Annotated in this window: 48 protein-coding genes and 3 pseudogenes (2 of these 51 only partly in view); 7 read left to right on the top strand and 44 right to left on the bottom strand. The window is 39.2% G+C overall.

Going from position 1 to position 57,671, the window contains the following annotated elements:
* Window positions 1–418: 418 nt before the first annotated feature.
* Window positions 419–1,564 carry a low temperature requirement protein A gene (locus QM469_RS07885; protein WP_414276495.1) on the top strand — a complete coding sequence of 382 codons (1,146 nt, stop codon included), beginning with the start codon at window positions 419–421 and terminating at the stop codon, window positions 1,562–1,564.
* 289 nt (window positions 1,565–1,853) lie between these two features.
* On the opposite strand, the gene QM469_RS07890 is transcribed toward QM469_RS07885, so the two are convergent.
* Window positions 1,854–1,985 (bottom strand): hypothetical protein, encoded by a 132-nt coding sequence (locus QM469_RS07890; RefSeq protein WP_414276496.1) that lies wholly within the window; start codon window positions 1,983–1,985, stop codon window positions 1,854–1,856.
* Between the two features lie 240 nt (window positions 1,986–2,225).
* Between QM469_RS07890 and QM469_RS07895 the strand changes: the two genes are divergently transcribed.
* Window positions 2,226–2,741, top strand: a complete 516-nt coding sequence (locus QM469_RS07895) for a DUF308 domain-containing protein (RefSeq protein WP_042902646.1) — start codon at window positions 2,226–2,228, stop codon at window positions 2,739–2,741.
* Between the two features lie 271 nt (window positions 2,742–3,012).
* Here the strand turns inward: QM469_RS07895 and QM469_RS07900 are convergent, their stop codons facing one another.
* The 3 genes from QM469_RS07900 to QM469_RS07910 all read right to left on the bottom strand — a co-directional run bounded on the left by QM469_RS07900 (window position 3,013) and on the right by QM469_RS07910 (window position 6,706).
* Window positions 3,013–4,101, bottom strand: coding sequence for an AI-2E family transporter (locus QM469_RS07900; RefSeq protein ID WP_195183597.1), 1,089 nt, complete (start codon window positions 4,099–4,101; stop codon window positions 3,013–3,015).
* Between the two features lie 9 nt (window positions 4,102–4,110).
* Window positions 4,111–5,400, bottom strand: coding sequence for a DUF308 domain-containing protein (locus tag QM469_RS07905; RefSeq protein WP_414276497.1), 1,290 nt, complete (start codon window positions 5,398–5,400; stop codon window positions 4,111–4,113).
* 646 nt (window positions 5,401–6,046) lie between these two features.
* On the bottom strand, window positions 6,047–6,706 hold the full coding sequence (locus tag QM469_RS07910; RefSeq protein WP_414276498.1) for a hypothetical protein: 660 nt from the start codon (window positions 6,704–6,706) through the stop codon (window positions 6,047–6,049).
* A gap of 238 nt (window positions 6,707–6,944) precedes the next feature.
* Here QM469_RS07910 and QM469_RS07915 point away from each other — a divergent pair, with 238 nt between their 5' ends.
* A complete protein-coding gene (locus QM469_RS07915; protein ID WP_060955215.1) occupies window positions 6,945–7,478 on the top strand; it encodes a hypothetical protein in 534 nt (177 codons plus the stop codon).
* 182 nt (window positions 7,479–7,660) lie between these two features.
* Here the strand turns inward: QM469_RS07915 and QM469_RS07920 are convergent, their stop codons facing one another.
* From QM469_RS07920 to rpsL, 15 genes and pseudogenes are all read right to left on the bottom strand, one after another.
* Window positions 7,661–8,209 carry an ABC transporter substrate-binding protein gene (locus tag QM469_RS07920; protein WP_414276499.1) on the bottom strand — a complete coding sequence of 183 codons (549 nt, stop codon included), beginning with the start codon at window positions 8,207–8,209 and terminating at the stop codon, window positions 7,661–7,663.
* Window positions 8,210–8,388: 179 nt separating this feature from the next.
* A complete protein-coding gene (gene queA, locus QM469_RS07925; RefSeq protein WP_414276500.1) occupies window positions 8,389–9,417 on the bottom strand; it encodes a tRNA preQ1(34) S-adenosylmethionine ribosyltransferase-isomerase QueA in 1,029 nt (342 codons plus the stop codon).
* A 39-nt stretch (window positions 9,418–9,456) separates the two neighbouring features.
* Window positions 9,457–10,365 carry a LysR family transcriptional regulator gene (locus QM469_RS07930; protein ID WP_049548400.1) on the bottom strand — a complete coding sequence of 303 codons (909 nt, stop codon included), beginning with the start codon at window positions 10,363–10,365 and terminating at the stop codon, window positions 9,457–9,459.
* Between the two features lie 324 nt (window positions 10,366–10,689).
* Complete coding sequence (locus QM469_RS07935) at window positions 10,690–10,920, bottom strand: GlsB/YeaQ/YmgE family stress response membrane protein (protein WP_371621173.1); 231 nt, start codon at window positions 10,918–10,920, stop codon at window positions 10,690–10,692.
* Between the two features lie 9 nt (window positions 10,921–10,929).
* The gene (locus QM469_RS07940) at window positions 10,930–12,171 is read right to left on the bottom strand and encodes an aminopeptidase (protein ID WP_414276501.1); all 1,242 of its coding nucleotides are present in this window, start codon (window positions 12,169–12,171) and stop codon (window positions 10,930–10,932) included.
* Window positions 12,172–12,298: 127 nt separating this feature from the next.
* Window positions 12,299–14,179 carry a DUF262 domain-containing protein gene (locus QM469_RS07945; protein WP_414276502.1) on the bottom strand — a complete coding sequence of 627 codons (1,881 nt, stop codon included), beginning with the start codon at window positions 14,177–14,179 and terminating at the stop codon, window positions 12,299–12,301.
* Window positions 14,173–15,486, bottom strand: coding sequence for a DUF262 domain-containing protein (locus QM469_RS07950; RefSeq protein WP_414276503.1), 1,314 nt, complete (start codon window positions 15,484–15,486; stop codon window positions 14,173–14,175). The genes QM469_RS07945 and QM469_RS07950 overlap by 7 nt, the downstream gene beginning before the upstream one ends.
* 64 nt (window positions 15,487–15,550) lie before the next feature.
* Window positions 15,551–15,673 (bottom strand): hypothetical protein, encoded by a 123-nt coding sequence (locus tag QM469_RS07955; RefSeq protein ID WP_257375148.1) that lies wholly within the window; start codon window positions 15,671–15,673, stop codon window positions 15,551–15,553.
* Between the two features lie 394 nt (window positions 15,674–16,067).
* Window positions 16,068–17,018, bottom strand: a complete 951-nt coding sequence (locus tag QM469_RS07960; RefSeq protein WP_414276504.1) for a helix-turn-helix transcriptional regulator — start codon at window positions 17,016–17,018, stop codon at window positions 16,068–16,070.
* A gap of 15 nt (window positions 17,019–17,033) precedes the next feature.
* The gene (locus QM469_RS07965) at window positions 17,034–17,537 is read right to left on the bottom strand and encodes a DnaA ATPase domain-containing protein (RefSeq protein WP_414276505.1); all 504 of its coding nucleotides are present in this window, start codon (window positions 17,535–17,537) and stop codon (window positions 17,034–17,036) included.
* A gap of 23 nt (window positions 17,538–17,560) precedes the next feature.
* Window positions 17,561–18,407, bottom strand: a pseudogene (locus QM469_RS07970) (IS630 family transposase).
* A gap of 96 nt (window positions 18,408–18,503) precedes the next feature.
* Entirely contained in the window at window positions 18,504–22,898 is a 4,395-nt protein-coding gene (locus tag QM469_RS07975) for a PolC-type DNA polymerase III (RefSeq protein ID WP_414276506.1), read from the bottom strand.
* Window positions 22,899–23,011: 113 nt separating this feature from the next.
* The gene (gene fusA, locus QM469_RS07980; protein ID WP_153224860.1) at window positions 23,012–25,093 is read right to left on the bottom strand and encodes an elongation factor G; all 2,082 of its coding nucleotides are present in this window, start codon (window positions 25,091–25,093) and stop codon (window positions 23,012–23,014) included.
* A 308-nt stretch (window positions 25,094–25,401) separates the two neighbouring features.
* Window positions 25,402–25,872: a 30S ribosomal protein S7 gene (gene rpsG, locus QM469_RS07985; protein WP_000087876.1), complete on the bottom strand. Its 471-nt coding sequence runs from the start codon at window positions 25,870–25,872 to the stop codon at window positions 25,402–25,404.
* A 19-nt stretch (window positions 25,873–25,891) separates the two neighbouring features.
* On the bottom strand, window positions 25,892–26,308 hold the full coding sequence (gene rpsL, locus QM469_RS07990) for a 30S ribosomal protein S12 (RefSeq protein WP_001142333.1): 417 nt from the start codon (window positions 26,306–26,308) through the stop codon (window positions 25,892–25,894).
* A 341-nt stretch (window positions 26,309–26,649) separates the two neighbouring features.
* Between rpsL and QM469_RS07995 the strand changes: the two genes are divergently transcribed.
* Entirely contained in the window at window positions 26,650–27,090 is a 441-nt protein-coding gene (locus tag QM469_RS07995) for a LytTR family DNA-binding domain-containing protein (protein WP_414276507.1), read from the top strand.
* The gene (locus QM469_RS08000; RefSeq protein WP_414276508.1) at window positions 27,087–27,545 is read left to right on the top strand and encodes a DUF3021 domain-containing protein; all 459 of its coding nucleotides are present in this window, start codon (window positions 27,087–27,089) and stop codon (window positions 27,543–27,545) included. Before QM469_RS07995 ends, QM469_RS08000 begins: the two co-directional genes overlap by 4 nt.
* Window positions 27,546–27,585: 40 nt before the next feature.
* Here the strand turns inward: QM469_RS08000 and mutS are convergent, their stop codons facing one another.
* Complete coding sequence (mutS, locus tag QM469_RS08005; protein WP_414276509.1) at window positions 27,586–30,120, bottom strand: DNA mismatch repair protein MutS; 2,535 nt, start codon at window positions 30,118–30,120, stop codon at window positions 27,586–27,588.
* Between the two features lie 199 nt (window positions 30,121–30,319).
* Entirely contained in the window at window positions 30,320–30,766 is a 447-nt protein-coding gene (gene argR / locus QM469_RS08010) for an arginine repressor (protein ID WP_414270725.1), read from the bottom strand.
* 141 nt (window positions 30,767–30,907) lie between these two features.
* On the opposite strand from argR, the gene argS reads away from it, so the two are divergent.
* A complete protein-coding gene (gene argS / locus QM469_RS08015; RefSeq protein ID WP_414276510.1) occupies window positions 30,908–32,599 on the top strand; it encodes an arginine--tRNA ligase in 1,692 nt (563 codons plus the stop codon).
* Window positions 32,600–33,136: 537 nt separating this feature from the next.
* Window positions 33,137–33,385, top strand: a complete 249-nt coding sequence (locus QM469_RS08020) for a MarR family transcriptional regulator (protein ID WP_301392183.1) — start codon at window positions 33,137–33,139, stop codon at window positions 33,383–33,385.
* A 314-nt stretch (window positions 33,386–33,699) separates the two neighbouring features.
* Here the strand turns inward: QM469_RS08020 and nrdI are convergent, their stop codons facing one another.
* A complete protein-coding gene (gene nrdI / locus QM469_RS08025) occupies window positions 33,700–34,167 on the bottom strand; it encodes a class Ib ribonucleoside-diphosphate reductase assembly flavoprotein NrdI (protein WP_153224853.1) in 468 nt (155 codons plus the stop codon).
* Between the two features lie 71 nt (window positions 34,168–34,238).
* Window positions 34,239–34,766 carry a hypothetical protein gene (locus tag QM469_RS08030; RefSeq protein ID WP_049548206.1) on the bottom strand — a complete coding sequence of 176 codons (528 nt, stop codon included), beginning with the start codon at window positions 34,764–34,766 and terminating at the stop codon, window positions 34,239–34,241.
* Between the two features lie 61 nt (window positions 34,767–34,827).
* Window positions 34,828–36,114, bottom strand: a complete 1,287-nt coding sequence (locus QM469_RS08035; protein WP_315640451.1) for a response regulator transcription factor — start codon at window positions 36,112–36,114, stop codon at window positions 34,828–34,830.
* Between the two features lie 2 nt (window positions 36,115–36,116).
* On the bottom strand, window positions 36,117–37,790 hold the full coding sequence (locus tag QM469_RS08040; protein WP_315640450.1) for a sensor histidine kinase: 1,674 nt from the start codon (window positions 37,788–37,790) through the stop codon (window positions 36,117–36,119).
* Window positions 37,768–38,382, bottom strand: a complete 615-nt coding sequence (locus tag QM469_RS08045) for a YesL family protein (RefSeq protein WP_045763088.1) — start codon at window positions 38,380–38,382, stop codon at window positions 37,768–37,770. The genes QM469_RS08040 and QM469_RS08045 overlap by 23 nt, the downstream gene beginning before the upstream one ends.
* 1,101 nt (window positions 38,383–39,483) lie before the next feature.
* Window positions 39,484–40,068, bottom strand: a complete 585-nt coding sequence (locus tag QM469_RS08050) for a DUF2625 family protein (RefSeq protein ID WP_315640449.1) — start codon at window positions 40,066–40,068, stop codon at window positions 39,484–39,486.
* A gap of 253 nt (window positions 40,069–40,321) precedes the next feature.
* On the bottom strand, window positions 40,322–41,536 hold the full coding sequence (locus QM469_RS08055) for a pyridoxal phosphate-dependent aminotransferase (protein WP_045762715.1): 1,215 nt from the start codon (window positions 41,534–41,536) through the stop codon (window positions 40,322–40,324).
* A 694-nt stretch (window positions 41,537–42,230) separates the two neighbouring features.
* Window positions 42,231–43,691 (bottom strand): glutamate--tRNA ligase, encoded by a 1,461-nt coding sequence (gene gltX, locus QM469_RS08060; RefSeq protein ID WP_315640446.1) that lies wholly within the window; start codon window positions 43,689–43,691, stop codon window positions 42,231–42,233.
* A 130-nt stretch (window positions 43,692–43,821) separates the two neighbouring features.
* Window positions 43,822–44,298, bottom strand: a pseudogene (gene pgi, locus QM469_RS08065) (glucose-6-phosphate isomerase); the annotation flags it as partial.
* A gap of 196 nt (window positions 44,299–44,494) precedes the next feature.
* The gene (locus QM469_RS08070) at window positions 44,495–44,866 is read right to left on the bottom strand and encodes a PTS glucitol/sorbitol transporter subunit IIA (RefSeq protein ID WP_033585537.1); all 372 of its coding nucleotides are present in this window, start codon (window positions 44,864–44,866) and stop codon (window positions 44,495–44,497) included.
* A gap of 100 nt (window positions 44,867–44,966) precedes the next feature.
* Window positions 44,967–45,947 carry a PTS glucitol/sorbitol transporter subunit IIB gene (locus QM469_RS08075; protein ID WP_000120696.1) on the bottom strand — a complete coding sequence of 327 codons (981 nt, stop codon included), beginning with the start codon at window positions 45,945–45,947 and terminating at the stop codon, window positions 44,967–44,969.
* A 13-nt stretch (window positions 45,948–45,960) separates the two neighbouring features.
* Window positions 45,961–46,506, bottom strand: a complete 546-nt coding sequence (locus QM469_RS08080; RefSeq protein ID WP_001015684.1) for a PTS glucitol/sorbitol transporter subunit IIC — start codon at window positions 46,504–46,506, stop codon at window positions 45,961–45,963.
* Window positions 46,503–47,000, bottom strand: coding sequence for a transcriptional regulator GutM (locus tag QM469_RS08085; protein ID WP_001086645.1), 498 nt, complete (start codon window positions 46,998–47,000; stop codon window positions 46,503–46,505). The genes QM469_RS08080 and QM469_RS08085 overlap by 4 nt, the downstream gene beginning before the upstream one ends.
* A pseudogene (locus QM469_RS08090) lies at window positions 47,000–48,826 on the bottom strand (BglG family transcription antiterminator). Before QM469_RS08090 ends, QM469_RS08085 begins: the two are co-directional and overlap by 1 nt.
* A 62-nt stretch (window positions 48,827–48,888) precedes the next feature.
* A complete protein-coding gene (locus tag QM469_RS08095) occupies window positions 48,889–49,689 on the bottom strand; it encodes an SDR family oxidoreductase (RefSeq protein ID WP_001000838.1) in 801 nt (266 codons plus the stop codon).
* A 183-nt stretch (window positions 49,690–49,872) separates the two neighbouring features.
* Entirely contained in the window at window positions 49,873–51,222 is a 1,350-nt protein-coding gene (locus QM469_RS08100) for a glucose-6-phosphate isomerase (RefSeq protein WP_000018239.1), read from the bottom strand.
* A 171-nt stretch (window positions 51,223–51,393) separates the two neighbouring features.
* Window positions 51,394–52,083 (bottom strand): gamma-glutamyl-gamma-aminobutyrate hydrolase family protein, encoded by a 690-nt coding sequence (locus QM469_RS08105; RefSeq protein WP_153225705.1) that lies wholly within the window; start codon window positions 52,081–52,083, stop codon window positions 51,394–51,396.
* Between the two features lie 287 nt (window positions 52,084–52,370).
* Window positions 52,371–54,137 (bottom strand): ABC transporter ATP-binding protein, encoded by a 1,767-nt coding sequence (locus QM469_RS08110; protein WP_311522999.1) that lies wholly within the window; start codon window positions 54,135–54,137, stop codon window positions 52,371–52,373.
* Between the two features lies 1 nt (window position 54,138).
* Entirely contained in the window at window positions 54,139–55,845 is a 1,707-nt protein-coding gene (locus QM469_RS08115; protein ID WP_414276511.1) for an ABC transporter ATP-binding protein, read from the bottom strand.
* Window positions 55,846–56,036: 191 nt separating this feature from the next.
* Window positions 56,037–56,738 carry a histidine phosphatase family protein gene (locus QM469_RS08120; protein ID WP_049509191.1) on the bottom strand — a complete coding sequence of 234 codons (702 nt, stop codon included), beginning with the start codon at window positions 56,736–56,738 and terminating at the stop codon, window positions 56,037–56,039.
* Window positions 56,739–56,847: 109 nt separating this feature from the next.
* The gene (gene comGG, locus QM469_RS08125) at window positions 56,848–57,264 is read right to left on the bottom strand and encodes a competence type IV pilus minor pilin ComGG (RefSeq protein ID WP_414276512.1); all 417 of its coding nucleotides are present in this window, start codon (window positions 57,262–57,264) and stop codon (window positions 56,848–56,850) included.
* Window positions 57,242–57,671: the 3' portion of a competence type IV pilus minor pilin ComGF gene (gene comGF, locus QM469_RS08130; RefSeq protein ID WP_281335755.1), read on the bottom strand. Its footprint extends 32 nt past the window's final position; 430 of the gene's 462 nt are visible here — the last part of the coding sequence; its start codon lies beyond the right edge, outside the window; its stop codon occupies window positions 57,242–57,244. The genes comGG and comGF overlap by 23 nt, the downstream gene beginning before the upstream one ends.
* Window positions 57,666–57,671, bottom strand: partial view of a competence type IV pilus minor pilin ComGE gene (gene comGE / locus QM469_RS08135; RefSeq protein WP_414276513.1) — the 3' end only. The gene runs 297 nt beyond the window's last position; the window shows 6 of its 303 coding nt (coding positions 298–303); its start codon lies beyond the right edge, outside the window; its stop codon occupies window positions 57,666–57,668. Before comGE ends, comGF begins: the two co-directional genes overlap by 38 nt.

Below are 57,671 nucleotides of genomic sequence, written 5' to 3' on the forward strand. Positions count from 1 at the left end.
ATAATCAGGTTTTTCTTTGTGAAACATAGGGAACACCTCACAACTCTTCTTACCTCTATTATACGACTTTACACAAAGAAAAGCCCTTAGAAACTGGACTTCCAAGGACTTTGTCTTCAATCTGAAGCAACCCATCAGGGTTGCTTTTTAGTGTGTTTCTTTAGATTTGCTATGATGAAACTATCATTTTTTATTTATAGATGGGAGTTACGTAATGGAGTCTCGAAATCTTTTGCCTCAGAATACACGTACTTCATTACCAATCATCAAACACTCCGCCTGTAAGCTGGTACATGAGGTAAATGTGCTCCAAGATTTTGACAATTCGCGCCACATGAAATTATTTAAGCATATCCTTTTCTCTCATTACCATTTTCTGTTATAATGAATTGTATTTCTAAAGTAGAAAGGTATTAATATGACAACTCTTATTAAACATAAACGTGTAGAATTTTCAGAACTTTTTTATGACCTAGTTTTTGTTTTTGCAATTTCAAAAGTAACTACTTTAATTGACCATCTTCATAACGGTATTTTGACTTGGAATTCTTTCCTTGATTTTTTCATTGCTACTTTGTTTCTCATCGATTCCTGGATGATTCAAACCGATTATACCAATCGCTATGGAAAGAACTCTTTATTTAACATAGTAATCATGTTTATCAAAATGGGAATTTTACTCTTTATAGCCAATATGATTGGACCTGATTGGCAACAATATTTTCATTATCTCTGTTGGGCTATTGGTACATTAACCCTTACCTTATTTTTTCAATATTTGGTTGAATTTTTTAGAAAATCAACCGATGATGCTAATCGGGAAAGTATCAAAGGTTTTCTATGGATAACAGGTCTAGGAAGTTTAGGATTCTATCTAGCAGCTCTTCTTCCTATTTACCTTAGAGTCTATATCTTATTTGCTAGTATTCTGCTAACATTTATTATGCCAAGTATCTTGCTTAATAAAGATAAGCATTACCAGGTAAATCTCCCCCATTTAATCGAGCGTATCTCCCTTCTTGTCATTATTATGTTTGGAGAGATGATTACGGAGCTAGCTAACTTCTTTACAATCGAGAATTTCTCGATTTATTCGGTTCTTTATTTCATTATTATGATTTCTCTGTTCTTGTTTTATTTTGGTCAATTCGACCATGCTATTGATGAAAAATCTAATCAAAAGGGACTATTTCTAATTTACAGTCACTATCCTATTTTCATTGGACTTATGATGATGACTGTATCGATTGGCTTTCTTCAGAATCCTGAAGCTAATCGTCTCTTTGCAACCAGCTTCTCTTATATCGGATTTGGCCTCTTTCAAGCTGCTGTCCTAGTAAATGGGCCCTATAACAAACACTATCTTCGCTATTCGAAAAGTTACTACTGTGTCCAAGCTACACTCTATCTGGCTGCCTTGATTCTCTCTTTAATCTTTGCTTCTAATCCTATAATAGTAGTAAGTATTACAACCATTTTAGCTCTAGCTATAGCCACTCATTTTATTTATTTTTATGTGACACAGAATAAAAAATATTCCAAATCTAACTGGGGGATATTTTAATGAGTTTATAACATTAAAAAGCTTTGGGAACCAAGGCTTTTTTTTCATTAATTTGTTTTTCCATTTTATCCTCCGATTTGAACTCGCACTGACATTTATTTATAACAACACTATATATCTAGTATGGCATAATCATTAGGTATTATAGGTTTTCAAACCAAATGTGAGTCATTCGTTTTTGCCCCACTTTTGCCCCATTTTTAAATCCTGACATTGAAAACACCTAAAAGTATTTCCCTAAAATCAGCTATATTTCAACATTTTTGTTTATTTTCAATATGAAAAGTTCTTACAAATTCATGTAGGGGGCATCTAAATCAACAGGAAAAAGCCTTAAAATCAAGGCTTTTTTTGCTTGTCTATAACTGATTTGCCCCATCATTTGCCCCACTTTTAAATCTATCTTTTCTTTTTGAATCAAATTACATCTTAACAAATAGTGTAAAGCCAGTTACTTTTGCTTTGATGCCATACAATATTTTCATGTAGAGAAGACAAATTTTATCTTCTCTTTTTATTTTCAAAATAATAAAAACTGATTTTCTTTTCATGAATCAGACTGAAACTTCCAAATTTTCCATTTAGTTTATTGATATTTCCTCTAAAAAGGTGTATAATATTTTTACTATCAAACTATACTATATAACAGGATGGTCTTGAAATGAAATTTTCTAATCGTTTATCGCTATTCCTTGCAGGAGTTATTTTTGTCCTTTTAGCACTCTTTCTATTTACAGACCCAGTAGCTAATCTTGTTGCTTACAGCTGGTGGATTGCATTTGGTTTACTGGTTGCTTCCATAGCAGCTATTTTAGGCTATTTCTCTGTACCAAAAGAGCTTCGCTCACCAGCTCATCTTTTCCAAGGGATTGTTAATCTTCTCTTAGCTCTTTACCTCGTTGCCTATGGCTTTGTGACGCTGCCAGTTGTCATTCCAACTATTTTAGGGATTTGGTTAATTGTAGAAGCCATTATAGTTTTCTTTAAAGGCAATCGTCTGGGATTGATTTTCCCTATTATTGGCAACCATATCATGTGGATAGCGTTGCTTGCATTTTTACTAGGTCTAGTGATTTTGTTCAATCCAGTAGCTACAAGTGTCTTTGTCGTTTATGTCGTTGCCTTTGCATTTTTAATTGTTGGTTTCACCTATATCCTTGATGCCTTTCGTAAATAATCTAGCTGCCATTTTGGGCATATTAAAATAGCTGGGAAGTTACATTCTCAGCTTTTTCTGTTGCCTCTTTAGCTAAGTTGGTAGAGCAGTAGACTCTTAATCTATGGGGCGCAGGTTCGAGCCCTTGTAGGGGCATCTAAATCAACAGGAAAAAGCCTTGAAATCAAGGCTTTTTTACGTCCAATAGCTTTTTGTAGCAAAGTATTTAAAAATAAAAGAGAAGAGAATCTTTCACTCTCTTCTTAGTATATCTTATTAAATTCAGTCTTTCTCAATCTACCTGATTTTCCTTTGCAACGACAAATTCTTTAACCAATCGATAGATAACAGCAAATATGGGTGTAAAGAATATCATTCCAAGTAAGCCAAATAGATTTCCTCCAATACTAGCTGCTGCAAGTGTGAAGAGAGCTGGTAAGCCGATAGATTGACCCACAACTTTGGGATAGATAAGGTTTCCCTCAATCAGCTGTATAATTTGATAAAGAAGGATAGACAGTAAAGCTTGACTTGGACTGACTGTAAAGATAAAAATCGCTCCTAGCACACAAGCAATCATAGGACCAACATAAGGAATGAAAGACAGCACTCCTGCAAAGATACCTGTCATTACCCCATAAGGTAGTCCAAATAGGCTATAGCCAACCGCTACCATAACTCCTATGATGACTGCTTCAATTAGCTGACTCATCAAAAACTGATCATAAGTTTCTAGTCCTATTTGTCCGATGTAAGCCAACTTTGTCACTACCTTCTCTGAAAGTAAGACTTTCAGAAGTCGGCTCGTCATCGCTGCCAAATGTTCCTTACTGGATAAAAATGAAAAGGTGAAGACTATAATCAAAAAGGCATTCATCAAACTTGAAAAAATATTGCCGATATTACTAGTCAGACCCGATAAGAAACCTATCAAGGCTTGGCTAATAGAACTAGACTGTCCCTGTATGCCTGATACAATAGTTGACAACATGTCTTTGGTTACAAATTCCGAGCCGTCTAGCAATTTCCCAAGTTGAGTCAGGACTGTTGAAAGGACTGTTCCCAGCTGACTAATAGTCTGAGCTAGGGTTGGTAGCACCAAAACCAAAAGACCTATCACGATTAAGATAAGAGCTAGGAAAACAAGTACCATGGCAATCGGACGACGCAACTCTGCCTTTACCTTCATTTTGACTAGCAATTGTTCAATTTTTTTCATGGGAACATTGAGCACAAAAGCAATAACAGCGCCATAAATCAAGGTTGAAGTCACGTCAAAGAAAGAGATTGCTCCTGATATAAAGCTCGACGCATTCAGAATCACAAGAGCAACCAGCCCTATAAAAAGGATTAACGGGGTGTATTTTCTAACTAACTTCATAAATTCTCCTTAATAAACATGTTTAGATACGACTATACTATTTGGTTTTTCAAACTCTCGGTCAAGGTAGGCTTGATAAGTTCCTGGTGCGATAAATCCTTTGGGTGAGAGGATATCTGTTCCAGCCTGACCGACTATGGTATCTGCCAAGAGCACACAATTTGTGGATAAGACAAAGTAGGATTTAAACTTAGATTTGATAAATTTATAAAGTTCCCCATCCGTCTCATGTCTGATTTTATAAGCGTAGGTGTAGTCTTCCTTACCATCACCTGTCGTGATTTTATCCGCACTTGGCTCCCATGGAATCGTCAGTTGTTTCAATTCAGTCAACATTTTTTGAATTGCTTTTTCCATTTCAGGTGTCAAATCTATTCCGTAACCAAAAAGTGTTTTTTGACTCTCACGTTTACATAGATCAATGTACTTATCGCGGTCACAGAAATATAAGACACCATCTCCTACCATACCAAATAAGGTCTCAGATGACGGATCATAGTTGCCATAAGAAATAACACGGCCCTGATAGCAGATATCCACATGACCAATAGCTGAAAACAGGGAGGTCTCAGCTGTATGAACAAAAATTTCTAGCTCTGCTGTCTTACCAGACTTCACTATTCCAAGATGGATATCTTCTTCCTCATCAGCATTTTCCAGCATAAATTTGTTAATTTTTGCTAAAGTTCTTGCAGGGATGAGAGCGGCTAGGACAATAGGTAAGCTAATTCTAATGCGACGTTTGAGATGGTTTTTCCCAATTTCCCCTTCAAATAAGAAACCGTCACGGATATTGGACAGACCATAAAGGAAAAAATAAGCCCCTAAAACAAAGAGTTGAAAGACAGAATTTCCCGTAGAGGACAAAAGACTAGCTCCACCAAGAAAAACTAGTAGAATACCATCTAGTAAGAGACGAAAACGAGGTCGAATATTATTTTTACGGTAGAGAACATAGGTGACAAGATTAATCGTGGCCCTAAAAATCTGATAAACTCCAATCACAAGAGCCAGAACATAAATTGGTATATCAGTCGCAAGATTAGAACCTAGCAAATATCCCAGCACTAACAATTTAACCAGTGCAACTCCCAAGGTATCCGTTGACTGGCTTTTTTTGAAAACTCTTAATAGCAAATCTACGACCGTTGCTATCCAAGCTAAAAACAGAACCAGGCGAATAACCGTCACTGGCAACCAAGTCCCCGTGACCATCAAGATGAGACCTAGCAGAACAAACAAGAAACCCTGAACAAGTAATTTCTTACCTGTCAGACCTAAAGAAAGAATTTTTTCCATAAAAGACCTTTCAAAAATAATAATTAAGCCCTTTGATCAAATTGACTGGTAAATAGCTGACGGCACAAACAGCCTGTGCCAGCAAGACATGGCGACTGACTGTAGCAATGTCACCATCTTGTCTTTTGCACTTCTGAAATTTGTTTTATTGAGTCGAAATCAGAGCTTTTAAAAACTAGCTAAACTTGAAAGCTAACCATAATTGCTAGATAAAAAAGGTGCAACCAATCCTTCTTGTAAAGGTAGGAAAGAATTATATCCATTCCATTAATTATTTATATATTACCTATTGTGACACAATACTCACTATAATTCAACTTTTTACCTATTTAAAACCATAAAGCCTACATAACTCTTTGAAGAGAACAAAAATCTGAATGTAATAAGATAGTACCCATTACCCATATTATAATTAGATTATGAATTGAAGCTTTTTGGAACTAAAATTAGGAATAATTGAGAAAGTAGGGAGGGAAATTTTGCTTTTACCCCATTTTGAAATAATTTCATTTTAGATTTTTCTAAGTTTCTTTCAAAGAGCCTGCAGGGGGCATCTAAACAACAGGAAAAAGCCTTGATTTACAAGGCTTTTTTGTTTTTCTAAAAGATTTTCTCTAGATATTTAGCAGAATCCCAAGATAGTTTCTCAATGTTCCACTTCTTCCTTAAATCGTACTTTTCCTTGGCTGTATAATCTCATAATCTTCACAAAGCGAACTGGATTGTTTTGGTTATACAAAAGAAATACTGAAAAGAATAACAAGCCAGCAAACCACAAACCATAGCCTTCATCACCAATCGGTTGGCCAAATTTTAGAGGAAGAATCAAGAAATACAAAAAGTAATAGATAGACACTATATTTACTACAAAGCGGGCAAATCGATAAGGTAAAGCAGACAGTTGTCTAGGATCAAACTGGTTTTTTACAAACAAATTATGAGATGCTGCAAAGAAAAAGACTTTCTCTGTCGTTGGCTGGGCCTTTCGAACATTTTTATAAAGTGCTCGTTCAAGTATAGCAACCAACAAGGAAAACTGCATCAACCAAAATAGAAAAATACAAGCTAGACTAAACCAGTTGTAGACACCAATAAACTTGAGGGAAAAGAAACCCGAAATTGCAGGTCCACCTGCTAGTAAGAGAATGACCAATTCAGGAATAAAGGAATTCGTGTCACCAGCTTTTTCAGTATTGAGCAACTTACTCTTTGGAGCAGCTAAAGCCTCTCCTGTCTTTTGGTCATAATAAACAGCCTGTCCATCACATTCGCCGATAAAGACACGACGGCGTCCGAGAAAAAACATATTGACCTCTTTCTATTTATAAAAACAAGTCCTCAAAATTTGGAATGATTTTATCCTAGTATACCACAAACCAACTTGCTAGGTCATAGGATAACTAAGTATCGCAACTTGCTAAAAGGTTGACAGAACTTTGCTCCATAGGATATGATGGGAATACCTAGAATTTCAACTCTGCACGGCCTAGACTCCGTCTGCTGAAAAAACATTTGTGAGTTCAATTCTATATATGGAGGTTTCTATGAAAATCTATTATTCAAAATATGTCGGTGTCGGCTATCTAGTCTTTGCAGTGGGTGTATTCTTTCAATTTTTCTTTTTTCTCGCGCATGGATTAATCGACTTTTCCCAGCTTAGTCTTCTCACTGTGGTTCCAACCATTCTCTTTTTTGCTGCTATCTACGCAACGATTGCAGGTATCAAAAGACTTTCTAGTCGCAGACTCTCCTTTGAGTTCACCTTTGAAGGTATTTATGTCTATCCCGGGCTCTTCTTTTCCAAGGAAATCTTCATCCCAAAAGAAGAATTGTTGCGAGCATCGTATGTTGAAGTGGATGTCAGTGACCCTGACCATGCCAACAGCAAGGCTTACTATTTAGATTTTGACCTGAGAGAGGTCACCCAGCTAGAAGATATTTCTAAGTCAAATGTTATCGTCGATACAAGCGTCCTGATATTGCGGCTGGCCCTTAGCCTCTGTCGATTTAGAGAGGAAGAAAAAGCCGAGTTGGCAACCTATCTAAAAGAAAACTACGGCATTGATTTCTTATATTAGCAAGTAAAGAAAGCCCTAAAAACAGGGCTTTTTTGATATTATCCTTATTATCTTTCACTTTAACGTGAGCTTGCTAATTATCCAACTTAAACGTCGTATAAACTCGAATGATTTAAAATTTATGCTTCGAGAACATTAAAAAAGCAAGGGCTACTCTCCACCCTCACTTCTTCTTTTCACTCTTAATTACGGTAAAAATGACTATCTTTGTCGCTTGGTGATTGGCCGATTGCCAAGACGTCTTGGCTACCGTCTGTACCTGTTAATTCATTTTGGACTCCAGCTGGAGTAAAGATCAGGCGTGCTCCTTCTCCGCCTCCAACAAGATGAATTCCTGTCAGATAGTAACCGTCCTTCTCCTCTACTTGATCCATCTCATATTTAAAAGTTCCCTTTGAACTCTGGATAGTCACAATGCCGTCAGCTGTAATCGTAGCTATTGTTCCTGCATAATTCTCCCAAGTTCCAAGGAATTTAGAATAATCTTTTTGATTTTCCGTCTTTGTCTCAGTTTGAGTAGCTGTAGCGCTTGAAGAACTTGTATCAGACTTCTGTTCCTCTTTTTGACTAGCTTCTGTTTTACTTGATGACTCCTTAGTTACTTTAGAGGATGAAGCCTCTTTGCTTGAAGATGCTGTAGTTTTTTCAGCATTTCCTCCACAAGCAGCAAGTGTCACTGCAGCCAACAAGGCAAGAGCTGAAAGACTGGTGTAACGCAATGTTTTTTTCATGATAATCTCCTTTTAAAATGATGATACAGTTTCATCTGCATCTAAAATAGCTAGCCTGAAATTACATATATTTTTGACGACTAACCTGTAGTTTTCAGTGTATCATTTATTTCCATATAATTCAATAGTTATTTGACACCAAAAAAGGCTAATCCAATCAGGAATTAGCCCTTCTGTTTTTAATAGATAAACATGGCATCACCAAAGCTAAAGAAACGGTATTTTTCATCAATAGCATGCTGATAGGCTTCAAGGACCAATTCACGTCCTGCAAAGGCAGAAACAAGCATGACCAAGGTAGACTTAGGCAAATGGAAATTGGTTGAGAAGGCATCGACCACCTTCCAGTCATAGCCTGGTTTTATAAAGATATTGGTCCAACCTGAGTCGGCTTGGATTTGACCGTCAAACTTGCTTCCGATGGTTTCTAGTGTACGGATAGAGGTTGTACCCACGGCAATGACACGGCCACCATTTTCCTTGACCTGACGCAAGGTAGCTGCAGCTTCCTCAGACAATTGATAAAACTCTGAGTGCATCTCGTGTTCATCCAGGTTATCTACCGAAACAGGCCTAAAGGTTCCAAGCCCAACGTGCAAGGTCAAGTAAACTAGGTGAACTCCTTTTTGCTGGATTTCTTCTAGTAATTCTTTGGTAAAATGCAGACCTGCAGTCGGAGCAGCGGCTGAGCCACTTTCCTTGGCATAGACTGTCTGGTAACGTTCTCGGTCATCCAACTTTTCGTGGATATAAGGAGGAAGCGGCATTTCTCCCAGGCTTTCAAGCACTTCTAGGAAAATCCCTTCATACTCAAAACGGACAATACGACCGCCATGGGTTAATTCCTCAGTCACGACTGCGCTAAGTCGACCATCACCAAAGATAACACGAGTGCCGACCTTGAGACGTTTGGCAGGTTTTGCCAAGACTTCCCATTCGTCTCCTGCTGTATTTTTCAAAAGCAAGAGTTCAACATGGCCCCCTGTTTCTTCTTTTTGACCATGAAGTCGAGCTGGCAAAACGCGGGTATCATTCATAACCAGGGCATCACCTGGCTCTAGCATTTCAATAATGGAGTGAAAATGGCGATCTTGAAATTCCCCTGTTTTGCGATTGACCATCAAGAGTTTAGATGCATCGCGCTTTTCCAAAGGAGTTTGAGCAATTAGCTCCTCTGGCAAGTGAAAATCAAAATCATTGGTATTCATTGTTGTCATATTTCCTTTTCTTTTCTAATGTACTTATGATTAGCTATCAAAACGAACTTCTTCAAGTAGGTACTCGATAAAGCGTTCACCCATCTTAGACAAGCTTGTTTTCTCATGCTGGATATAAACCAATTCAATAGGATCATCAATATCAAGTGGAATCGAAACGATGTTGTCTCCGTTAAGATTACTATTGAGGATACCAGTCGCGATGGTATAACCGTCTAAACCAATCAAGAGATTGAACAAGGTCGCACGGTCACTAACCACGATGGATTTCTTGTGGTGTTCCTGTGACAAAATCTCTTCTGAGAAATAGAAGGAATTATGGGTTCCTTGGTCATAGCTCAAGTATGGGAAGTCTTCTAGGTCTGCCAACTGCACCTTGTCTTTTTTGGCAAGAGGATTGGACTTGCTGACAAAGATATGAGGTTGGGCTGTAAAGAGATGGTGGGCAACCAGATGGTTATCATCCAACATCTTAGAAAGGACATCACGGTTATAGCTATTTAAAAATAGGACTCCGACTTCACTGCGGAAGTTCTTGACGTCGTCGATGATTTCCCAGGTTCTGGTTTCACGCAAAAAAAGCTCATACTTTTCCATATCGCTCTTCTTGAGCAAGGAAACAAAGGCATTGACTACGAAGGCATAGTGTTGCGAAGACACACTAAAAAGCTCGCGATGAGCGATAGGATTTTTATAACGTTCTTCTAGGAGTTGAGTTTGCTCAACAACCTGACGAGCATAAGATAGAAATTCCATTCCATCACGTGTGAGGGTGATTCCCTTAGGATTTCGGATAAAAATCTCAATCCCCATCTCATTTTCTAGGTCACGAACTGCATTTGATAGACTAGGCTGCGTAATGAAGAGTTGCTTGGCAGCTTCATTCATGGAACCAGTCTCTACAATTTTGATAATATAGTGTAATTGTTGAATTCTCATGCTTTTATTGTACCATACTTGACGCAATATAAAAAGAACCAGTCACTGAAAGCTCTGTGGCTAAGCTTAGATGAATGCTTTCAAATGACTTTATCTAGCGACCTAAAAAGAGAGAGTGGGACAGAAATCGGTAATTCGTTAGAAGTCGATTTCATCGTCTCACCTCCGCACAGTTGAGTAGGGCTGTAAAAGCTGATGAAATCAGCGTAGTAGAGCCCACTCAACCACTGCGTCTTGCTCGACAATCCAACCTCAAAAAGAGGCTAGGACTTTTGTCCCAGACTCTCTTATTCTTTAGAGTTAGTCTGCCTTCTAATGTGAAACTCAGCTTCCTCTTTCCCAGAAGATGGCTAGTAAAATCATGGCACCGAGAACTGATGGGATAATGGCTGTACCGTTTAGACTTGGTCCCCAAGCACCAAAGAGTAATTGACCTAAAAAGGCACCAATCCAGCCGAGAAACATTTTCCCGAAGCATCCCATTCGTTCGCCACGATTGGTGATAGCTCCAGCTAATAGTCCGATTAAAAGGCCGACAAACATACTTCCAAGCATAGATTCTCCTTAATTTGCCCAATCTCCATTGCGGAAGAGTGGTACTCGTGTTCCATCCTCACGAATACCATCGATATCCATTTGGTTAGAACCAATCATAAAGTCAACGTGAACATCTGAACGATTAAGTCCTGCAGCTTCCAGCTCTTCTTCGCTCATCTCAGCTCCACCAACAACGCTCGTTGCATAGGCTGCACCGATAGCCAAGTGGTTTGAAGCATTTTCATCAAAAAGGGTGTTAAAGAAGGTAATCCCTGACTGAGAAATTGGACTTGGATCTGGCACCAAGGCACACTCACCCAAGGCACGCGCACCAGCATTCTTAAAGACAAGATCCTTCATAACTTGATCACCCTTCTCAGCAGTGATATCAACGATTTGACCATTTTCAAAGGTCACTTTGATGCCTTCGATGATATTTCCATTGTAGCTAAGAGGTTTTGTAGAAGTGACATAACCATCTGCGCGACGGAAGTCAGGAGCTGTAAAGACTTCTTCTGTTGGCATATTTGGCAAGAAACCTTCACCTTGCGCATTGATAGCACCAGCTGATTCCCAAACGTGGTCCTTCGGCAAGCCAAGTGTCAAATCAGTTCCAGGAGCTGTGTAGTGAAGGGCTGAAAATTGTTCTTTATTGAGCATATCAGCCTTGCTCTTCAAGATTGCTGCATGTTTTTCCCAAGCCTTAACTGGGTCTTCTTCGTAGATACGGCAAGTCTTGAAGATTTGGTCCCAAAGTAGGTCTACTGCTTCTTCGTCGCTTGCAGCATTTGGAAAGACCTTCTTAGCCCACTCAAGTCCAGCAGCTGCTGCCACAGTCCAACTAACCTTGTTGGATTGAGTTGCGATACGCATTGGTTTCATGGCAATTCCCATAGCTTTGACAGAAGCTGAGAGCTTTTCAGCATCCACTCCGTTCAAGGCACCTGGATCAGAAGAACGAACACCGAGACGACTTGCTTTGTTTTCAAGAAGGTAGTTCATCTCAGCAATCTTGTATTCTGGTACATTGTCCAGACGCTCCATCGGCGCGTGAAGGAATTTCTCACGGTTTACAAAGTCATCTGCCCATTGAACGATAACTTCGTGGGCTCCAAGTGCATAGGCTTCTTTGACGATTAAGTGAGCAAACTCGCGTTGCTCCACATCGATAGAGAGAGCCAAGGTATGACCAGGTTGCACGTTCACTCCGTTTGCAACCAACAACTTAGCATATTTTTCTAGATTTTCTTTAAAATTTGGTAAAACCATTCTGTTTTCTCTTTTCTATTTTTATTTCAAATCTTTGAGCATATTTGTCTTACTCAAAATTCTTCCCTTACTAGTATATCACATATGATGTAAATTTAAAAACAAGCCTAATAAAGCTTGTTTTTATTTAACTATCACAAAAGTCGTGTACATATCTTTCCACTTCTTTTTCCATAGATTGAATCTCACAAATATCCCATCTATTGTTTTTAGAAGTTATTTCTGCCATCATCTGTAATTTTAAGCTCTGACGATGGAATATCCCTTCTCTTTCCCATTGTTCTAATTTAGCCTCTGGATAGGAATTTCCAAACCGGGAGTTCTGACTATCGGTAATAATACAAAGGTTACCAAAAGAATGTAAAAACTCAGCAGGTAATTGTCTCTCTCCATCATGTCCATTTGGATTCTGAGGATACCAATGCTCTATTGAGCGACGATAAGCAAATTTAAAATCTCCAAACTCAATATCGTAATCTTTCTTCAATTCTTCACGATTTTTCCATAAAACATAATCTACAAAATTAAAAGCATAAACAGGAATTACCCCATATTTTTTGATACTTTTATCTTCGGTAAACAATCTTTCCTCAGCATATCTCACTGCCATTTTTTCAAGAAAATCCTTAAAGAGACTAGCAAATTCTATTTGATTTAACTCTTCAATATGGTTAAACAGGAATTGCAAGATTTCATATAACCAACGACTATCTCGATTGGCAGTAAAGGTCACAGCAAACATGGATTGGAGGAGAATGATGTTTTGGTTAATTTCCGAATCTGAAAATGTATTCTTAGTAAAGCGTTCTTCAACTATGTAATGCTCTTTCGCTTTCCCATTAGGTTGATATTCATAATAAGTCCCCTTCTGTAAAAACCATTCATCCTTATTTCTACTTGAAGAATCCGTATTCGAGTTTCTAACGATGTAATTATCGAAAATATGTTTTATTCTAAGAAGAAATTCACTAAATTCAATAACCCAAGCTTTATCTTTATTTTTTATATCAAATAGTGCTAAGAGTTTCTTATCATCTAGTTGAATCTCATCAGTTTTCTTACCTTCCGCAATTGCCAATACGTGCAGTAAGAATGTTGGAAAATCAATGATTGTAGTATAATCGCCAAAATCTTTTTCTACTTCTATATTTTTTTCATTTATCTTTCTTCCTAATATATCTGATAACTTTCTTCTTTCATTTTGATGAAAATCAATATCATTATAAATATTATGAAATGAATAATTTGTAAAATGCCATCCAAAAATACGTTCACGTTCTTGAAAGTCATCTGCTCTCTTCCGCCGCATCTTAAACTGACTTGCTACCGGCTTATCAAAGTCTGCGCAAGCATCCCATATTCTCGCAAATTTTTGTGCCATTTCTTGATTTTCACCAAACTTAGCCATCATTTGCGCCTTAAGAATTTCATGAGCTTCTAGTTGTTCACCTCGAGAGTTAAAACGTTCAAAATAAAGATTCAAATCTAAATCTTCAGGAAGTATACTTCGAAAAATGATGACATTATCAAAAAGATAGTCAACGAAATACTGAATTTCAAGTTGACGCTCTCCTAGCACTTTTTTCAAAGCATCTTTAGCATGTCCGTAACCTCTAGTTAATTCATTTTCATCGTCCTCAGAGATTTTTTGCTTAGTAAATAGTTTTTGAATATTCTCATTTGATTTCTTCCGAGCTGGGAAGGTAAGATTGACAGCTTTCAATCTATCAAAACCAAACTCATGCTTCAAAGCTAAAGCAATCAAATTAAGAGCAGTTGTCCGTTGTTGCCCATCTATGATTTTGAAAATATCATTCTCTTTATTAACGACTAATGTTCCAATATAATAATAATTGTCTCTATTTTCTTGAAAAGCATCTGCTACGTCATTCAATAACTGCTCGATTTCATTATAAGTCCAAGCAAAATTTCTCTGATAAAGAGGAATAGCATAGGTATCTTCATTTAACAAACGATTAACTGATAAGCTTATATGTGTTTCTACCATTTATCTTTTTCCTCTTCTATAATCTTGTCCACAGTATAATTTTCAAATAACTCTCTATCTATCTTGACCATAAAATCATTGGGAGTGACAGCATGAGATAAAAGTTGAAATAGTTTTTGAACCTCTTTTTGTCTAAACCTTCCACCAGCGGCGTATTTCCCTACCGTTGCATCATATATGGCTTTAGACTTAACCCGAGGGTAATAAGACCAAATAAACAAGGTTTCTACCATCTCCTTTGATAGCTCATCTTTTCCAAATCTATCTGCAAAAAGCGAGCAAATATTTAGGAATATATTGTGACACTTGAGGTAGCGTCCTTTTGAGCTATTGTAAATGTTTAACATACCTTCTGGGTAAGCTAGATTTTTTTCTTCCCCTTCAGGTTCATCAGAAAATCCTAACTCATCATTTAAAAAATCTTTATGTTCTTTAATAGTTTTATGAGCAGATTCAATATACTCAAAAAATTTACTTCCATCAATGATTGGCATAGTAATGGACATGGGGAGATTTTCAATATGACGATACAATTCTAGATATGGAAAATTCTGATTCAAATCAACGCCTTTAAAATCGTCAATAAAATCCTCTGTAAAACGGAGATAGGATCCATAACGCTTGTTTGTTAATCCTGTCTCTCCTCGAGACCAACGTCTCATACGAAAAAGATGTTTATCAAACAACTCTTTGAGACTTAAATCTTTATCTTCTACAAATTGCTCCCACTTTTCCACAATTCTTTCATCTTCGGAATCTTGCTTGCGAAGATGATAGGCTTTGAGCAAATCATGAGGTTCTAAAGATTTTCCACGATTATTCTGAGAATCAAATAACTGAAAGGCTTCAGATAATCGTTCCTGTGGCATAGTAATCACGGAAACAGAACAATTTTCCAATAAAAAGTTGCAAATATCTTTTGCATGATTTTCGCCGACCAATTGAGTCAAATTTTCCCACTCATTATAATTTTCACTCGCATGATAGCAAGATAGCTCTCCAAATTCAGCAGCACTCATCAGTTGCTTAGCACCCTTATAATTCTCTAAATCATCTAATAAATGAAGAAACAAGGAAATAGAAATTAGCCGTTGCTGTCCATCGACAATATCTAAGTATCCATCATTTTCATGCAAGATAACGGAACCAATCTGATATTCCTTTTTCCCCATAGCATCTCGTAAATCATAAAAAAGATTACGGATATGCTTTCTGTTCCATTTATAAGGTCTTTGATAAGAAGGAATCCGCAAATCCTCTTCTTTCAATAGTTCTCCAACTTTTTTAGAAGTAAATTGAATACTCATTTTATCCGCCTTTATAGTATTTTAAAAAAACTACAAATTCATATGAATCTGTAGTTAAGAGTGGCTAATTCTTTTGAATAACACTTGTATTAGGAATATTTTTTGAATACTGTTCTGCTGCTTCCTTTGTCCAAAATCCTTGTGCAATCATGTTGCCAAACTGATCAATAACAATCCATTCAGTCATATCTCCATCACCTTTCTACTTCTTTATTAATTATATATTAATCATTAGAGGTAGTATAGCATATAAAAATTGTAAAATCAATATTGTCTATGTAGAACATAATATTATTTTTCTCAATTTAAGACCAACTACAATAAATTTTCTATATTTGAGAATACCAGTATATAATTACAGGAGTAAAATAGTACGATTTTTAGCAAATTTCGTTCTGTCCTACTTCTGAAAAGATAGTGTAACATTCTTCCGAACTTAGAAAATGAACAATTAAATCAATCAGTTACTGCATCTTGTAATTATGACTTTTGTTCATTTAAGATTGATAACGTTTGAATAAAAATCATTTATCCATAGTTCTCCAACTTTTTTAGAAGTAAATTGAATACTCATTTTATCCTCATCTATATTTATCTATAATTTCTTGAACGGTCCGCTTCATATCCTCTACTAAAATCCGAGGAGACAAAACAGTAACTGCTTCCCCTTGTCCCAGCAACCAGCGTTTAAGACCCGGTGTATGCTGACTTTCAAACTTAAAATGAGTCCAGCTACCATTTTTCCCAACTATTTTTGCATTTGGAAATTGATCCATCACAATAGTAGGATCGTACAAGAACTCGATCTCAATACTGATTTTCTTCCCGATAAAAGCGTCTACTCTCTCGTTACGAATGTCTCCATCTCTAAATTTATCTCGATAAGAAATAGAGGGTTTCTCTATATCACTATGAGACCAGGACTGGATACGGTCTACTCTTAAAGTAATATAAGTCTCATATTTAAACTGGTATACAACCAGATAGAAATAATGACTATCATAATAAAGAGAGACTGGCAAAACAGTCTGCCTCTTAGAAGACTCAGAATACGGTTTTTGATAGATAATATCTAGAACCTGTTCATGCAAAATAGCTTCCGATAAATCCCAAATTTTCTCTACTCTATCTTGCTGATCCGTTAAGGGAGTATAGTTAAGTTTTTCACTGCCAATGATCTGCTCAATTTCTTTCTGGTCATCACGAGGAACTAAGGCAAGTAAATTTTTTAGTAAGCTATCAATTTCTGGTTTATTCAGTGCTCGATTTTCCAATAAAATCTTTGAAATAACGAGAATATCCTTTTTATTAAAAACTGACTTACTTGATAGGCTATACTTATTCGTTTTACGGTTATAAAGCAAGTCTCCACTATAACTGGTGTTACTAGATAAAATATCACGGAGTAGCGAAAAATCTCTCTGTATCGTCTTTTCACTAACCTCAAATTCCTGGGCTAATTGCTTTTTTCCTAATGAAGTACCTAACTGTAAACGTAAAAAAATGTTTAGTAGTCTCTCTTGATCATTCATTTGCAGTCCTTCTTATTATTTTTCAAGCGATGTTAGACACGCTGTCATCCCCCATTTAAAACGCGCAATCAAACGAAAATGTACATTTTCCAATTGATCTGGTTCACAGTCACTAGAGAAAACCATTTGTTTATTCTTAAAATGTTGAGAATTAAAAAGATTAAAAAATTTTTCTTGAATAAGAATATCCTTTTCTCCCAATACCTGAATATCATCTACAATTAGGAGATCAAACTCCTCACTTCTAACTTTTTGTATTTCTAGCTCATTTTCCAATAAGTTTACGGCAGAAATGTATTTTACTCGTTTTTCTGGATTATTTTCAAGAACCTTATTACCAATTGCTTGCAGGAGATGTGTTTTTCCTAAACCTGATTGCCCATAAATATAAAGGGGATTATATTTTAATCCTAGGTTCTCAACTACTGCTAAGGCTCCTTTCTTTGCTAAATCATTACTATCTTTTTCTACAAAATTTTCAAATTGATATTTGTTATTTAAGCCTGTATTGTTCATCATTTAAACCTATTTCTTTTTTATAGTCATTTAGTTTTAAAAAAGCGCTCTAAACATTCAAAGATATTTGGAACTTCCCTTAATAAATTTGTCACTTTCTTTTTCAAGACAGCCCAAGCTTGCTCAATGGGATTCAAATCTGGTGAATAAGGTGGTAAAGGTAAGAAAAAGTGTTTATCTTGGATGCAAAGTTCATCCAAAATCTTCTTGGGATGAAAACTAGCATTGTCCATGACAATGACATGAGGCGTCTCTAAAGCAGGCAGGAGTTGCGTTTTGAACCATTCTACAAAGAAGTTGCTCGTCATACTTTCCTTGTAAATCATGGGAGCTATAAACTCTCCGTCTACTTGTCCTGCAACAATTGAAGTCCGTTCAAAGCGCTGTCCTCTAATCTTTTCATAGACTTTCTCCCCTCTAGTAGCCCGTGCATAAGGACGATAGAGGCAGCGATCGATTCCCGTTTCGTCAATATATACGACTGGTAAATCTTTTAGGATATCCAAAACATCAAGAAACTCAGCGACTTTCTCTGGATCTTGTTCCTTAAAGCTAGTCGTCTTTTTTTAAAGTGACCTTAATCTGCTTTAAAGCTGCCCATACTGAAGGAACGGCACAAGCAAAATGTGCCGCAATCTCCCTTAAGAAAGCATCTGGATGAGCCTCTACAAAGGCCTTCAACTCCTCCAAAGGAATCTTTCGGCTTTTGGCAACTCGCTTTTTCCGCTCTAAGTGCCCTTGTTCACGTAATTTCTTTTCCCACATGAAAAGAGTTCTGACGCCAACATCAAAAACTTTGGCTGCCTCGACATGGCTATGCCCCTCTTTGATGTAATTTAATGCTCGGTGTTTAAAATCTGTACTATATGCCATAGCTTTATTATAACATGTATTTTATAAACTAAGATACTATATAGTATAAGTATAACAAAACAGATGGACAATATTTGTCCGTCTGTTAATTTTTATTTAAAACAAATCATCAAACAGACTCAACTGGTTATCCTCTGGCATATTGCCGAGAATCCCCATTTCATCCATCTTTTCAACTAAAGTTGAGGAAAGTCCACCACGCTTGCGGAGTTCTGTTTTAGAAAGGAACTCACCTTCTTGACGAGCTCGCACCAATTGCTTGGCAACGTTCTCTCCAAGACCATCCATAGCGACAAACGGTGGGATGAGGGTGTCTCCATCGATGATGAATTCGGTCGCATCACTGCGGTAGAGGTCCAATTTGCCGAACTTAAAGCCACGTTCCCACATCTCATTGACGATTTCAAGTGTTGTGTAAAGGTCAATTTCTACGTTGGAAGCTTCATTGTTCTTTCGTTTTTCAGCAATTTCTTGCATCTTGCGCTTGATAGCATCCAAGCCTGCCCCCATGGTCTTGATATCAAAGGCCTTGGCACGGATGGAAAAGTAAGCACAATAATAATAAATTGGATGGTGAACCTTGAAGTAGGCTACACGCAAGGCCATCATAACGTAGGCTGCCGCATGGGCTTTAGGGAACATGTACTTAATTTTCCCACAAGATTCGATATACCACTCAGGCACATTGTTGGCCTTCATAGCTTCGATATAACCGTTGCGCTCTTCTTCAGAGATTTTGAGCCACAATCCCTTACGTACACGCTCCATGATAGTAAAGGCCATCTTTGGATCTAGACCAGCGTGCATGAGGTAAACCATGATATCATCCCGACATCCGATAACGGTTGACAGGTCCGCAATTCCAGCCTTAATCAAGTCTTGGGCATTTCCCAACCAAACGTCGGTACCGTGAGACAGACCAGAAAGCTGAAGCAACTCCGCAAAGGTCGTCGGATGGGTTTCATCCACCATGCCTCGAACAAAGTTAGTTCCAAACTCTGGAATTCCAAGCATACCAGTTGAAGTCCCGATTTGCTCAGGTGTTACCCCAAGCACATCGGTCCCTGAAAAGAGGGCCATCACGCCTTCGTCATCCATAGGGATTTCATTAGGATCAATCCCAGACAAGTCCTGCAGTTTCCGAATCATGGTCGGATCATCATGCCCCAGCACATCGAGTTTGAGGACGTTCTCATCGATATCGTGGAAGTTAAAGTGAGTGGTCTGCCATTCAGCCGTCACGTCATCCGCTGGATACTGGACAGGCGTAAAATCGTAGACATCCATGTAGTTAGGAATAACAACGATTCCCCCTGGGTGCTGACCGGTCGTCCGTTTAACACCTGCAGCTCCTTGGGCTAGGCGCTCTACTTCGGCTTCACGGTAGAACTTGCCATAGTCACGCTCGTAACCTTTGACAAATCCATAGGCTGTTTTAGCAGCCACAGTACCTACCGTTCCTGCACGGAAGGCGTATTCTTCCCCAAAGATATCACGAACATCCAAGTGGGCGCTCGGTTGATCTTCACCTGAGAAGTTCAAATCGATATCGGGAACCTTATCCCCGTCAAAACCAAGGAAGGTCTCGAAAGGAATGTCCTGTCCATTCTTGCTAAGCTTATTGCCACAGTTTGGACAGTCTTTATTTGGCATATCAAAACCTGAACCGTAGGAACCATCCGTGATAAACTCACTGTACTGACACTGACCACAGACATAGTGAGGAGAGAGAGGATTGACCTCGGTAATCCCAATCATGGTTGCAACGAAACTAGATCCAACAGACCCACGGGAACCAACCAAGTAACCCCGTTCGTTGGAACGGTGCACTAGCATCTGTGAAGCCAGATAAATCACGGCAAATCCATTCCCCAAGATAGAGGTCAATTCCTTTTCAATCCGCAAATCAACGATATCTGGGAGTGGATTTCCATAGATTTCAAAGGCTTTTTTATAGGTTAATTCAGCAACTGTTTCTTCGGCTTTGTCAATGAAAGGCGTGTACAAATCACCCTTTACAACCTCCACCGGCTCAAAGATTTCTGCCATGGCATTGGTATTTTCAATGACAATCTTGCGAGCCAAATCTTCCCCTAGAAAGGCAAATTCATCCAACATTTCATTGGTGGTTCTAAAATGCGCCTTTGGTAGCGGAGCTGGTTGGGCAGCTTCTCCATGGCCGATAGTTCGGTTAATCATGGCACCCTGACCTAGACTGCGGACGATGATTTCTCGATAAATTTCATCCTCGGGTTCGAGATAGTGGACATTTCCTGTCGCAAGAACCGGCTTACCGAGACGATCTCCAACCTCTATCAAACTCTTGATAATGGTTTGGAGTTCTTCCATGTCCTTGACCTGCTCTTTGGCAATCAGAGGTGCATAGATAGCTGGAGGCATCACCTCGATAAAGTCATAATATTTAGCGACTTCGACCGCTGCATCCACTCCCTGTGATACGACTGAATCAAAAACTTCCCCTTCTGTACAAGCAGAGCCCAAGATTAAACCTTCTCGATGGGCATCCAGTACCGTACGTGGAATTCGCGGTACTCCTTCAAAATACTGAGTATTTGAGAGAGAAACCAGCTTAAAGATATTTTTCAAGCCCACCTGATTTTTCACATAGATGGTCGCATGCTTGACTCGAGCTTTTTTATAAGAATCTGGACTGATTAAATCAAGGTTTAATCGTGCCAAATCTGTCACACCGTGTTTTTCTGCTACTTCTTTGATAAAGATAAAGAGCAGACGGCCAGTTGCTTCCGCATCGTAATTGGCCATGTGGTGGTGTTCTAAAGCTACACCAAAACGTTTAGTCAAAGGTCCTAGACCATGACGTTTGTACTCAGGATAGAGATTTCTTGCGAATTCTAGCGTATCGATGACGGGTTGAGTGATTTTTGGCAGGCCATGACGTTCATAGTTGGCATTCATAAAGCCAACGTCAAAGGTTGCATTGTGGGCGACAAGAACGGTATCCTTACAAAATTCTTGAAACTCTTTTAAAACTTGAACCAAGGGTTTGGCATTTTTTACATGATCATCCGTAATCCCCGTCAATTCTGTCGTAAAGGCTGATAAGGGGTGACCTGGATTGATAAACTCATCAAATTCAGCGACGATATTACCCTTATACATCTTGGAAGCCGCAACCTGTATCAAGTCATTATAGATAGCAGATAGACCAGTCGTTTCCACGTCAAAGACTACATAAGTAGCTTCAGAAAGGTCCATCTCCACTTCATTATAGACGATAGGTACACGGTCTTCAACGATATTAGCTTCCATCCCATAGATCAGCTGGATGCCTGCTTTCTTAGCAGCCTTATAGCCATGAGGGAAGGATTGAACATTTCCGTGGTCCGTGATTGCTACCGCTTTATGACCCCATTTAGCTGCTTTCGCAACGAGTTCTTCAACTTCAGGTAGAGCATCCATGGTCGACATATTGGTATGGGCATGGAACTCAACACGACGCTCTCCCTCTGGCATCAAGTCTTTACGCTCATAGTGAACGACTTCCTGAACATCCTGTACATTCATGGTCAAGTCTCGCGTGAAATTATTTACCTCGACATTTCCTCGAACACGGAGCCAAGAGTTTTTCTTGATCATGTCAAACTTCTGAGCTTCTTCTTCATTCTTGACCCATTTTTGCATAGAGAAACTGGAAGTATAGTCCGTCATCTTGAAGTTAATCAAGACACGACCTGTTCTAGTCACCTTATGCTCAACATCAAAGACAACTCCTTCAAAAACCAATCTATTTTCTTCAGTATTGACCTCGATCATAGGAGTAATCTCTGCCTTATCAAGTTTAGGCTTAGCAGCTGCTTTCTTGGCTTGGAAATCAAAGACAGGTTTATCCTCAGCTGGAGGAGGAGGAGCCATCTGTTCCAATTGTTCCATAGCCCGAAGTGTTTCTTCATTAGCAGCTTGGATAATCATTTGATTTTCCGTCTGAAAGGCCTCTTGCTCTTCCCTCGTGAGTTCTTCATTTTTTTCTAAACTGCAGGATAATTTAGGAAAGCCAAAAAGTTCCAGCTGTTTGCTAAGATTTGGCAGATGATTTTTTCTAAAATGCTCAGTATCTGCGGCTTCAGAAGCTTCAATGATTAACTGGTCATTTTCAAAGCGAACCTGAAAATTCTGATATATAGAACGAAAACCTTGACTAGCACAAGGACCATCCGAAAAAGCCTCTCGATAGTAGGCTTGTAAAAGTTCTCTAGAAAATTCCTGATTTCGCGTTTTTATCTCAAAACTAGCCTGATTTCCCGTTTTTGAGAATTCTTCTTTCAAGCCTCTTTTCAACTCTAGAAAAAGTTCAAAAGGCAAGATATTTTCAAAAACAAAATGAAACTCCCAAACTTTGCTTCGTTTATGGACAATGACTTGTTCTATTTCAGCCTGAGAGAAGGCCTCATGATTTCTCATTTCAGCGGGTATTCCCAACTGATTCATTAAAATTTCAAAAGTGGTTGACATCCATTTTCCTCACAATATACTCCTTCTATTTTACCATATTTGAGGCACTTTTACCTATTTCTACCAAACAGAAAAAGAAGCCACAAAGTGACTTCTTTTAGGGTGTCGATGAATTATTCTTCACCTTTGTTTTTCTTAATGATTTCTTCTTGTACTGACTTAGGTACATCTTCGTAGTGGTCGAATACCATCATGAATGTACCACGTCCTTGAGATGCAGAACGAAGAACTGTTGCGTAACCAAACATTTCAGCAAGTGGAACGTAAGCACGAACGATTTGGCTGTTACCGTGTGCTTCCATACCATCTACACGTCCACGACGAGCAGTTACGTGACCCATAACATCACCAAGGTTTTCTTCTGGAACAGTGATTGTTACAAGCATCATTGGTTCAAGGATAGCTGGTTGTGCAGTCTTAGCAGCTTCTTTAAGTGCAAGAGATGCAGCGATCTTGAAGGCAGTTTCAGATGAGTCGACATCGTGGTATGAACCATCGTAAAGCTTAGCTTTAACGTCAACCATTGGGTAACCAGCAAGAACACCGTTAGCCATAGATTCTACCAAACCTTTTTCAACCGCTGGGATAAATTCACGAGGAACCACACCACCGACGATTGCGTTTTCGAATTCGAATCCTTTTCCTTCTTCGTTTGGAGTAAATTCAATCCATACATCACCGAACTGACCTTTACCACCAGACTGACGTTTGAAGAATCCACGTGCTTGAGTAGAAGCGCGGAATGTTTCACGGTAAGATACTTGAGGAGCACCTACGTTCGCTTCAACTTTGAACTCACGACGCATACGGTCAACAAGGACGTCAAGGTGAAGCTCACCCATACCAGAGATAACTGTTTCACCAGTTTCAACGTTAGTTTCAACGCGGAATGTTGGATCTTCTTCAGCCAATTTTTGAAGGGCGATACCCATCTTGTCTTGGTCTGCTTTAGATTTAGGCTCAACCATCAATTGGATAACTGGTTCTGGAACGTTGATTGACTCAAGGATAATTTTAGCTTTTTCATCTGTCAATGAGTCACCAGTTGTAGTGTCTTTCAAACCAACGGCAGCAGCAATATCACCTGAGTAAACAGTGTCGATTTCTTGACGGCTGTTAGCGTGCATTTGAAGGATACGTCCGATACGTTCACGTTTACCTTTAGAAGTGTTCAATACGTAAGAACCTGATTGAAGAACACCTGAGTAAACACGGAAGAATGTCAAACGACCTACGAATGGGTCAGTCATGATCTTGAAGGCAAGAGCTGCAAATGGCTCTTCATCAGATGCAGGACGAGTTTCTTCTTCATCTGTATCTGGGTTGATACCTTTGATCGCTGGGATGTCAAGTGGGCTTGGAAGGTAGTCGATAACCGCATCAAGCATCAATTGAACACCTTTGTTCTTGAAGGCAGAACCACACAATACTGGGAAGAATTCAACGTTGATAGTCGCTTTACGGATACCAGCTTTCAATTCTTCGTTAGTGATTTCTTCACCTTCGAGGTATTTCATCATCAATTCTTCGTCAGTTTCAGCAACTGCTTCGATCAATTTTTCACGGTATTCTTGAGCTTGCTCAAGGTATTCAGCCGGAATGTCTTCTTCAAGGATATCTGTACCAAGGTCGTTCGTATAGATTTCAGCTTTCATCTTGATCAAGTCGATGATACCACGGAAGTCATCTTCAGAACCGATTGGCAATTGAATTGGGTGTGCGTTAGCTTGAAGACGATCGTGAAGTGTGCTTACTGAGTAAAGGAAGTCAGCACCGATTTTGTCCATTTTGTTGGCAAATACGATACGTGGAACTCCGTACTCAGTTGCTTGACGCCAAACTGTTTCAGTTTGAGGCTCAACACCTGATTGTGAGTCAAGAACTGTAACCGCACCGTCCAATACACGAAGAGAACGTTGTACTTCGATAGTGAAGTCCACGTGTCCTGGTGTGTCGATGATGTTTACGCGGTGGTTGTTCCATTGAGCTGTTGTCGCAGCAGATGTGATAGTGATACCACGTTCTTGCTCTTGCTCCATCCAGTCCATTTGTGACGCACCTTCGTGAGTTTCACCGATTTTGTGGATTTTACCAGTGTAGTAAAGGATACGCTCAGTTGTAGTTGTTTTACCAGCATCGACGTGAGCCATGATACCGATATTACGAGTTTTTTCAAGTGAAAATTCGCGTGCCATGAGGTTTGTTTCTCCTATATTTTTTTATTTCTATTCTATTATAACACGATTTAATAAAAACGGATAGGCAGGACCTACCCGTTCTCAATGTTTATCTTGTTATTGTTGGTTTCAACTTGCGGAATGGTAAGTTGAGTTATAGCTAAGAGCTGACCGAGCTAAATTGAACCCGGGCTAAAAGCTCAAGTTAACTGATTTGAACCCGAGCGAGGCCCGGTGCAAAAAAGATAAACTGCTTTGTGTTCACGGAACACTGCATCAGTTTCCTATTTTTGCCTTGGGCCTTTGCCGCTCTTAGTATCATTTTATTACCAACGGAAGTGTGCGAAGGCACGGTTAGCTTCAGCCATACGGTGAGTGTCTTCACGTTTCTTAACTGCTGCACCAGTGTTGTTAGCAGCATCCAAGATTTCTTTTGCAAGACGGTCTTGCATTGTGTGTTCACCACGAAGGCGAGCGATTGTTACCAACCAACGAAGTCCAAGTGTTGTACGACGTTCTGGACGAACTTCAACTGGGACTTGGTAGTTAGAACCACCGACACGACGTGCACGTACTTCAAGTACAGGCATGATGTTTTCCATAGCTGTTTCAAATACTTCAAGTGCATCGTTACCAGTAACTTCTTTGATTTGTTCAAAAGCACCGTAAACGATTGAAGCAGCTGTACCACGTTTACCGTCAAGCATAACGCGGTTGATAAGACGAGTAACTAATTGTGAATTGTAAAGCGGATCTGGCAATACGTCACGTTTTGGAGCTCTATTTTTACGACTCATTTCTCTTTATCCCCTTTCCTTATGCTTTTTTCGGACGTTTAGTACCGTATTTAGAACGGCCTTGTTTACGATCGTTAACACCTGCAGTATCAAGTGCACCACGGACGATATGGTAACGTACCCCTGGAAGGTCTTTTACACGTCCACCGCGAAGAAGCACCACGCTGTGCTCTTGCAAGTTGTGTCCGATACCTGGGATGTATGCAGTAACTTCGATAAGGTTGCTCAAACGTACACGAGCAAATTTACGAAGGGCAGAGTTAGGTTTTTTAGGTGTCATTGTTCCAACACGAGTTGCAACACCACGTTTTTGTGGTGAAGAAACGTTTGTTTGAACTTTTTTATGACTGTTGTAACCAACGTTCAAAGCTGGTGATTTAGATTTTTCTACTTTTGATTTACGCGGTTTGCGAACCAATTGGTTAATTGTAGGCATCTACATTCTCCTGTGTTTTTTTATTTTTGGTGATGATACACTTGGTGACAGCTATCATCTGTGTGTACTTTTGCAACATTTGTCAGCACGTCCCTGTACACTCTTGAGAGACCAAAAGTAAAAAGTACCGTCTATTATTGTACCACGTTTTTCTATTCTTTGTCAATATCTTTCTGCTGATTTTTTGATATTCTGACTTTTTTGAAGCAAGAATTTTAGCAACTACCACATAGTTTCTATAACCAACCACTTAGACAAGCGACCTTGTCTTTGTCAAGAAAATGGTGTTTAATAGATTTGTAAGTAAGAGATCTCTATTACAACTTTACAAAGGAGAAAATATGAAAGTCAGACTTGACATTGATCAACAATATGCAGAAGAACAAATCATCATAGAAGCACCATCTTTGTCCCCTAGAGTTCAAAAAGTTCAAGACTTTGTTCAATCACTGGATCAAAAAGAAACGCTTAAAGGAAAATTCCAAGACCAGGTCTACTTGATTCAGATTAGTAAGATTCAACGTATATATATTGAAAATCGTAAAATCTTAGCTGAAACTGATGATCGAACCTACACTCTAGACATTCGTCTCTACCAAGCAGTTGAAATCTTACCTGCTTCCTTTATCCAAATTTCCCAATCGGAAATTGTCAACATTGATGCTATCAGTCATCTAAAACTAACCTCTAACGGCTTGATTGAAATCTATCTTAAAAACGACAGTTTCACTTACTCATCTCGCCGTTACCTCAAAGCTATTAAGGAGAAATTAGAACTATGAAAAAACAAATTTTCCACGATGCCACAACTGGTATCCTCATCGGCCTCACCCTATCCATTATCTTTTCTTTTATCTATTCGCCAAGTAACTACGCACCCCTCAGCCCCAACTCTTTGATTGGTCAATTCATAACCCAACATCAGGTGCATGGTTCTCTCGTTTTACTCTACTGTTCTATCATCTGGGCAGCGATTGGAATCCTCTTTAGTTTTGGCAGTCGTCTATTCGCTCAAGATTGGAGCCTTCTTCGTGCGACTGTCACTCACTTCTTCCTTATGTTGCTAGGTTTTGTCCCTCTAGCAATCCTAGCAGGCTGGTTCCCGCTTCACTGGACTTTCATCCTTCAACTCATCCCAGAGTTTGCAATCATCTACCTCATCATCTGGGTTGTTCTCTACAAGAGAGAATCTAAAAAAGTTGCACACATCAATCAACTATTGGCTCGAAAACACTAATATACAAGAAACCCACTCACATGACTGAGTGGGTTTTGACTTATAATTTTTGTTTCCATTCTAACAAGAGATTCATGGCCTGCATAGGCGTCATATTGTACACATCTACTTCAGCCAATTCTGCTAGGATAGGATTTTCTTCCGCTGAGTCAAATAGGGAAATTTGTTCAGAGACTGCATTTATTTGTCTCATTGGAGCAGGACTTTCCTGACCTTGACTTTCTAGTTGAGTTAAAATCGCATCCGCTCTTTTTAGCAAGTCTGCTGGCAATCCTGCAATCTTAGCAACGTGTATACCGTATGATTTATCTGCGGGTCCTGGCTCTATCTTATGAAGAAAGGTAACCTGGCCATTTTGTTCCAGTGTAGCCACGTGAACATTTACCAGATGTTCCAGACTAGCCTCAAGACTAGTTAATTCATGGTAGTGCGTTGCAAAGAGAGTCTTGGCTCCGATATGTTCATGGATATACTCGATAATCGCTTGGGCTAGGGCCATGCCATCATAGGTTGCCGTTCCGCGTCCCAACTCATCAAAGAGAATCAGGGATTTTTCAGTAGCATGTGCAATAGCATTATTAGCTTCCATCATCTCGACCATAAAGGTTGACTGACCGGAAACCAAGTCATCCGCTGCCCCAATACGAGTGAAGATAGCATCAAAAATAGGAAGACTAGCACTCTCAGCTGGAACATAAGACCCTATCTGGGCCATGACTGCTGTCATAGCTAGCTGACGCATATAGGTTGACTTCCCGCTCATATTAGGCCCTGTAATCAGCTGGATGCTAGTATCTTCACCCATTTGGATACTGTTGGGAATATAGGTTTGGGCTCCCATGACCTTCTCAACGACAGCGTGACGACCTTTTTGAATGTCAATTCGCGAATCCTGACCAAACTCTGGACGGATCAAATGCTGATTTTCTGCAACTACTGCCAAACCTTGCAAGACATCAACTGTTGCAATTCCTTGGGCTAGGGCTTGCAGACGTTGGATATACTTACCAACCTCTTCACGGATACGCATAAAGATTTCATATTCAAGATTAGCTGACTTCTCACGCGCCTCTAACATTTCTCCCTCGATACGCGCCAACTCCTCTGTTCCAAAACGCTCAGAATTTTTCAGCGTAGCCTTACGGAAAAAGTGGGCTGGAACATTGCCGAGCTGAGAGTTGGTCACATGGAAATAGTAACCGTCTTTTTTATTGTAATCAATCTTGAGAGTATTGATACCCGAGTTTTCTCTCTCCTTGGCTTCAATCTCCGCAATCCAGCTAGTTCCTTCTCTGAGAACACGACGATATTTGTCCAAGGTTTCATCAAAGCCCGTCCGAATAATACCTCCTTCGGTAATGACATGAGGAGCCTCAGGGGCAATGGCTGCGCTAATGAGATTCTCGAGTTCAGGAATAGCATCTAGTTGTTCAATTAGATAGGTAAGAGCTGGTTGCCCCATTCCTTCTAAAATTGCTCGAATTCGTGGAACACTGCCCAAGGTAGTCGCTAATTGCAAGAGGTCTTTAGGGTTGCTTTTGCCAAAAGATACTCGACTCGCCAGACGCTCGATATCGTAGACTCCCTTGAGACTTTCTGTTAAATCACTGCGCTCAAAGAAATAATCTAAAAAGACCTGCACAACATCCTGGCGTTCAAGGATACGGTCCTTGTCAATCAAGGGACGGTGGATCCAAGAGCGTAGGAGACGCATCCCCATGGCAGTTTTAGTTTCATCTAGTAGCCAGAACAGACTGCCTTGTTTCTTGCCAGAACGAGCATTTTCTACTAGATCTAAACTAGCCTTGGTTGCATAATCCATCTGCAAGAAATCCTTAATTTCATAACGGACAACTGGCTTCAAGTGGTTGAGCTCTCTCATCTGAGTCCGATGGACATACTGGAGAAGCTTACTGCTGGCAGCTTGTTCAACGGGTGCCAATCGTGGTTCCAGTAGATGGATGTCTTCAAATGATTCTTTCTCATAGGAAAGTACCAAATTCATTTGACGTCTGAGAATCTGTTCTTCCTCTTCGGTTAAGGCATAGCCGATGACAACTTCTCTTGCCTTAAGATTTCGGATTTCACCACAGACCAGGGTAAAATCCAATAAGCCTGTCACATAGAAATCACCCGTCACTAAGTCCATGTATGCCAAACCAAATTGCTGACCGTCACGGTCGATAGCCACCAAAAAGTTGTTTTGACTATCTGGTTTACTACTATCGACGACTGTACCAGGGGTAATCACCTGCACAACCTCTCGCTTAACAACCCCTACTGCCTGCTTAGGATCCTCCATCTGCTCAGCAATGGCAACCTTGTAGCCACGCTCCACTAGGACATCAATATACTGTTGTGCTGAGTGATAAGGAACTCCAGCCATGGGAATAGGATTGTCAGCATTCTTATTGCGACTGGTTAGTGAGATTTCTAGTATCTGGGCAGCATTGACTGCATCTTCGTAAAATAACTCATAAAAATCACCCATACGAAAGAGCAAAAAAGCATCTGGATATTGTTTTTTTATATCCACATACTGTTGCATGCCAGGTGATAATTTTTCTGTCGTCATCCATTCTCTCCTTGTTAAAAATAGAGAGTGGGACAGAAATCGGTAATTCGTTAGAATTCGATTTCGTCGTCCCACCTCCGCACAGTTGAGTAGGGTTGTAAAAGCTGATGAAATCAGCGTAGTAGAGCCCACTCAACCACTGCGTCTTGCTCGACAATCCAAAGACAATTGAGAGGCTAGGACTTTTGTCCCAACCTCCTTATCTATCCTTCATCAAATCTAACAAACGATCTTCCATGAGTTTAGCAACATGCTGATCTCGGCAAATCACCAAGAGGGTATTAGCACCCGCAACTGTCCCTAAAATCCATTCATCCTTGTTGTCATCGACAACATTGGCTAAAACCGCGGCTTCACCCAGTTTAGTGTGAAGAACTAAGGTAAACTCAGCTCTTGCCACGCCTTCTAAATGATGGGATAAAAACTCAACCAGGTCAATCTTCTCTGTCTCATTTGCTAGTACGTAGTAGACCATATCATTTTTCTTAACCTTGGTCAAGCCAAGTTCACGAAGGTCACGCGACAAGGTCGTTTGTGTCACAAAAACATTGCGTGCTTCCAAACGATCTTGAATCTCCTTTTGAGTTCCTAACTTCTCCTCAGTGATCATCTGCTTGATCAACTGATGACGTTCTCTTTTTCTCATAACATCCTCTCGAGTGAATATTTATAACATTTTCATCTATTTAATAAGAACATTATACCAAAAAAACCGAATATTTCAAAAAAAATTTCGTCTTTCTTTAAAATTGTGATAAAATAGAAGAAAAGTCCAAAGGAGCCTATAATGAATACAAAACAATTGATCGCTAGTGAATTGGCTAGCGTCATTGATAGCCTGGATCAAGAGGCTATTTTCAATTTACTAGAACAACCAAAAAACTCTGATATGGGAGACATCGCCTTCCCTGCCTTTACTCTAGCAAAAGTTGAGAGAAAAGCTCCACAAATGATTGCAGCAGATATCGCTGAAAAAATCAATAGCCAAGCCTTTGAAAAAGTCGTCGCTACTGGACCTTATGTTAACTTCTTCCTTGATAGAAATGCCATTTCTGCTCAAGTATTACAAGCTGTTATCACTGAAACAGAACACTATGCTGACCAAAATATTGGTAAACAAGAAAATGTTGTTATCGACATGTCTAGTCCCAATATTGCTAAACCATTCTCTATTGGTCACCTGCGCTCAACTGTTATCGGAGATAGCTTGTCACATATTTTCCAAAAAATCGGTTATCAAACGGTCAAGGTCAACCATTTGGGAGACTGGGGTAAACAGTTTGGGATGCTGATCGTTGCCTACAAAAAATGGGGCGACGAAGAAGCTGTAAAAGCTCATCCGATTGATGAACTTCTTAAACTCTACGTTCGCATCAATGCTGAAGCTGAAAATGACCCTAGCTTGGATGAAGAAGCACGCGAATGGTTCCGTAAACTTGAAAATGGAGACGAGGAAGCTCTCGCACTTTGGCAATGGTTCCGTGATGAAAGTTTGGTGGAATTTAACCGCCTTTATAATGAATTGAAGGTTGAATTCGACAGCTACAACGGGGAAGCCTTTTACAATGACAAGATGGATGCAGTTGTAGACATCCTTTCTGAAAAAGGACTTCTGGTCGAATCAGAAGGTGCCCAAGTTGTGAATCTTGAAAAATATGGAATTGAACACCCAGCTCTTATCAAGAAATCTGATGGTGCAACTCTCTACATCACACGTGACTTGGCCGCTGCCCTTTACCGTAAAAACGAATATCAATTTGCCAAATCGATCTATGTCGTTGGTCAAGAGCAATCCGCCCACTTTAAACAACTCAAAGCTGTCTTGCAAGAGATGGGTTACGATTGGAGTCAAGATATTGTCCATGTTCCTTTTGGTTTGGTTACAAAAGAAGGCAAGAAACTCTCTACTCGTAAAGGGAATGTTATCTTGCTAGAGCCTACAGTTGCAGAGGCTGTCAGTCGTGCCAAAGCCCAAATCGAAGCCAAAAATCCTGAACTTGAAAATAAAGACCAGGTCGCTCATGCTGTTGGAGTTGGAGCCATTAAATTCTATGACCTTAAAACTGACCGTACAAATGGATACGACTTCGACCTTGAAGCTATGGTATCCTTTGAAGGCGAGACTGGTCCTTATGTTCAATACGCCTATGCTCGTATCCAATCCATCTTGCGCAAAGCCGATTTCAAACCAGAAACAGGTGCCAACTATAGCTTGAATGATGCTGAAAGCTGGGAAATCATTAAACTCATCCAAGACTTCCCACGTATTATTAACCGTGCAGCAGATAACTTTGAACCTTCTATCATTGCTAAATTTGCAATTAGCTTAGCGCAAGCCTTTAACAAATATTACGCTCACACTCGCATCTTGGATGAAAGTCCAGAACGCGACAGTCGTTTAGCCCTCAGCTATGCAACTGCAGTTGTCCTCAAAGAAGCACTTCGTCTGCTGGGCGTAGAAGCACCAGAGAAGATGTAAATCGCCAAAGTTACTTGATTGCAAAGCAATCTAAGTAACTAACGCCAAATCCTATTCGGACTTTGGCTAGGCACTTCACTAGTTTTAGGACATAAATATGATCGATTTATGTCCTAAAACGTCGTAATCTTGAAGTTATTGGAACTAAAGTTCCTAATTGTTGGACGCTAGCCGCTTTTATGCGGACTAGCTAACTGCTTCACTAGTCATGGCCCCTAAATATAATCGATTTAGGGACCACGACGTCGTAACTATGGCGAATTGCCTAAACGCTTCACTAATTCACCTAACCAAATAATATCGATTTGGTTGAATGAATGTCGCAATCTTAAAGTTACTGAATTGCAGAGCGATCTAAGCAACCGATCCTAAACCTCTACGGACTTTTATTTGGTACTAGGGGCGGAGTTCATTACATCTACTATTTTAGATTAGCGATCACTTGCCTAATTTCTATATTGTCATTACTTGAAAAGCGAAAAATCTTTTTCGCTTTTCTCTTGCTATTAATTTCTTTATCACTTAGGGAGAGATTTTATGAGCCAATATGCTTATATTTTAGTTGTCATCAGTCTTGTCGCTCTTTTTCTCATCAACAAATACGAAAAGGAAAAACTACAAAGACTCCTACAAGAGCAACTGTTAAAGGATGAAACTTTTCGCGCTACTATCAAGGAAAAGATTCAAACAACAGAAAACATTAACGATGTCATCGACTACATCAATAAGGGATATCGTTTGGGAATTATGATTTCAAAGGAAATTGTTGAAGACATCAGAAAATAAAAAAGGATTCGAGATAGTATTTCTCGAGTCCTTTTCTATTTTTTCCTGAGAACTATGATTCCCACCAATATAACAATCCCTAGTGATGCCATGGTTCCGTATGCTGACAAACTTTCATCAAGAAATTTCTCGGAGAACTGCAACAGAGCGATCGCTAAGAGTAGCAAGGCACTGCAAAGCATAATATCCTTGAAGCTTGGTTTGCGTCTTATATACTTTAAAAATGATCTCTGTAATTTACTCATTTCGACTATTCCCTTTGAAGTAAATCCTTTATGCATGGAATAAAACTCTTCCTCAGAAAATCTGACCTCTTACAAAGCTTCTAATTCATAGAGTTCCGCAATAATCCCTGCGACCTTCTTGATATCTCCCAGCATTCCACGCATCTCAAAGTCAGCTAGAACGGGGAATCCGAAGCGTTGGCTGTATTGTTTGGCTGTCAAACAGTATTGGTTGTTAAAGTTACGATTGCCTGATCCTACGACACCAAAACACTTGCTGGCATTGTCACCGTATGCGATAAAATCACCTACTGAAGTGGTCAAAATCTCCACATCACCATTATCAACACCATTGCCACCTTCTAGATAAGTCGGTAGGAAAGCCACATATGGGTTGGTCATTTCAAAGAAGTCTTCCCCTTCCTTGACCAAATCTTTAATATGAATTTTTTCTACTTCAATGTTCTCATACTGTTCTAACAGGTAGGCCTTCAGACGTGTAACGAAACTCTCCGTATTTCCGCTCAGACTGATATAGACTAAGGAAATTTTTTTCATTTTCTCCTCCTTTTTGAATCATAAAAAATAACTACCAAGATTGTATCTTGATAGTTATGCTTTGTCAACTCTTAGGCTAGTTCTTCCTCTTCTTGAGCTTCTGTTAATTCTTTCTGCTGACGCCACATCTTATAGAAGACGATTGCTAGGAAAATAACATTGAGTACAACCCCAAAAATAGCAGAACCTTTGGCACCAAGCTCCGCTCCCATACGGATGTTAGGGTCTGTAAAAAGTGAAACCGCATCCTGAACGCCGATAAAGTTGTAGATAGAACCAACGATGGCAACGAAGACATAAGCAAGATAAGTGTAGTTAGCCAATTGGATGTTTTTACGAATAAGGAAAACCAAAGCCACAACAACTAGAATAACAGATAAGACAACCAAGAGAATGCTGAAGACAGAATGACCATGCTCCGATACCTTAATGGTGTAATCAACGAACTCCTTAGCATAAGTAGCATCTCCACCTAACTTTTCAATGTTGTTCACACTATCCGCAGTAGGTACTGGAGATATGATTCCAAATAGCGACATTGCTGAGAGTAAGGCTGAAAAAATCAGTAATACCCACAGATAGATTGGTTTCTTTTTCATAAAAGTAACCTCCTCATAATTTTTTTATTATTATAGCATATTTTCCGAAGGAGAACAACTGCTACAAGTTCGTTTCCACCTGTTTACGGTAGGCTTTAGGAGACTTCCCACACAGTTTTCGAAAAACCTTATAGAAATAACCTACATTACTGTATCCAACCGTATAGCAGATATCCTCGATACTATCATTTGTAGATAGCAAGAGTTGCTGGGCCGCCTTGATGCGTTGCTTATTGAGAAGCTCTGCAAAGGTGGAATTGGTTTCCTTCTTGATTAGTTGACCCAAATAAACGGGATTGATAAAGAGATCCTTGCTGATATCCTTAAGAGAAAGCTCTTTTTGGTAGTCTCTACCAATGACCTCGAGCACACTAACTACATTTTCATTCATGCGGTATTGGCCAAAGAAGGAAGTCAAGGTTTTCTTGGTATAAGCGACTAAGTCCTCAAAAGTGGTAATGGCATGGATGTTTTTGACAATATCTGTCATGTCATCTGCTTTCAAATGTTCAAAAAGATGGAAGACATCCATGACAAACTGGGTAAAGAGCTGCTTTGTGATAGATACTATCGGTGTATTTTCTAAGACAATCTTCTCAAGCAAGGTCAATTCATCAATAATTTGCTGGAGATTTCCTTGAATAATCACCCGATAGATGGGTTCGTAGTAAGAAAAGAGACTTTCAGACTGATCTAAATTGACCGATCCATAAAAGAGAGTCTTTTCAACATCACGCTTCCACTTTTCAAAGTTGATTTGATAAGGAGCTTCAAAAGGCATGACTAGCAAACCCTCAAATTCCTGATCTGCAAGGACGATTTGCCAGTCCTGACCTAGAACATAGTAGGGAATGACAAAATTCCCTTGTTTTCCCTTTGAAAGTCCGACCCACCAATTTTCTTTTTGGCTGAGATGAGCCTTGAAGGCTTCTTCATCGAGTTGCTGACTCAATATTTCGGGCTCATGAACCTTCTCACGAAGTTGAGTGACGATTTTTTCAAGTAAATGTCCCAGCTCGACCTTATCGACTGGTTTAACCAGATAATCAACCACGCTGAGATTCATAGCTTTTTTGACGTAGTCAAATTCTTGATAGCCCGATAGTAGGATATAATAAGCATCTGGCAACAAGTCCTTCATTTCCTGAATCATTTCAAGTCCTGTTTTGTCAGGCATGTTGACGTCAGATATCACAATATCCACAGGATGTTCTCGGACATAGTCAAGAGCGTCGTCAGCATGATTGGCTGTAGCGACGACTTCCATATCCCATTTATCAAAAGGAATCAAACGCTTGAGACCTTCGGTAATCATGTACTCGTCGTCCACTAATAGTACTTTATACATCTTTATCCTTTCTCCTCATCCTGAATAGTAATTCGATAACGAACACCTTCTTGTTTAACTGATTCTACATTGATATCATAGCGGTCGCCAAAGTAGAGTACAAAGCGCTCATGCACATTGACAATCCCAATGGACTGGCGTTTCCCACTATAATCCACCGTATGTTCAAAGGTTCTCTGAGCTAATTTGTCCTGGATCTCTGCTAGCTTATCAGCAGGCATTCCACGCCCATTATCGGTTACCAAGATTTCGACATATCCTTCTTTTTTCAAAGCCTTGATACTGATCACATTATCTGTACGTCGATGATCGACTCCGTGGGCAAAATAATTTTCCACCAAGGGTTGGAGGGTGAATTTTGGAATGCGCATTTCTTCCAATCCAGGGTCAATCTTAAATCCATAAGCAATGGATTTTGGATAACGCACCATACAGAGATAACTGTACTTCCGACAAAATTCCACTTCTTGCTTTAATGTTGTTTCTCGTTCGTCAGAGATGTTGTTACGCAGGAGACTACTGAATTCGTAGATAATATCCGCTAGTTCATTTTGGTTTTCCATGACCGCGTACATCCGTAGAAACTCCAGAGTATTATACATAAAATGTGGATTTATCTGAGCTTGTAGGGCGCGCATATTTGCATCTTTTTGGCTCAGCTCCAGCTGGTAAATATCGTGGATATTTCTCTCCAGTCGGTCCAACATGTCATTTGTCGTTTCAGCGATTAAAAGTAATTCCTGATCTTTCTTCTTAAGATCAATTCTTTTGCCTTGTTCCCCCTCCGCAATATCATGGATTGTTTCCACTAGGTCAACAACTTGGGTTTGATACTTCGAAAATGTTTTTTTCAAGGTTACATATAAAATAACGATAAAGAGGAGACTCAAAGCAAGAATAAAAATCGAACTAGATATACTCCCACTAAGGACATAATCCCTCGGAACTGCAACCTGAACCTGATAACCATGAGCTGTCTCATCTTGCAACCATTCCTCTCGATTACTTTTTTCACCTTGGTGAAACATATCCGTTTCAAAAGGAGAGGTGATGCTCACAGCAATTGGGATATTTCCTCTGGTATTGTCAATAGCCTTATAAAAAACATCGGAAGATACAGAGACATAAATAACACCAAGAGCTTGATCCGATACTGGATCGGATACGGGAATGGCGAAACTATTGGCATCTGGCTTAAAGGCATCTGCAGAAACCTTGTAACCACTACGATTGTCCCTCTTCGATACATAAACTTCTGTTGAGTCTTGCAAGACAAAGGCTACACCCGTTACAAAATCATTGCGCACATAGAGGTCATCGATATTTTCATAAATGGATACCGAAATATAGGGCGATGCTTTACGCTCCAGTTGCCAGTAGAAATAATCCGGTGTACTGAGGCTAAAATACTTATAGATTCCCTCGATTCGCGCTTGATTATCTACTAAACTTTGGGCTGAACGCGCTGATTCTCGATAGTAATACTCAACCTCACTCACTGTCCGAGTCAAGACCCGCTGGGAAACCTGTCTTGCTTCTTTTTCTCGACTATCCCAGTTCACATAGGAAATCAACAGGGCAAAACTAGCAATGATGACAATCATCACCCAAGTATAGGTTCGAAGGAGTGAATGAAGCCAAAACTGTTTCATCCTATTTGGACGCCAATTTTTCATGAATGCTTTCATAAACAGGCTCCAATAAATCACTAATAAAGAAATGCCACATACCAATCCCTACAAAAATGATAAGGGCTGGCATATAAAACCCAATAATGGCTAACAAGACGCTACCAAGAAGAACTTTAGCCACTGCTGATAAGCTCATAAAAATTCCGATAAAGGCAAGCTTTAAGGTATTTTGATAGGATAAGTCAAAATAAACTTGTAATTTTAGAGAAACTGTATAAGCCAAAAATACCAGGGCTACCAAAAAAATATTTAGAAAGGTTGCTGCCAAGTGGATAATGGTCTGATGCGGCAATTGGATCATGAGATACAAACCATAAATCAAGATCAAGTCAAGTCCCATAAAGGTGTAGAAACTGAGATTGCTTTTTACAAAATTGCTCTTATAAAGAGTCCAAGCCTCTTTAAAACCATAGGCACGGTAAGAATAGCCATGTTCTGCAAATAAACTCATGATAGTCGCACTAGCTGGTGCTATACCAAAAACCACACCTCCTGCTAGTGTCAATAACCAAAAATAAGCCGTTGCAATCATCCCCAAAAAGAAACGATGAAAGACTAGCTCAATAAAATTTCCCACGGTTTGCCTCCAAAAAAATAATCTAGAACTATTATAACATATTTCAAGCGCTCTCAAAAAAGAAGAGGATAGAAAAGGTAGTGAGAGTTGAACTTGCTACCTTTTTAGTAGCAAGTCCGAAGTAAGCATCCATCCTTGTCAAAGGTGTACAAATGAATAAGTATATAGTTGTTTAATAAAGGTATTTGTACTATAATAAAGATAGATAGAGAAACCGATTAATAATCAAAGAATAAACCTTTCTCCAGGACAGATGGACATATTTGAAGATTAGTTCATTGCTATTCAACTTAATTATTGGCTTGGTAAAATAACGAAAGGAGTATGGACCATGACTATTTTTATTTTAAGAACTACCGTGTTTTGGATTGCTCTTATTTTGAGTCTTTTCTCTGATAAATTGTTCAAACAACATGCAAAAGTCGGAAAAATAATTTGCACTATAATAGCATTAATTGCGGCATTGTCATTTCTGTTCTAAGTTATTTTAGGAATACAGGAATTAGTTCGTCCTGTGTTCTTTTTTTCTGCCAAATGTACATTGATAAAATAAATAACAAGTTACTAAAATTTATATGCGTTCTTAAAACAACACAAAAACGCTCTAGTCATATTGTCTAGAGCGTTTCTCTATATATCCGAACATCTAATTTATTTCACAAAGAATGTAGTTTTTCGGTTAATTTTTATTGCAATACATCGAAATTTTAAAATTCAAGAATCGCGTTAAATCACGGTTTTTAAACATCTAATAATATGCTTTTCTTTTATTTTAAAGACTTTTTGCCCGACCTCATTTCATTGTGAGACTTGTTATCTACACTATTTGCCTTCTTCTTTTGTCAAGCAATAGGTGAGGCCCACTGATGAAATTGCTGACATAAGAATTCTCCTTTTAATTTTTTTCTATTTTTGTTTATCATATATTTTAATGTTTGTCTATCAGTCACACATTCGTAATACACATTTATACAAAAAAGCTTTTTGCTTTGGAAGCCTTTAATAATAACAGTTTACATTAATGATTATTTCCCATTTAATACTATTTTACTGTATGTACTAATTTCAAATATCTTTTTCATGCATTGTACCCTTTATTTATCACATCCTTAACTGTCTATAAAAATCAGCATTCATTTCTAACAATTCTTTAAAGGGAACTATTTTTCTATCTGCACCTGATGGAGTGTACTCCATTGACCAAATAAAAGGATAGGTCAAAACAACTTCATTTGATTCAAGCGATAAATCTAATGTGAACAAATCTGGTACTATCAGTTCTTGATAAAATGTGTCTAACTGATTTGTCGTCACCCAAAATAAAAAGTCCTTATAATCTATCTCCAAATCCTCCCATTCTAATGTATCGGGAGCGAAATATTCTATTGCATTTAATTTTTCAATATTTATTGCAAATAGACCACCCAAGATATCATAAGCTATCAAACAACGACTCGAGTTATAACATTTTGAAAACAATTCATTACAGTAGCTGAATCCATTCTCTGAATCATTCCCCAAGATTTTTAAATAACCATTCACAGTTACATAAGAAAAATGTTCTAAGATAAACTTCAGTTCTTGTGGTCTTTCTATACTATCCGTTAGTTTTTTGTTAAATTCAAGGAATTTAATATCATTAGAACTTTTATCAAATTCTGCAATAATCTTTTTCGTAGTTAACATTTTATTCGTCTACCCTATCCCATTCAATTTTTCACTCTTGCTTCATTTTTATTTATATGCACAACATTAAAGAAGCTCAATCGCAGATACTTCATTATCTAAATCAACAGATTCAAACTTCTCAGGATATTGCAGATAATCAATACATTTTTTAAAAACATGAAAAAACTCAGAGAAACAATGTTAAAATCATCAAAACATTTGATTTCTCTGAGATAAAATTTGCTGATTGTACTCGAAACCTAGATCGTTCTTATCTACGATACTGCTTCAAGAAACGGGTCATCTTTTCTTGGATTTGGGCTAACTCATCTACACGTGGCAGATAAACGATACGGAAGTGATCTGGCTCTTTCCAGTTAAAGCCTCGTCCGTGAACCAAAAGTACTTTTTCTTGCTTCAAGAAATCAAGAACAAACTGTTCATCATCATCGATACGATACATATTGCGATCAATTTTAGGGAAGATATAAAGACCCGCTTTAGGTTTAACCGCTGACAAACCAGGAATATCTTGAATGGCATTATAAATGAAATTTCTTTGCTCGTAGATACGACCACCTGGCAAGAGCAATTCGTCCACCGATTGGTGACCACCGAGTGAAGTTTGAACAACCTGTTGAGCCAAGACGTTGGAACAAAGGCGCATGTTTGAAAGCATGTTGAGACCTTCAATATAGCCCTTTACATGATGTTTAGGTCCAGACAAGACCATCCAACCCACACGGAAACCAGCGATACGGTGCGATTTAGACAGACCATTCATGCTAACACAGAAAAGGTCTGGAGCCAAACTAGCTACTGGTGTGTGGACATTGCCATCCATAACCATACGGTCGTAGATTTCATCTGCAAAGATAATCAAGTCATTTTGACGAGCAATCTCAATAATATCTAACAAGAGTTCTTTGGGATAGAGGGCTCCCGTTGGATTATTTGGATTGATTAAAACGATAGCCTTAGTATTTGAACTAATCTTAGACTTAATGTCATCTAGGTCTGGATACCATTCAGCTTCTTCATCACAGACGTAATGAACGGCATTTCCTCCAGCCAAGCTAACTGCAGCTGTCCAAAGTGGGTAGTCAGGCATTGGAACCAAGACTTCATCGCCATTGTCCAAGAGACCTTGCATGGACATAACAATTAGCTCACTAACACCATTTCCAAGATAGATATCATCAATACCTACATTTGGGAATTTTTTGAGCTGACAGTACTGCATAATAGCTTTGCGGGCTGAAAAGATACCTTTTGAATCTGAATAACCTTCACTATCACGCGCATTCATAATCAAATCATGGATAACCTCATCTGGTGCGGTAAAACCAAACTCAGCTGGGTTCCCTGTATTCAAACGGAGGATTTTTTCTCCATTTGCTCGCATACGCATGGCTTCCTCAAGAACTGGTCCACGAATATCATAAGCCACATGCTCTAATTTGATTGATTTGTTAAATTCTTTCATTTGAGTTCCTCAATTCATCAGGATAGTTAATATTATACCACTTGATAGAAAAATCGTAAATCGCCCACTACTATTCCACAAAAAAACCTTGCTTAACGCAAGGTAAACAGAGCAAGGTCGATTTCTTTCTATTTTTGGGAGAAGAAAGAGAAAAATATGCACCTCTAGTAAGACATACATCTAAATCTAAAGTCTCGCATATAAACTTCGAATCGAAAACGAAGGCATCGTTATGGATGATAGTTGCATGAACTCATGAATTTCTTCCTGTGTCCAGCAAAACGCAAAGAAAAAATAAGTCGACTCAACAAACAACATAGACGATGTCTGGGCTAATTCGAGTCTGTTTGTAAAGAATTTTACCATATCACTGACTTCTTTCCCTTGCCCTGTCACTTAGTATTATACACTAAAACTTTTGCATTTTCAAATAAGTACATATAAAAAGAACTCTTTTTAAAGCGTCACTTAAAAATTTATACTCAATGAAAATCAAAGAGCAAACTAGGAAGCTAGCCGCAGGTTGCTCAAAGCACGGCTTTGAGGTTGCAGATAAAGCTGACGTGGTTTGAAGAGATTTTCGAAGAGTATTAATTAAATATGATTCTGCTTTGGCAATAGAAAAGAGAGAACCATGTGATTCTCTCAGTTTTTACTTCTACAAATATCTAGAACGAAATTTAATTTCGCCAGATTATTTCGCAATTTCAGCCAACATTTTTTCAATGTGTTGGATTGATTTTTCACGTCCAAGCAAGTAGATGGTATCTGGCAATTCAGGACCATGCATCTCACCTGAAACAGCGATACGGATTGGCATGAAGAGATTCTTCCCTTTGATACCTGTTTCTTTTTGGACTGCTTTGATTTGTGGGAAGATATTTTCTACCACAAACTCGTCATCTGACATAGCTTCAAGCTTGGCTTTGAAGGCTTCAAGTACCGTTGGCACTGTTTCACCAGCCATGACTTCTCGTTCAGCTTCTGTCAATTCTGGGAAGTCTGAGAAGAAAAGGTCTGTCAATGGAACGATTTCGTCAACTGACTTCATTTGTGGTTTGTAGAGTTCCACCAATTTTTTAGCCTTGTCTGTCAAACGTCCTGCTTTTTCGAGGAATAGCTTAGCCATTTCAAAGATAGTCTCAAGGTCCGCATTCTTAATGTACTCATTGCTCATCCAGTCCATTTTCTTCTGGTCGAAGGCTGCTGGAGACTTGCTGAGGCGGTTTTCATCAAAGAGCTTAATGAGTTCTTCACGAGAGAAGATCTCGTCTTCTCCACCAGGGTTCCAGCCAAGAAGAGCGATAAAGTTAAAGACTGCTTCTGGCAGGTAGCCTTTCTTACGATAATCTTCGATGAACTGAAGGGTGTTGGTGTCACGTTTAGACAACTTCTTACCAGTTTCAGAGTTGATGATCAAGGTCATATGACCGAACTCTGGAGCTTCCCAACCAAGTGCCTCATAAACCATAAGTTGTTTTGGTGTATTAGCAATGTGGTCATCTCCACGAATAACATGAGAAATTTGCATATCGTGGTCATCGATCACAACGGCAAAGTTGTAAGTTGGGTAGCCATCTTTCTTTTGGATAACCCAGTCCCCACCGATATTGCCACCTTCAAATTCGATATCACCTTTGACCATATCATGCCACTTATAGATACCAGACTCATTAACTGCCAAACGAACAGTTGGGATAATACCTGCGGCTTCACGTTCTGCAACATAAGCTGCTTTTTCTTCCTCGCTCATACCAAGGTATTCGTTAATGTAACGAGGTGTTTCACCAGCTGCTTCTTGGCGTTCACGTTCAGCTGCCAACTCTTCTTCAGTGACGTAAGATTTGTAGGCTTTCCCTTCAGCAAGCAATTGGTCGATATATTTTTGATAGAGTTCCAAACGCTCTGATTGGCGGTAGTTTTCATGAGTCTCTGGACTTTCATCCCAATCCATGCCCAACCAACGAAGGTTTTCAAGCTGCGAACGTTCTCCGTCTTCGACGTGACGCTTGCGGTCAGTATCCTCGATACGGATGATAAAAGTTCCACCATGGTGGCGTGCATACAAGTAGTTAAACAATGCTGTACGGGCATTTCCGATGTGTAGTAGTCCTGTTGGACTTGGTGCATAACGCACACGAATATCTTTTGACATATCTTCTCCTATATAGTCTCTAGGCGTCTGCCTTTTTGCTCTCTATATTATATCACAAGTCGTGCCAGAGTCCAATTTCTCTTTTCAAGAAAAAGCAAAAAGAGTGGTAAAACCACTCTTTTCAGCTCTATTATAGACGAGCGTTGAGTTCTTTGCTCAATTCTTCAAATCCTGGTTTACCAAGAAGGGCAAACATGTTACGTTTGTAAGCTTCAACACCTGGTTGGTCAAATGGGTTGATAGCATTCAAGTAACCTGAAAGGGCGATAGCCAATTCGAAGAAGTAGATAGTGTAGCCAAGAGTGAAAGCATCTTGCTCAGGAAGAGTCACGTACATGTTTGGTACGTCACCGTCAGTGTGGGCAAGAAGAACACCATCAGTCGCTTTTTTGTTTACAAAGTCAACGTCTTTTCCTTGAAGGTAACCAAGTCCGTCAAGGTCTTCTTCCAAAGTAGGAATGATCACGTTCTTACGTGGTTTGTCAACACGGACAACGGTTTCAAACATGATACGAGTTCCTTCTTGGATAAATTGACCCAATGAGTGCAAGTCTGTTGAGAAGTTAGCTGAAGTTGGGTAAATACCTTTTTGGTCTTTCCCTTCTGTTCAAGCACCCCTTGTGGATGCATTTGCTGGAAATTCCCTTGCACTGACTGGCTAGTTTGATTGACTTGCCAATCAACCACTGCGTCATCTATTTTTTCTAATTTAGACCCAGAAGCCTGGACTTTTTGTCCAGGCTCTGAATCAATTTTTTAGACTTTTATTTTTCTAAATTGCTTGATTTGAAATTTTATTATGGTTAAGCAGTTTCAAAAATCTGAATGGTAGAATCTTTATCAATTACTACCGCTTGATCTGCTACAACATGGAGTGTACCAGGAAGGCTCCCCTCTTTTGAACCATCAAAAGAAATCGTGATATGTCCCAGTCCAGTTAAATTTTTTTCTACTACATTTCCTACGGAACTAATCGAATATTCCTGATTATCTACCACCAGCTTGCCACCTTCTAGTATTGAACCTAGCAGATTTTTATTATCAATCTTAAAACAATACTCTGATAAATCTTCCGGTGCTTCTTCTCCAAATAAAATGAGCATATTGGCATCTTGAATCATATTCTGAGCTTCAGACCCTACTTGAATTACTTTAGTTTCAAAAATTTTCTTCATCTGATTTCTATTCATACTTTCTCTAATTTGTCATAAACTTAGGCTTATAGATAAGTTTAACATAATATAGCTACTCTGTTTACATGCGTCTATCAAAGGTCTACTGATAAAGACCAATACTAGCTATCCAAGCAACTAGCACCCGCGGAACACCATTGAGAAAGCGTGAATAAAGTACCGAAGGGACACCAACCTCAACTGTTTCAGCCTTGGCTTCAGATAGGCCGAGTGCTACAGGAATGAAATCACAACCGTTTTGAGTGTTGATAGCAAATAAAGCTGGCAGAGCCATTTGGGGCGGAATAGTCCCTTTTCCGATTTCGACTCCAATTAAAGTTCCAATAATCTGACTAATAACAGCTCCGGGACCTAACAAAGGAGATAGGAATGGTAAGGAACAGATAAAGCCAATTAAAACGAGTCCCCAGATGTTCCCCGCTAGGGGAACCATTAATTTTGCCAGCCAATTTCCAACACCAGATCCTTGAATAACCCCAATCAGCAAGGAAACAAAGGCCATGAAAGGAATTATTGTATTGAGCATTGTTTGGATGGCTTCACGAGCAGCCTGGTTGAAAGTTGCAACGACCTTACCAGCCCCCATCCCAATTCGTGCTACAATACTTGTTTCAGCTTTTTGCTCTGTAATTTTTTTACTAGTATCGTAAGTTGGCTTTTCAGTTACCACAGTTGTCGCTTTTTCGTCTTCATTAGCAGCAGAAATTTGATTAAGGCCAACTGCTGACACATAGATTTCCTCGGTTATATATTGAGCTAGAGGCCCACTTTTCCCTGTAGCGACAATATTTATTGTAGGGATTCCCTTTTTAGGATAAATACCACAGCGAAGAGTACCGCCACAATCCACGATTGCTAAAGCAATTTCCTCATCTGGGATAGAAGTTTTAAACCCATTAACAGCTTCCATACCGGTCAAATCAGCAATTTTATCTACAATATCTGGCTTTTCTCCGCCACCAGTAATATAGATGAATTTATGCTTAGCTTCACTAGGTGTAATGACCAAAGGTCCTCCGAAACCGCCATTTCCTTTAACAACTTTTATACTCTTATATGACATAATTTCACTCTTTCTATAAATCAAATGTTTTACTCAAGGTAACACCTTGCTGTTTTGCTACATAAGCAGTTGTAAAATCGGTCACCCAACCGCCTACAAAGTTCATGACAAGCCCAACAAGCATGTAACGAATGGCTAAGTCCATTTGACTTAAACCTAAAGTTTGAATTCCTGTTGCAATTCCCATCCATACAAACAATTCCCCAGGATTGATATGCGGAAATACACCATTTGAAGTATGGCAGAACTGCATCTGAGCTGCTACAAAACTAGGTTTATAATATTCTGGTAAGAAACGTCCCATACTGATTGCCATCGGATTCCCCAGCATAAAGGCTGAAATGAAAGGTAAAATCATATACCGGCTAACAGGATTTTTGGCAGAAATCTTAGCCAGGGAATTGACCTTCTCTTCTCCCAAGAAAGCGATAAGGGTATTCATTGCAATCAATAGCATTAAGACAAGCGGTACAATATTTGTCATCCAGCTAATAAAGGTTTCTCCACCTAATTGGAAGAGTTTCATAAAACTCTCTGCAAAATTTGTAATGTGATTCATAAGGAACTCCCTTTCTTATTTTTTTTAAATAACTGTTTAATAGATAATTGTAAGTAATTCGCATAAAAGCCGAATCCCAGAAAAGAATCAGATGAACTTGTCTCTTTCTCAATACCTGCCTCATGCCAAAGATAGACTTTTCTAGCATCTTCTATGGCTGATTGCATCAACTTATTTTCTTTTCTCACAAGAGGATTATACTTGTCAAAATAATGGATGTCTTCTCCAACATAATCGTCCATATTTTGAAAACGTGCTAAGATTGTGACTCCTTGCATTTTGCTAGCTTTAAGAACCCGACCGTTTTCATCAACCGCGAACATGACAATCGTACCGGATTTGATTCTTCCGGACTTCCTGCCAATCGCTACGCGCCCCAGTCTTCGGAGCATCGTATAGGTCTTATTGAAGTCTTTGAGTTGCTGCCAGCCGAGGAACATTTGAAATATATAAGCTGCCATGACAAATACAGCGAAAATTATTAGCGAATTCATTAAAATACTCCTTTGCTCTTAGAAAATGATAGAAACTCTGTCTCTGTTTCTACAGCCCTCAAAGCTTCTTTTAGAGAAGGCTCTCCTGCAATTCGAAAAATGTCGTCATACAATTCCAGCAATTCACTCTCCATTTTGCTTTCAATTTCTGAGGGAATGGCGACTAGAAAGATAAATTCAATCCAATCATCTCCTTTTTGATAAGGCTCTTCTAGCTTTCCAAACATTAAAATAGTCTTTGCATAACCCTGGTTAATTGTATGGGGGAAGGCAATTCCTCCACCAAAAATGGTTGATTATTTTTTCTCCCTATCAATTATCCGATTTCTAAAACCTTCATCAATCATCTGAAGTTTCTCTAACTCTGCAACCATATTTAGCAAGTATTGCTGATAGGTTTTTTGGGGACTCAACCGAAGAAAACGTAAGCTGACTGTTTCTAGATTTTTTTGATGAAAAGCATTGGCCCTCTGCCATTCTTCCCGCAGCCATTGATCATCAAAAATATGATTAACTTGAATGACTGGAGATTTAGAATCTTTATATTTTAGAGGAACTGTCGTAAAAATCGCGAAATAGTCCTGATTCAAATCCAGATTAAAATCCTCTTCAGAATACTGAGTAATGTCTACATCATTTCCAAGGATTCGTCTGAGTTGCTGAATAATCATCGCAGCAGTTCCTCTTCCTGTTGTGCAAACTACTGCTATCTGCTTGCGAGAACCATTTACAACAGAGTTTTGCTTTCTTAAAATCATTTCAAAATACAAAGCCAGATATCCGATTTCAGATAATTCCAATTCAGAACCAAAAATTGCAGATAGTTCTTCTCCAGCAATTTTCGCCATTTCAAAAGCAAAAGGATATTGAGTTTGAACCTCGCCATGAAATATATCATTAGCTTGCACATGGAAAATCAGTCGATTGATTAAGGGGCCTAGATGAGACTTGATTTCTTCAAATAATTCTTCATCATCAAAGTTAACCAACATTGTTTCTTTGACTTTCTTGACAATCCCTTGAAAAATGTTTGCAAGCTGTTCAGATTGATAAGACGGCTTGCTTAAAGTGTCAATAAAACGGACATTAAAAGGAAAACACAAAAAGTCTATTTCAAACTGACTGAGGGAAATCTTATAAGTCATCACAATATGATAGATTAATTTCTCAACCAAAGGGGTCTCTGTTAAATCATTCCTATAGTAAGGAATAGGACAACTCAACACCCTAGATGCATGAATACGCTCCACCATAATTGAAATGGTCTTTCGAAGGAGTTCCTTTGTTTCTTTCGGGATTTTATACTCCTGGAGTAGCGTCTCCAGAAAAGAAGATGTTGCCTCGGTGAGTGTCCTTCCTTCAAAGTAAGGGGCCACTTGGTGAATATAGAGCAAGCGCAAATTCAGCTCGTCCCCCAAGACCTCCAGCCCACGGTTGGGCTTTCCTGAAATAGTGATAGAGTAACTCTCTGCCAAAGATTTTACTTGTTTTAAATCCTTATTAAGGGTACTTCTACTAACACCTGCTTCCTCAGCCAAGTCGTCAATAAGAAGAGGGGAGTTTGACTTAATTAAACGTTTTAGTAAATAGGCAATTCTTTTACTGGAAGAATTGAAGTCACTCTCCTGTTTTAAACTACCAGATAAAATCCTTTCCAACTCTGTATAGTCATACACTTCTAACATTAACTTATCATCTTGTGAGATAATCTGGATATTAGGAGCCAAAACATCATTTAATTGTTGGATACTCTTTTGCAAGGTTTGCATACTAATATCCAGCTCTGAGCGCATATCTACCAAGGAATAAGTTGGCTGTGAGACCATTTTTTCTAAAATGTTATACCATCGATTTACTAAGGTCAACTCTCTTCCTCACCTTCATTTTTTTAACCGCGAGTTTTCCCTCCAGCAATATTTGTAGTGACTCCAGTTATATAGCTAGAACGATCTGAAATATAGAATGCTACAAGATCAGCTACTTCCCGTAGTTTACCACTTCGTCCCAAAGGAGTTGTTGAAGTTGAAGCATAACCAGCTCGAATATCTTCTACCGTCTTTCCACGGGTATAAGCAAGAGCTTCCTCATAAGAAAGAGTTCGAAGCCCCGTAGCTTCCATAATTCCTGGAGCAATTCCAACCACACGTACACCATGCTTACCCAGCTCTTTCGCCCATGAACGAGTGTAACTATAGACTGCTGCTTTTGTTGCAGCATAGGCACTTTGTCCTTCAGAACCTTCCAAACCTGCTTCTGAAGCCATGTTCACAATTACACCTTTTCTATTTTTCACTAAAATACGTCCTACTGCCTGACTAACCAAATACAAACCTTTTTGATTAATCATTGTTACTTTTTCAAACGTTTCATCGTCTAACTCGTAAGGACCTTTAGGATTTTCTGCATCAATTAATAATCTGGGAACATTAATCCCTGCATTATTGACTACCGCATCAATATTGCCAAATCTTTCAACTATTTTGGCAACACCCTCTTCTACTTCAGAGCGAGAAGTTACATCAACTTTTACAAATAATAGATTCGGGTGACGCAAATCGTTGTCGCTAAGATCAAAATTCGCTACATTGACTCCTAATTCCAGCAATTCTTCAACGATTGCCTTACCGATCCCAGATGACGCGCCAGTCACAAGAACTGTTTTGCCTTTTATGTTTAACCAATCATTCATTTTGATACCTCTCAAATTTTATTTACAAGGCAATTATACAGCGCTTTCATAAAAGAATTAAGACACTCTTTTTTACACTTTTAAAAAAAATAATAAACTAATTAAGAGGCTTGTACTAAAAATCCACAAGAAATGAACTTGTGGATCTTTTTATATTCTAAATGAACTCAAAGCATATGAGAATCAAAGGCGTGCATTCAACTCAGCACCCAGCTCTTCAAAGCCTGGTTTCCCAAGAAGAGCAAACATGTTTTTCTTATAAGCTTCAACTCCAGGCTGGTCAAATGGATTGATACCATTCAGGTAGCCAGAAAGAGCAATAGCCAACTCAAAGAAGTAAATAGTGTAGCCCAAAGTGAACTCATCTTGCTCAGGCAGTGTCACAAACATATTTGGAACTCCACCATCAGTGTGTGCTAACAGCACTCCATCTGTAGCTTTTTTATTGACAAAGTCAACATCTTTTCCTTGCAAGTAGCCAAGACCGTCCAAGTCTTCTGCCAATTCAGGAATCAGCACATTTTTGCGAGGTTTATCTACACGGATAACTGTTTCAAAGAGGATACGGGTACCTTCCTGGATAAATTGTCCCAGAGAGTGCAAGTCTGTTGAGAAGTTAGCTGAAGTTGGATAAATCCCTTTTTGGTCTTTCCCTTCTGACTCACCAGCCAGTTGCTTCCACCACTCAGAGAAGTATTGCAGAGATGGTTCATAGTTAGCTAGAACTTCTGTCAGATAACCTTTACGGTACAAGATATTGCGTACAACTGCATATTGATATGCTTCATTTTCAGCCAACTTATCAGAAGCATAAGCCTTGCGAGCAGCATTTGCTCCTTCCATTAACTTGCTGATATCAGCTCCTGCAGCTGCGATTGGCAAGAGCCCCACTGCTGTCAATACTGTAAAACGACCACCTACACTATCAGGCACTACAAAAGTATCCCAGCCATTAGCATCTGCTTCAACCTTAACTGCACCTTTAGCGCGGTCTGTAGTTGCGTAGATACGTTGGTTAGCTTCTTCTTGACCGTACTTCTTAACCAAGAGTTCTTTGAAGACACGGAAAGCAATAGCCGGTTCAGTTGTTGTACCTGATTTAGAAATCACGTTTACTGAGAAATCTTTGTCTGATACATAGTCTACCAAATCAGCCAAATAGCTTGAAGAGATAGAGTTTCCAGCATAGAGGATCTGAGGTGCCTTGCGTTCTTCCTTTCTTTGCAAGTTTACAAATGAATTATTCAAGAAATCAATAGCTGCACGAGCTCCTAAATAGGAACCACCAATACCGATTACGATCAATACCTCACTATCAGATTGGATTTTAGCAGCAGCCTTTTGAATACGAGCAAATTCATCTTTGTCATATTCTTCAGGTAAGTTCAACCAGCCAGTCATTTCTGCCCCAGGACCTGTACCATTTCGCAGAGCAGAATCTGCTGCAGTCACTTGAGGCTGCATATAATCTAGTTCATGTGGTGCAACAAATTTATCTAATACTTTTGAATAATCAAATTTAATATGTGACATAATATTCCTCCAAAATTTCTTCTCTTCTATCATAACCCTTACCTTAGATTTTTTCAAGTTTTTATACTGAATTTTTCCAAATTTTATCATAATTTAAACATTTGCGTAAAAAATGTTACAATATTAAAATTTGAACGAAATAAGACAAAAAAACGACTAGGTTTCCAGTCGTTATAATTCATTCAATAAATACTCAAATAATTCTAAGTTGCCATCTTCTTCATTGACCAAAAATTCTGGATGCCACTGGAGACCAATAATACGGTGCTCGTCGATAGATTCGATTGCTTCAACAGTTTGATCACGTGGATCCACAGCCGTCACGCGGAAATTGGGTGCCAAGTCTTTAATACTCTGACGATGTACTGAGTTAACCTGACTTTCTTTACCAAATAATTTAGACACTACACTGCCATCCACTGTCTCAATAGAATGTGAAGTCCCAAAAGGTAGACCTTGCCAATGACCTTCAATATCCTGATTGAGTGTCCCACCAAAAGCAACGTTGACAAGCTGAACGCCACGGCAAATGGCTAAGATTGGTTTGTTCTGACGCAAGGCTTCTTGTAGAAGAGCTAGCTCAAACTCGTCGCGAGCTAGGTTATAGTCGTCGCTATCAATTGTTTTTTCCTCACCATAAAACTGAGGATGAACATTTTGTCCCCCAGTCAAGATGAGCTTATCAATCATTTCTACATAGTCATGGACAAGTGTCTCATCACCAACCGGAATGACCAAAGGAAGTCCGCCAACCTGACGAATACTTTCAGCAAATTTACAAGAGACTGATGAATGAATATTTTTTCCTTCTGCGTCCACAGGACATAGGTTTGCCGCTACTCCAACAACTGTTCTTGCCATCATTGATTTCCTTTCCTTTTCTATTGATAATCTTATCTTATCATCCTTGCCCACTCCTGTCTAATATGTATTTTTTAAGTCCGTGATAAAATTTTTTTATCAGAAAAAGTTGCCCAAAATTAGGACAACTTTTTTGCTTATACTCAATGAAAATCAAAGAGCAAACTAGAAGCTAGCCGCAGGTTGCTCAAAACACAGTTTTGAGGTTGTGGATAGAACTGACGAAGTCAGTAACACATATACGGCAAGGGGACGCTGACGTGGTTTGAAGAGATTTTCGAAGAGTATTATTCAAAGACAAATTGATTATGGTACAGTTCGGAGTAAAATCCTCCGAGCTTGAGTAATTCGTGATGATTTCCTTGTTCGATAACCTCACCATCCTTAAGGACAATAATCTGATCGGCATTGAGAATCGTTTTCAGGCGGTGAGCAATTACAAAACTCGTTCTTCCAGCTACAATTGCCTCCATGGCATTTTGAATCTTACTTTCTGTTACAGTATCAACGTTTGATGTTGCCTCATCCAAGATTAAGACCTGTGGATCTGTCATCAAGGTACGAGCAATAGAAATCAACTGCTTTTGACCGGTCGAGAAGACACTCTGGTCATCATCAATCAATGTATCATACTTGTCTGGTAGACTTTCGATATATTCATGGATATGCGTAGCCTTAGCAGCTGCTTCGACCATTTCCTGACTGGCATCTGGTACTCCAAATCGAATATTGTCCCGAATAGTTCCACTGAACAAAACAGAATCCTGTAGGACTATTCCTACCTTACTTCGCAAACTGTCTAAATCAAACTCGCGAATATCCCTACCATCAAAGCTGATACCACCTGCATCCACATCATAAAAGCGATTGATTAAGTTCATGATGGTTGTTTTCCCCGAACCTGTCGGACCAACAACTGCAATCATTTTTCCTTTTGGAGCTGAGATGCTGACATCTTTTAGAATCGGTTTCCCTGGGAGATAGGAGAAGTCTACGTTACGAATCTCCACACCCTCTTTTAATTCGCTAAAGGCTGGAGCATCTTGAGGACGAATTTCTTCCTCTGCATCAAACATTTCTTGGATACGGTCTGCACCTGTAAAGGCCAATTGCAAACTTCCCCAGCTCGCCGCTAATTGGATAATGGGCTGGTAATACTGTTGCGAAAACTGAGTAAACATGACAATCAAACCCAGAGCAGTTGCTGTCTCGATGTTCTTATCATTCAGTAAGACAGCTGAACCAACAAAAATAACTACTGCTGTATTGACCAAGCTCATCCCGTTCATAACAGGGAAAAGAATTCCTGAGAACATTCTTCCCTTGAAAGTGGCCTTTCGAACCCGTTCATTCTGCTCGACAAAACCAGCAATCACATCTTCTTGGATCCCTTGAACGATAACTGCTTTTTGTCCAGAGATACTCTCATCCATATAAGCATTGAGCTTCCCAACTTCTTTTTGTTGGAGGTTGGTATATTTCCGCGCTAGCTTCAGGATAAAGAACAACATGATAACAGCTATTGGAGTGCTGGCAATTGTGATTAAAGCCAAGGTGACATTTTTTGCGAACATGACAATCAGCAAGCCAATATAAAGGGCAATATTGGTCATGACAGACACTAAACTTTCGTTGAAAGCTTGGAGAATATTATCCAAATCACTGGTAAAACGAGACAGGATGTCTCCATCTTGATGGCGGTCAAAGAAGGAAACTGTCAAGCGAGAAAGCTTGCCAAAAAGTCCCTTACGCATCTCATTTGTAGATTCCGCAATAATGCGGCTCATCAAGACCATATAGATGAGACTAGACACTACTAAAACTATCAAAATATAAGCAAGATTAATCAGGAGTCCCAATAGACTTTGCCAAACCATATCTGGATTTCCATTTTGATAGGCTATAACCAAATTAGCCAGCTCTGTGACTGTTTGACCTGCAAAAACTGGAAAGAGGGCTTGTGCAATCGTTGCAATGATAATCATAGCAATGACAACGATAAAGGATATCTTGTAAACTTTAAAATAGTTCCAAAAAAATTCAAATGTCTTCATCCTACTCCTCCTTTCCTTTTTGCGTTTCGTAAATTTCACGATAAACTGGGTTTTTTGCAACCAAGTCAGCATGCTTGCCTTGACCAATCAAGCGCCCTTGGTCAAGCACTAAAATTTTATCAGCATGAACAACAGAGCTAATTTTTTGCGCTATGATAATCGTAGTCGTACCCTTCAAGTCCTTGTTGAGAGCTTCTTGAACCAAGCGTTCTGATTTGGCATCAAGGGCAGAGGTTGAATCATCGAAAATCAATATTTTAGGATTGCTGACAATCCCACGCGCAATAGACATTCTTTGTTTTTGTCCACCGGAAAAGTTAGTTCCACGTTCCTCAACCGGACTTTCAAAAGCCAAGTCCATGCGACTGATAAATTCACTAGCTTGTGCGATGCGAGCTGCGCGTTCCATTTCTGAAACTGTCGCATCTCCCTTACCTTGTCTGAGATTATCTGCGATGGTTCCACTAAAGAGAATGGCTTTTTGTAGGACGATAGAAACTGTCTTACGAAGCGTCCCTTCACTAACTGTACGAATGTCCTTTCCGCCAATTTTGATCGAACCTTGCTGAGGATCAAACAGTCGTGGAATCAACTGAGCCAAGGTTGATTTCCCTGCACCAGTTGCTCCGACAACCCCAACCATTTCACCAGCTGCAATATCGAAAGATACATCTTTTAGGATAGGTTCTTCATCATTTGGATAGGTGAAGGTTACATTTTCAAAACTGAGACTTCCTTCTAATTCTTCATCTTCCACATCCTTGAAGGTCATAGCCGGTTCTGTATCTAGGATTTCACGAATACGACGGAGGGAAATCATGGCACGAGTAACTGAGTTCCCCAAAAATCCAACCATAACGATAGTAAAGATAATCTGACTCAGATAGTTCACAAAGGAAGCAATGGAACCAACGACTGATGGATCTGACTCTGCCATACCTGCTACAAGCCAGATTGAGAGAAAAACAGCCCCATACGAAATCAACATCATTGCAGGTTGCATAACAGAAAAGGCATAACCAATATAAAGGTTTTCTCCCAATAATTCATCTGACACCTGCGTAAACTTATCAAACTGATCTTTTTCTCTTACAAAAGACTTAACCACGCGCACACCACGCAAATTTTCTTTAGCAATGGCATTGATACGCTCAAGTAAGGTCTGGAACTTTGAAAAGCGTGGTCCCACCACTCCCATCATAAAACCCATTATGACAACAATCAGAACGACCATGAGAACTAGCACCCACCATAGAGAAGGTAGGGTGACAACTGCTAATATAAAGGAACCGATAAACAAAAGTGGTAGCCGAAAGAGAATTTGGAAGGTCATCATGACTACGTTTTGAATCTGGTTGATGTCATTGGTCATACGAACAACAAGATTCCCTGCGTTAAATTCCTCAATATTGGCGTATGAAAAAGTTTGAATCTTACGAAAGGCATCTTCCCGTAAGTCTGACGAAACTCCTTGAGCAATATAGGCGGCTAACATAACATTGATACCACCTGCAATCAAACCAATCAAGGCAACAAGGATTAACCAAAAACCAATATGATAAATAACTTCATTATCACCAGTTAGCAGTGCCTCCAAAACTTCCTGCAAATAACGCGGTTGCAAGAGTGAACTCGTTACCATTAGACCTGTCATAATTAAGGAAGCTAGAGCCTGCCATTTATAGGCTTTTATTTTCTGAAACAGCATATTTCCCCCTTCTAAGATAGACAAAAGGGAACGACAACTCTGTCAGTCCCTTCTTATGCTTTCATGTTGATGCTATTCTAACAAAAAAGAATGCTATTGTCAAAGCACTCAACTCTTACAAGCTTGTGCAATGACGACATCAGCATTCTATTGAATCATCTAAAACATCTTCTAATTTAAGTAGAGAATTTTTATTGTTCTGAACTAGCTTGCTCTTCTAGTTTAGCTCGTCCAATTTCACGGTAGCTACGGTCGCCAACAATCTTGACTGAGAACTGACCATCCTGGTACTCAAGAATCGTCACACTTCCATTATCAAGGCCATGTGGATGCATTCCGTTGATTAAATAAACAATGGTTCCAATAGTCATTCCATGGCTGACTACGAGAGCATTTCCTCCCCCATTAGCTTCCATTTCCTTAGCAATGGCTTCAAAACCTTCCCAGATACGCCCACTTAGTTTTTCCCAGCCTTCAGCCCAGCCTGCTGTATCCACTTCTACCAGACCTTCAGCCAGCTCAGCATAGGACAAACGATGCACATGATCGACATTAAAGATACGCGGAATGATCCCCATAAAAAGATCTCCATCATAAGCACCATCAAAACTACCAAAGCACCATTCACGGATTCGCTTATCCATACGATAAGGAATTTGCCCTGTTAAACCTAGTTCCTCAAGGATAATTCCCATAGTCTGAATGGTCCGTCCAGAGTCGCTTGAATAAGCACGCTCAAATCTTAAACCAGACTCACGCAAGCCAATCCCCAATTCATGAATGCCTCGTTCCCCTTCAGCTGTCAGTGGAGTATCACTCCAACCTTGAGCACGCCCAATCGTATTAAACATTGTTTTCCCATGACGCACTAGATACAATTTTACACTTGACATTTTCCGTCCTCCATATGTATCTATTATAGCATGATTTCGTACAAAAGCCTTGTCCTAACCCACTGAGTCCAACATCACCACTTAAACTAGATTTTACAAATCTAATAATCTATGTCTTATCATTCTTAGAAGGAGCAACTTTAGATGTCTCGGTGTCCTCTTTTTTTACCTGTTCTTCTTTTGACTTTTTTTCTGTTTTCTTCGTCTTATTGTCGGTCTTTTTCAAAGGTGGAAATTGAAATTCAAACTGATTTTTTCCAGTGTCAACAATCGCTGTAAATCCCTTTTGGTCATTACGATAAGTTGCCTTTCCTGCATCAAATGACTGCTGACCACTCTCAGAATTAGCTTTTTCATAAGTTCTCTTAGCCATCGCATAAGCCACCAGTTTCTCTTTATTTAAGACATAATCCTGATGATGAGCTACTTGCCGGTTCAGATAAAACTGCAACAGAAGACTAAAAATACCTGACATTACAAGGGCATAAAGAAGAACGCCTGCTCTAACTTTTTTCTTTTTCAACACGATAGATGAACTCCCTCTCTAGTCCCTTTTCAAACTGAAAATTAAAATGAACATTTTGCCCGTTTTGGTAAATATGAGCTGATTTCAGACCGTAAACCATCGGCTGGTAGCCACGTCCACTGGCATCTGTTTTCCGAAAATCATCTGACTTTGATTTTCCCATGGAAATGGGGTTTCCATCCTGTTTGAGGTAAAGTCTATCATTCTCCACTTTTTCAAATTGGGCTCGATTCAGCTCTGCTTCCAGCTGATCCACAAATAAGAGCCATTCTTTTTGCTCACTTTTCTGCTGGTAGCGAACTTCTGAAACCAAGAGTTGGCTCATAGATTGAAAAAGAAGCAAACTCCCACTAATCACAATAAGAGCAACCAGGGATTCTAAAAGTGTAAAAGCTCTGACTCTACTT

Source organism: Streptococcus infantis (genome assembly GCF_047464215.1).
Classification (GTDB): domain Bacteria; phylum Bacillota; class Bacilli; order Lactobacillales; family Streptococcaceae; genus Streptococcus; species Streptococcus infantis_P.

Excerpts from the sequence above, each read along its gene's own strand:
- QM469_RS07885 (WP_414276495.1), top strand. The coding sequence starts at position 419 with ATGACAACTCTTATTAAACATAAACGTGTAGAATTTTCAGAACTTTTT.
- QM469_RS07895 (WP_042902646.1), top strand. The coding sequence starts at position 2,226 with ATGAAATTTTCTAATCGTTTATCGCTATTCCTTGCAGGAGTTATTTTT.
- QM469_RS07900 (WP_195183597.1), bottom strand. The coding sequence starts at position 4,101 with ATGAAGTTAGTTAGAAAATACACCCCGTTAATCCTTTTTATAGGGCTG.
- QM469_RS07905 (WP_414276497.1), bottom strand. The coding sequence starts at position 5,400 with ATGGAAAAAATTCTTTCTTTAGGTCTGACAGGTAAGAAATTACTTGTT.
- QM469_RS07910 (WP_414276498.1), bottom strand. The coding sequence starts at position 6,706 with ATGTTTTTTCTCGGACGCCGTCGTGTCTTTATCGGCGAATGTGATGGA.
- QM469_RS07915 (WP_060955215.1), top strand. The coding sequence starts at position 6,945 with ATGAAAATCTATTATTCAAAATATGTCGGTGTCGGCTATCTAGTCTTT.
- QM469_RS07920 (WP_414276499.1), bottom strand. The coding sequence starts at position 8,209 with ATGAAAAAAACATTGCGTTACACCAGTCTTTCAGCTCTTGCCTTGTTG.
- queA (WP_414276500.1), bottom strand. The coding sequence starts at position 9,417 with ATGAATACCAATGATTTTGATTTTCACTTGCCAGAGGAGCTAATTGCT.
- QM469_RS07930 (WP_049548400.1), bottom strand. The coding sequence starts at position 10,365 with ATGAGAATTCAACAATTACACTATATTATCAAAATTGTAGAGACTGGT.
- QM469_RS07935 (WP_371621173.1), bottom strand. The coding sequence starts at position 10,920 with ATGCTTGGAAGTATGTTTGTCGGCCTTTTAATCGGACTATTAGCTGGA.
- QM469_RS07940 (WP_414276501.1), bottom strand. The coding sequence starts at position 12,171 with ATGGTTTTACCAAATTTTAAAGAAAATCTAGAAAAATATGCTAAGTTG.
- QM469_RS07945 (WP_414276502.1), bottom strand. The coding sequence starts at position 14,179 with ATGGTAGAAACACATATAAGCTTATCAGTTAATCGTTTGTTAAATGAA.
- QM469_RS07950 (WP_414276503.1), bottom strand. The coding sequence starts at position 15,486 with ATGAGTATTCAATTTACTTCTAAAAAAGTTGGAGAACTATTGAAAGAA.
- QM469_RS07955 (WP_257375148.1), bottom strand. The coding sequence starts at position 15,673 with ATGACTGAATGGATTGTTATTGATCAGTTTGGCAACATGATTGCACAA.
- QM469_RS07960 (WP_414276504.1), bottom strand. The coding sequence starts at position 17,018 with ATGAATGATCAAGAGAGACTACTAAACATTTTTTTACGTTTACAGTTA.
- QM469_RS07965 (WP_414276505.1), bottom strand. The coding sequence starts at position 17,537 with ATGATGAACAATACAGGCTTAAATAACAAATATCAATTTGAAAATTTT.
- QM469_RS07975 (WP_414276506.1), bottom strand. The coding sequence starts at position 22,898 with ATGTCAACCACTTTTGAAATTTTAATGAATCAGTTGGGAATACCCGCT.
- fusA (WP_153224860.1), bottom strand. The coding sequence starts at position 25,093 with ATGGCACGCGAATTTTCACTTGAAAAAACTCGTAATATCGGTATCATG.
- rpsG (WP_000087876.1), bottom strand. The coding sequence starts at position 25,872 with ATGAGTCGTAAAAATAGAGCTCCAAAACGTGACGTATTGCCAGATCCG.
- rpsL (WP_001142333.1), bottom strand. The coding sequence starts at position 26,308 with ATGCCTACAATTAACCAATTGGTTCGCAAACCGCGTAAATCAAAAGTA.
- QM469_RS07995 (WP_414276507.1), top strand. The coding sequence starts at position 26,650 with ATGAAAGTCAGACTTGACATTGATCAACAATATGCAGAAGAACAAATC.
- QM469_RS08000 (WP_414276508.1), top strand. The coding sequence starts at position 27,087 with ATGAAAAAACAAATTTTCCACGATGCCACAACTGGTATCCTCATCGGC.
- mutS (WP_414276509.1), bottom strand. The coding sequence starts at position 30,120 with ATGACGACAGAAAAATTATCACCTGGCATGCAACAGTATGTGGATATA.
- argR (WP_414270725.1), bottom strand. The coding sequence starts at position 30,766 with ATGAGAAAAAGAGAACGTCATCAGTTGATCAAGCAGATGATCACTGAG.
- argS (WP_414276510.1), top strand. The coding sequence starts at position 30,908 with ATGAATACAAAACAATTGATCGCTAGTGAATTGGCTAGCGTCATTGAT.
- QM469_RS08020 (WP_301392183.1), top strand. The coding sequence starts at position 33,137 with ATGAGCCAATATGCTTATATTTTAGTTGTCATCAGTCTTGTCGCTCTT.
- nrdI (WP_153224853.1), bottom strand. The coding sequence starts at position 34,167 with ATGAAAAAAATTTCCTTAGTCTATATCAGTCTGAGCGGAAATACGGAG.
- QM469_RS08030 (WP_049548206.1), bottom strand. The coding sequence starts at position 34,766 with ATGAAAAAGAAACCAATCTATCTGTGGGTATTACTGATTTTTTCAGCC.
- QM469_RS08035 (WP_315640451.1), bottom strand. The coding sequence starts at position 36,114 with ATGTATAAAGTACTATTAGTGGACGACGAGTACATGATTACCGAAGGT.
- QM469_RS08040 (WP_315640450.1), bottom strand. The coding sequence starts at position 37,790 with ATGAAAAATTGGCGTCCAAATAGGATGAAACAGTTTTGGCTTCATTCA.
- QM469_RS08050 (WP_315640449.1), bottom strand. The coding sequence starts at position 40,068 with ATGTTAACTACGAAAAAGATTATTGCAGAATTTGATAAAAGTTCTAAT.
- QM469_RS08055 (WP_045762715.1), bottom strand. The coding sequence starts at position 41,536 with ATGAAAGAATTTAACAAATCAATCAAATTAGAGCATGTGGCTTATGAT.
- gltX (WP_315640446.1), bottom strand. The coding sequence starts at position 43,691 with ATGTCAAAAGATATTCGTGTGCGTTATGCACCAAGTCCAACAGGACTA.
- QM469_RS08070 (WP_033585537.1), bottom strand. The coding sequence starts at position 44,866 with ATGAAGAAAATTTTTGAAACTAAAGTAATTCAAGTAGGGTCTGAAGCT.
- QM469_RS08075 (WP_000120696.1), bottom strand. The coding sequence starts at position 45,947 with ATGTCATATAAGAGTATAAAAGTTGTTAAAGGAAATGGCGGTTTCGGA.
- QM469_RS08080 (WP_001015684.1), bottom strand. The coding sequence starts at position 46,506 with ATGAATCACATTACAAATTTTGCAGAGAGTTTTATGAAACTCTTCCAA.
- QM469_RS08085 (WP_001086645.1), bottom strand. The coding sequence starts at position 47,000 with ATGAATTCGCTAATAATTTTCGCTGTATTTGTCATGGCAGCTTATATA.
- QM469_RS08095 (WP_001000838.1), bottom strand. The coding sequence starts at position 49,689 with ATGAATGATTGGTTAAACATAAAAGGCAAAACAGTTCTTGTGACTGGC.
- QM469_RS08100 (WP_000018239.1), bottom strand. The coding sequence starts at position 51,222 with ATGTCACATATTAAATTTGATTATTCAAAAGTATTAGATAAATTTGTT.
- QM469_RS08105 (WP_153225705.1), bottom strand. The coding sequence starts at position 52,083 with ATGGCAAGAACAGTTGTTGGAGTAGCGGCAAACCTATGTCCTGTGGAC.
- QM469_RS08110 (WP_311522999.1), bottom strand. The coding sequence starts at position 54,137 with ATGAAGACATTTGAATTTTTTTGGAACTATTTTAAAGTTTACAAGATA.
- QM469_RS08115 (WP_414276511.1), bottom strand. The coding sequence starts at position 55,845 with ATGCTGTTTCAGAAAATAAAAGCCTATAAATGGCAGGCTCTAGCTTCC.
- QM469_RS08120 (WP_049509191.1), bottom strand. The coding sequence starts at position 56,738 with ATGTCAAGTGTAAAATTGTATCTAGTGCGTCATGGGAAAACAATGTTT.